The organism is Planococcus koreensis (genome assembly GCF_004761975.1).
In the GTDB taxonomy this organism is placed as follows: Bacteria; Bacillota; Bacilli; order Bacillales_A; family Planococcaceae; genus Planococcus; species Planococcus koreensis.
This window is the reverse complement of record NZ_RQII01000049.1, coordinates 1-45,589: the sequence shown is the minus strand read 5'-3', so window position 1 is coordinate 45,589 and position 45,589 is coordinate 1. Positions and strand designations below refer to the sequence as shown.

The 45,589-nt window shown below is 48.8% G+C and carries 38 protein-coding genes and 1 riboswitch; of the genes, 26 read left to right on the top strand and 12 right to left on the bottom strand.

Annotation, left to right across the window (positions count from 1 at the left end; all coding sequences use genetic code 11):
* Together EGV91_RS11685 and ytvA are read left to right on the top strand one after the other, a co-directional pair.
* A partial coding sequence (locus EGV91_RS11685; RefSeq protein WP_241666176.1) for a copper amine oxidase occupies positions 1-1,223 on the top strand: 1,223 nt, incomplete at its 5' end.
* 153 nt (positions 1,224-1,376) lie between these two features.
* Positions 1,377-2,192 carry a YtvA family blue-light photoreceptor gene (gene ytvA, locus EGV91_RS11680; RefSeq protein ID WP_135503938.1) on the top strand — a complete coding sequence of 272 codons (816 nt, stop codon included), beginning with the start codon at positions 1,377-1,379 and terminating at the stop codon, positions 2,190-2,192.
* A gap of 358 nt (positions 2,193-2,550) precedes the next feature.
* Here ytvA and EGV91_RS11675 read toward each other — a convergent pair whose 3' ends face one another.
* Positions 2,551-2,829 carry a DUF805 domain-containing protein gene (locus EGV91_RS11675; RefSeq protein WP_135503936.1) on the bottom strand — a complete coding sequence of 93 codons (279 nt, stop codon included), beginning with the start codon at positions 2,827-2,829 and terminating at the stop codon, positions 2,551-2,553.
* A 57-nt stretch (positions 2,830-2,886) separates the two neighbouring features.
* Here EGV91_RS11675 and EGV91_RS11670 point away from each other — a divergent pair, with 57 nt between their 5' ends.
* Positions 2,887-3,180, top strand: coding sequence for a hypothetical protein (locus EGV91_RS11670; protein ID WP_135503934.1), 294 nt, complete (start codon positions 2,887-2,889; stop codon positions 3,178-3,180).
* Between the two features lie 59 nt (positions 3,181-3,239).
* Here the strand turns inward: EGV91_RS11670 and EGV91_RS11665 are convergent, their stop codons facing one another.
* On the bottom strand, positions 3,240-3,572 hold the full coding sequence (locus EGV91_RS11665; protein WP_421958249.1) for an ArsR/SmtB family transcription factor: 333 nt from the start codon (positions 3,570-3,572) through the stop codon (positions 3,240-3,242).
* Positions 3,573-3,595: 23 nt separating this feature from the next.
* On the bottom strand, positions 3,596-5,368 hold the full coding sequence (locus EGV91_RS11660; RefSeq protein ID WP_135503930.1) for a SulP family inorganic anion transporter: 1,773 nt from the start codon (positions 5,366-5,368) through the stop codon (positions 3,596-3,598).
* Between the two features lie 400 nt (positions 5,369-5,768).
* Here EGV91_RS11660 and EGV91_RS11655 point away from each other — a divergent pair, with 400 nt between their 5' ends.
* The gene (locus EGV91_RS11655; protein WP_221300902.1) at positions 5,769-7,598 is read left to right on the top strand and encodes an APC family permease; all 1,830 of its coding nucleotides are present in this window, start codon (positions 5,769-5,771) and stop codon (positions 7,596-7,598) included.
* Between the two features lie 75 nt (positions 7,599-7,673).
* Here the strand turns inward: EGV91_RS11655 and EGV91_RS11650 are convergent, their stop codons facing one another.
* Entirely contained in the window at positions 7,674-8,627 is a 954-nt protein-coding gene (locus tag EGV91_RS11650) for a class F sortase (RefSeq protein ID WP_135503928.1), read from the bottom strand.
* Positions 8,628-8,681: 54 nt separating this feature from the next.
* Positions 8,682-10,013 carry a hypothetical protein gene (locus tag EGV91_RS11645; protein WP_135503926.1) on the bottom strand — a complete coding sequence of 444 codons (1,332 nt, stop codon included), beginning with the start codon at positions 10,011-10,013 and terminating at the stop codon, positions 8,682-8,684.
* A gap of 300 nt (positions 10,014-10,313) precedes the next feature.
* Between EGV91_RS11645 and EGV91_RS11640 the strand changes: the two genes are divergently transcribed.
* The 4 genes from EGV91_RS11640 (at position 10,314) to EGV91_RS11625 (ending at position 15,270) form a co-directional block, all read left to right on the top strand.
* Entirely contained in the window at positions 10,314-10,880 is a 567-nt protein-coding gene (locus EGV91_RS11640) for an RNA polymerase sigma factor (protein ID WP_135503925.1), read from the top strand.
* Entirely contained in the window at positions 10,873-11,649 is a 777-nt protein-coding gene (locus EGV91_RS11635; RefSeq protein WP_135503923.1) for an anti-sigma factor, read from the top strand. The genes EGV91_RS11640 and EGV91_RS11635 overlap by 8 nt, the downstream gene beginning before the upstream one ends.
* Positions 11,650-12,084: 435 nt before the next feature.
* A complete protein-coding gene (locus tag EGV91_RS11630) occupies positions 12,085-13,989 on the top strand; it encodes a SpoIIE family protein phosphatase (protein WP_158290607.1) in 1,905 nt (634 codons plus the stop codon).
* Between the two features lie 12 nt (positions 13,990-14,001).
* Positions 14,002-15,270: a sensor histidine kinase gene (locus EGV91_RS11625; RefSeq protein WP_135503919.1), complete on the top strand. Its 1,269-nt coding sequence runs from the start codon at positions 14,002-14,004 to the stop codon at positions 15,268-15,270.
* A 285-nt stretch (positions 15,271-15,555) separates the two neighbouring features.
* Here the strand turns inward: EGV91_RS11625 and EGV91_RS11620 are convergent, their stop codons facing one another.
* A complete protein-coding gene (locus EGV91_RS11620; protein WP_135503917.1) occupies positions 15,556-16,839 on the bottom strand; it encodes an ATP-grasp domain-containing protein in 1,284 nt (427 codons plus the stop codon).
* A gap of 358 nt (positions 16,840-17,197) precedes the next feature.
* On the opposite strand from EGV91_RS11620, the gene EGV91_RS11615 reads away from it, so the two are divergent.
* The gene (locus EGV91_RS11615; RefSeq protein ID WP_175580308.1) at positions 17,198-18,388 is read left to right on the top strand and encodes an iron-containing alcohol dehydrogenase; all 1,191 of its coding nucleotides are present in this window, start codon (positions 17,198-17,200) and stop codon (positions 18,386-18,388) included.
* A gap of 12 nt (positions 18,389-18,400) precedes the next feature.
* Positions 18,401-19,861 (top strand): CoA-acylating methylmalonate-semialdehyde dehydrogenase, encoded by a 1,461-nt coding sequence (locus EGV91_RS11610; protein ID WP_135503913.1) that lies wholly within the window; start codon positions 18,401-18,403, stop codon positions 19,859-19,861.
* Between the two features lie 77 nt (positions 19,862-19,938).
* On the opposite strand, the gene EGV91_RS11605 is transcribed toward EGV91_RS11610, so the two are convergent.
* Positions 19,939-20,832, bottom strand: coding sequence for a DUF2382 domain-containing protein (locus EGV91_RS11605; protein WP_135503911.1), 894 nt, complete (start codon positions 20,830-20,832; stop codon positions 19,939-19,941).
* A gap of 270 nt (positions 20,833-21,102) precedes the next feature.
* On the opposite strand from EGV91_RS11605, the gene EGV91_RS11600 reads away from it, so the two are divergent.
* The 4 genes from EGV91_RS11600 (at position 21,103) to EGV91_RS11585 (ending at position 24,640) form a co-directional block, all read left to right on the top strand.
* The gene (locus EGV91_RS11600) at positions 21,103-21,744 is read left to right on the top strand and encodes a Yip1 family protein (RefSeq protein ID WP_135503909.1); all 642 of its coding nucleotides are present in this window, start codon (positions 21,103-21,105) and stop codon (positions 21,742-21,744) included.
* Positions 21,745-21,912: 168 nt separating this feature from the next.
* Positions 21,913-22,713: an alpha/beta fold hydrolase gene (locus EGV91_RS11595; RefSeq protein WP_135503907.1), complete on the top strand. Its 801-nt coding sequence runs from the start codon at positions 21,913-21,915 to the stop codon at positions 22,711-22,713.
* 15 nt (positions 22,714-22,728) lie between these two features.
* Complete coding sequence (locus tag EGV91_RS11590) at positions 22,729-23,664, top strand: GGDEF domain-containing protein (RefSeq protein ID WP_135503905.1); 936 nt, start codon at positions 22,729-22,731, stop codon at positions 23,662-23,664.
* Between the two features lie 133 nt (positions 23,665-23,797).
* Positions 23,798-24,640, top strand: coding sequence for an STAS domain-containing protein (locus EGV91_RS11585; protein WP_135503903.1), 843 nt, complete (start codon positions 23,798-23,800; stop codon positions 24,638-24,640).
* 46 nt (positions 24,641-24,686) lie between these two features.
* Here the strand turns inward: EGV91_RS11585 and dapA are convergent, their stop codons facing one another.
* Positions 24,687-25,577 (bottom strand): 4-hydroxy-tetrahydrodipicolinate synthase, encoded by an 891-nt coding sequence (gene dapA, locus EGV91_RS11580; protein WP_135503901.1) that lies wholly within the window; start codon positions 25,575-25,577, stop codon positions 24,687-24,689.
* 158 nt (positions 25,578-25,735) lie between these two features.
* Positions 25,736-25,914: riboswitch (Lysine riboswitch) on the bottom strand.
* 107 nt (positions 25,915-26,021) lie between these two features.
* Between dapA and EGV91_RS11575 the strand changes: the two genes are divergently transcribed.
* From EGV91_RS11575 to EGV91_RS11550, 6 genes are all read left to right on the top strand, one after another.
* Positions 26,022-26,624, top strand: a complete 603-nt coding sequence (locus EGV91_RS11575; RefSeq protein WP_135503899.1) for an SAM-dependent methyltransferase — start codon at positions 26,022-26,024, stop codon at positions 26,622-26,624.
* Positions 26,625-26,691: 67 nt separating this feature from the next.
* A complete protein-coding gene (gene ypfJ, locus EGV91_RS11570) occupies positions 26,692-27,540 on the top strand; it encodes a KPN_02809 family neutral zinc metallopeptidase (RefSeq protein ID WP_135503897.1) in 849 nt (282 codons plus the stop codon).
* 104 nt (positions 27,541-27,644) lie between these two features.
* The gene (locus tag EGV91_RS11565) at positions 27,645-28,811 is read left to right on the top strand and encodes a TraB/GumN family protein (RefSeq protein ID WP_135503895.1); all 1,167 of its coding nucleotides are present in this window, start codon (positions 27,645-27,647) and stop codon (positions 28,809-28,811) included.
* A 134-nt stretch (positions 28,812-28,945) separates the two neighbouring features.
* The gene (locus EGV91_RS11560) at positions 28,946-29,197 is read left to right on the top strand and encodes a hypothetical protein (protein WP_135503893.1); all 252 of its coding nucleotides are present in this window, start codon (positions 28,946-28,948) and stop codon (positions 29,195-29,197) included.
* 121 nt (positions 29,198-29,318) lie between these two features.
* Positions 29,319-32,381: an efflux RND transporter permease subunit gene (locus tag EGV91_RS11555; protein WP_135503891.1), complete on the top strand. Its 3,063-nt coding sequence runs from the start codon at positions 29,319-29,321 to the stop codon at positions 32,379-32,381.
* 247 nt (positions 32,382-32,628) lie between these two features.
* Positions 32,629-33,840 carry a NupC/NupG family nucleoside CNT transporter gene (locus EGV91_RS11550; RefSeq protein ID WP_135503889.1) on the top strand — a complete coding sequence of 404 codons (1,212 nt, stop codon included), beginning with the start codon at positions 32,629-32,631 and terminating at the stop codon, positions 33,838-33,840.
* Between the two features lie 421 nt (positions 33,841-34,261).
* Here the strand turns inward: EGV91_RS11550 and EGV91_RS11545 are convergent, their stop codons facing one another.
* Positions 34,262-35,206: a nuclease-related domain-containing protein gene (locus EGV91_RS11545; protein WP_241666175.1), complete on the bottom strand. Its 945-nt coding sequence runs from the start codon at positions 35,204-35,206 to the stop codon at positions 34,262-34,264.
* Positions 35,207-35,389: 183 nt separating this feature from the next.
* Here EGV91_RS11545 and EGV91_RS11540 point away from each other — a divergent pair, with 183 nt between their 5' ends.
* Entirely contained in the window at positions 35,390-36,685 is a 1,296-nt protein-coding gene (locus tag EGV91_RS11540) for an NCS2 family permease (protein WP_135503887.1), read from the top strand.
* 372 nt (positions 36,686-37,057) lie between these two features.
* Positions 37,058-37,243 carry a hypothetical protein gene (locus EGV91_RS11535; protein WP_135503885.1) on the top strand — a complete coding sequence of 62 codons (186 nt, stop codon included), beginning with the start codon at positions 37,058-37,060 and terminating at the stop codon, positions 37,241-37,243.
* 135 nt (positions 37,244-37,378) lie between these two features.
* Here the strand turns inward: EGV91_RS11535 and EGV91_RS11530 are convergent, their stop codons facing one another.
* Both EGV91_RS11530 and EGV91_RS11525 read right to left on the bottom strand, forming a co-directional pair.
* Positions 37,379-38,284: a MerR family transcriptional regulator gene (locus tag EGV91_RS11530; RefSeq protein WP_135503883.1), complete on the bottom strand. Its 906-nt coding sequence runs from the start codon at positions 38,282-38,284 to the stop codon at positions 37,379-37,381.
* A 145-nt stretch (positions 38,285-38,429) separates the two neighbouring features.
* Positions 38,430-39,629 carry an MFS transporter gene (locus EGV91_RS11525; RefSeq protein ID WP_135503881.1) on the bottom strand — a complete coding sequence of 400 codons (1,200 nt, stop codon included), beginning with the start codon at positions 39,627-39,629 and terminating at the stop codon, positions 38,430-38,432.
* 223 nt (positions 39,630-39,852) lie between these two features.
* Between EGV91_RS11525 and EGV91_RS11520 the strand changes: the two genes are divergently transcribed.
* From EGV91_RS11520 to EGV91_RS11510, 3 genes are all read left to right on the top strand, one after another.
* On the top strand, positions 39,853-41,352 hold the full coding sequence (locus EGV91_RS11520; protein WP_135503879.1) for a succinate CoA transferase: 1,500 nt from the start codon (positions 39,853-39,855) through the stop codon (positions 41,350-41,352).
* Positions 41,353-41,419: 67 nt separating this feature from the next.
* Positions 41,420-42,064, top strand: a complete 645-nt coding sequence (locus tag EGV91_RS11515; RefSeq protein WP_135503940.1) for a LytTR family DNA-binding domain-containing protein — start codon at positions 41,420-41,422, stop codon at positions 42,062-42,064.
* Positions 42,065-42,187: 123 nt separating this feature from the next.
* Positions 42,188-43,702 carry an acetyl-CoA hydrolase/transferase family protein gene (locus tag EGV91_RS11510; protein ID WP_135503876.1) on the top strand — a complete coding sequence of 505 codons (1,515 nt, stop codon included), beginning with the start codon at positions 42,188-42,190 and terminating at the stop codon, positions 43,700-43,702.
* A gap of 48 nt (positions 43,703-43,750) precedes the next feature.
* Here the strand turns inward: EGV91_RS11510 and EGV91_RS11505 are convergent, their stop codons facing one another.
* Positions 43,751-44,224 (bottom strand): VOC family protein, encoded by a 474-nt coding sequence (locus EGV91_RS11505; protein ID WP_135503875.1) that lies wholly within the window; start codon positions 44,222-44,224, stop codon positions 43,751-43,753.
* Between the two features lie 160 nt (positions 44,225-44,384).
* Between EGV91_RS11505 and rlmN the strand changes: the two genes are divergently transcribed.
* Positions 44,385-45,455, top strand: coding sequence for a dual-specificity RNA methyltransferase RlmN (gene rlmN, locus EGV91_RS11500; RefSeq protein WP_135503873.1), 1,071 nt, complete (start codon positions 44,385-44,387; stop codon positions 45,453-45,455).
* Positions 45,456-45,589 lie beyond the last annotated feature (134 nt).

Here is a 45,589-nt window from a genome sequence, read left to right as displayed (position 1 = left end):
GCGAACTACGCATCGCGCTTGATACCGTTTTAACGGAGCATGCATTCTTAGCAGTAGAAGCAATGAGAAAAGGCGTTGACGGAGCAGAAGACTTCGACCAAGCATCTGGAGCATTATTGGCAAACGCTGACGATTTGAAAGCGGCAGTCGCTTCTGTATACGGTGAAGAAGGCGCAGCTCAATTCGACGAGATCTGGAAATCGCATATCGGCTATTTCGTGGATTATGTAACAGCAACAGCGAATGACGACCAAGCTGGAAAAGACCAGGCTTTGGCTGAACTTGAAGAATACAAGAAAACACAATCTGAATTCTTCGATACAGCAACTGAAGGCCGTTTGCCAGCAGCAGCTGTAAATGAAGGCTTGGATATGCACGTTGACCAATTGATCAAATCGTTTGACGCTTACGTTGCGGGAGACTTTGAAACTTCATACGCTCTTGAGCGCGAGTCAATCCAGCACATGAGCATGTTCGCTGAAACATTGTCAATCGCGATCACTGACCAATTTGCTGATAAATTCGAAAACACAAACCCGGATACACCGGCAATCGATCTGCGCGCTACGTTGAACACAACGTTCACTGAGCATGCTGGATTAGCAGTAATGGCAATGCAAGACGGCGCTGACGGTGCTGAAAGCTTCGACCAGGCATCAGCTGCACTTTTGGCAAATGCTGATGACTTGACTGCTGCAGTAACATCCGTTTACGGCGAAGAAGCTGGCGCAGCATTCGATGAAACGTGGAAATCACACATCGGTTACTTCGTGGATTACGTAGTAGCAACAGGTGAAGGCAACGCTGAAGGACAAGAAAAAGCAAAAGCTGAACTTGACGAGTACATCGTTGAACAAGCAGCACTTCTTGATGGCGCAACTGAAGGCCGCGTACCGGCTGCAGCACTTGAAGAAGGTTTGACTGCACACGTCAGCCAATTGCTTGCATCATTCGATTCTTATGTAGCTGGCGACTATGACGCAGCATATAGCTCTATGCGTGAAGCTTACGCTCACATGACAATGCCTGCAGCTGGTCTATCAGCAGCAATCGTTGACCAATTCCCAGAGCAGTTCGGTGAAGCAGCAATGCCATCTGAAATGCCTAAAACAGGAATGGGCGGCACTGAGTCATCAACATTACCATTCATGTGGATCCTTGCAGGATTAATGCTTGCTGGATTGACAACTACAATCGCATTGCGCACACGCAACCAACAATAAGAATAACAATCAATAGAATTGTATTAATAAAGCTAGCCTTAATTGGCTAGCTTTATTATACGTTTCTCATGTTTTAGTTTATGACGCAACTTTTAGCTTCTTATATTTGGTATTCAATTCATTCCATCCTATTAGAGACTGGAGCCATGTTTTATGAAAGATTTAAGCAAAGACACCCAAAACGCTATATTGGAAGCAATGTTGAACGGCAGCAGGGTGGCCACGGTCGTTACCGATCCCCAACAAGCTGACAATCCGATTATCTACATGAATCAAACATTTGAAAGTTTGACCGGATATGCGGAGGAAGACATTATTGGGAACAACTGCCGTTTTCTGCAAGGGCCAGGAACGAGCCCCGAAGCGATCCAACAAATTAGGGACAGTATTGCCAATAAAGTACAGACGACTGTAACGCTGAAAAACTACCGCAAAGATGGAACAGCATTTTGGAATCGCTTGAATATTGAACCAGTCGTTGTGGAAGGGAAATTGTATTTTATCGGCACTCAGACCGATATCACAAAGGAAGTGGATCAGCGCCTTTTACTGGATGAAAAAGAAGAAGAAATCAACCAATTGCTTCTTCCGATTATTCCAATCCATCTCGATTTGGGAGCAGTAGCATTGGTCGGCAAAATGGATGAGAAGCGCTTCAATATCCTGACATCCAAGTTGAGCGAATTTGTGCAAGAGACGGGGACGCATCACGTCATCATCGATACAACAGGCATCATTTGGGAAGTTAATTTTCTATATGAAAAATTAGTCGTCATCCAAGATGTATTGCGCCTCATGGGCAGCAAGCTTTACATTACCGGCATCAATTCGAAAACGGCTGTCCAAATCGCAAGCGAAAGAAGCGCGGATCAAACCCTGCTCACTTTTTCGACAATCCAGCAAGTGATAAGACAATTGAATGACAGCGTGGGCATACCGCTGCAAACCCGTCTGATGCCATTCCGATAAATAGGGATAAACCCGCAAGTGAGAATGTGCAGGGGGAAGATATAGCAATTAATGTGTGACTTGTAGATGAAAAGAAAATTGCCGGAAACAATTTCAAATCATATTTTGCCCCAGAAGCCGATGGAAATGGAAGCATCATTTCATGAGCTCTGCAATTGCGTGAATCTATTCGGGGTTCAGCATTCGTGAACAAAGAAGAGATTGCCAATAAATAATTAAATAATCCAGTGAAACAAATGAACCCCTGCAGAAAGAAAATTTCTGAAGGGGTTTTCTCATTTTATGGAAAGGTTTGGCTCTTATTCCAAAGCAAAAGGTAGGCACCCGTTTGCAAACAGGCACATGCCTTCATCAAATATTATGATACCGCTGTTTTCGGATTCATTCCGTATTCGTTCGAAGAAGGTTCGCTGTCTTTGACAGTGAAAACCAATAAGATAATTGCTCCAACAAGCGGAATCAAAGTAATGAGAACCCACCAGCCGCTTTTGCCGATGTCATGAAGGCGGCGGACAGTTAAGGATAAACCCGGGATGATAATTAAAAGAGAGAAGAGAGTGCTAAGAATTCCCGCGCCTTCTGCAAGTTCAAGTCCGGCCACGGCACCAATTACTGTCAATGCGATTTCCCATATCAAGTGTTAGCACCGTCTGCTAAGGGAACAGGATGAATAGAAGGTATAAGGAGGAATTTTTTGTTTAACATCGCAAAAGTGGCTGCGCCTTCTGCCGCCTTGCTCGGGGTCATATTGCTCATCGCGAACGTAGAGGAAACGTACGACTTGGGCATCATACCTTATGCGCTGATCGTTGGCGGCATCTGCGTGCTGATGTTACTGGCGCTTTCCGGCAACAAGCAGCAAAGCCCATTATGCCGCATCGGTTTCCATAACTTCATAGAAGTGGGGCAGGACAGCGGAGATATGCCTTTGTACATTTACAGGTGCGAGCGGTGCAGGCTGGAGAAGAAAGTCATCAAGGCAATATAAACGAAAAACTGCAGGACCGCCGGTTTCCCGGGATCCTGCAGTTTTTAATTTCTTCATGTCTATTCTGCTTTATCCGCATCCTTGAGCCGGTCTAGCATCGTGATCGTTTCGGCTAAATGGTTATTGAAAATTTTCTTGGCCACATCCAATAATTCAATGATCAGTGGGTCCCGCAAAGAGTAAATCACACGGTTTCCTTCTTTGATGCCGGTGACGATGTTTTTCGCCCTTAAAACGGTCAGTTGCTGAGATACTGTAGAACCTTCTGTTTCAACCAATTGCTGAATTTCATTTACACTTTTATCCCCCTCAGCCAAAATCTCCAGAATTCGAATCCGAAGCGGATGGGCAAGAGCCTTGAAAAATTCTGCTTTGAAACGCTGCATTTCCATATCCAAAATAGTTTTCTTCCTTTCTAAAACTGCTCCAGGATTTTTTCGTTTTTACCTGATTTCGCTGTATCGATTTCGATTCCAGCCGAAAGCGCCCTACATTCCTTGAAGGCAAAATGCTGGCACCCCAGGCATTTATTTTTATCGAGCTGTTCTAAAGCGAAGTTGATCGCTTCTCCCGTATGCTCAAAGAAATGGTCTTCTCCAGTATAGTCATACAGCCCTGTTTTTTTCATAACATTTATCGGATGCGGTTTCATGCCGGAAATTAAGACCATCCCGTGTTTTGAAAAATCTTTGATGATGCTGGACAAATACGCTTCACCCGTTGTATCCATAAAAGGGACTTTCCCCATTCTCAATAAAAGCACTTTCGGTTTGTAATGGATTGTCTTCATGATCGTTTGCTCAAAGGCTTGGGCAGAACCAAAGAATAATGGCCCTTCCACATTATAGATGCTTATTTGCGGGCAGTCGTGGATGTCGGTAACCATATGGGTTCCTACTTTTTCGTCTTTATGGTTTGGATCCGGCAAGGCTTTCGCTGTGACGAGCAGCTCGCTCATTTGTTTGGTGAACAAAATGACTGCGAACAATAATCCGACTTCTACCGCAACCGTCAGGCTCACAAAGACGGTCAATAAAAACGTCGCAACGAGAACCAGGGAATCCGCTGTTTTCGTTTTTAAGAGATTGATGAATACATGCCTTTCACTCATATTCCAGGCGACGACCATCAATACCGGTGCCATGCTGGCCAAAGGGATCGCCGAAGCGTAAGGGGCGAAAAGGAGCAGCACCAAGAAAACGACAACTCCATGGATCATGCCGGAAAAGGGGGACACTGCTCCGTTTTTAATATTCGTGGCTGTCCGGGCAATTGCACCGGTAGCCGGAATTCCGCCGAATAACGGTGTAACCATATTGGCAATGCCTTGGCCGATCAGTTCTCTATTGCTGTTATGCTTGCTGTTGGTCATGCCGTCAGCCACAACCGCAGATAAGAGCGATTCAATTCCGCCGAGCATGGCAATGACAAAAGCAGGGCCGATCAGCAGCCCGATGCGTTCTAAAGTGATTTCGGGAAAACGGAATTCCGGGAGGGTGTTTGGAATTTCCCCAAAGGCCGAACCGATTGTCGCCACTTCAGCCGGGAAAAAAACAGTTGCTGCGATAGTTGAAACCAATAAGCCGATTAACGGGCCAGGCACTTTCGGAACAAGCTTTGGTGTCAGTAAGATCGCAATCAGGCAGATGACAGCGGTTAACACGCTGTAAAAATTAACGGTTTCTATGTGAAGCGCGATTTCTTTTACATTCAATAGAAAAGATTCATGCTTTTCTATGCCGCTCAACCCTAGGAAATTCGCAATTTGGCCGACAAAAATAATCACTGCGATTCCAGAGGTGAAGCCGATTGTGACGGGGCGTGGTATATATTTGATCAATGAACCCAGTTTGAAAATACCCATAAGAAACAAAAGAATGCCGGCTAAAAATCCAGCGAGCAATAAACTTTCATAGCCGTATGTGAGGACAATGGAAAATAAGATGGGGATAAAGGCTCCGGTCGGGCCGCCAATTTGAAATTTGGATCCGCCGAATACCGAAATGAGAATACCGGCAATGAGTGTCGTGTAGATGCCGTATTCCGGATTGACTCCCGAAGCAATGGCGAAGGCCATCCCTAATGGAATCGCGATGACTCCCACCACTAATCCGGATAAAAGGTCTTTTTTAAAGCTTTGAAATGAATAGTCTGCGTATCTTCCAGTGAAAAACGACTTCTTCTCCATACAAAGACCTTCTCTTTTGTTTTATAGTATATCTGATTATTTGAATATTATGTAACAAGAATATATACCTTCTGAAAATAAAAGTCAAAGTTGCAGGCTGAAGAAGAAAGTAAAAAAGGTGATTTAAAACAAAAACTGCAGGAGTTCCAGGTTTTGAGATTTTCTCGCAACCCTTTTGTTCCTTGACTTAATTTCCTCTTAGCAAGAAATCTTTAATTTAAATACCATGAAAACTTCAGATAAATTATTAATAATTACTGAAAATTGCAAATAATTAAAATTAGGACTACTATGTATTCAAAGTTATGGAAACGAAACAAAGTCATCGGTCTTTATGAACAGTCAAAAATCTATAGTGAATAGTTGATGGTAAAATATCCCGAATGAAGGGTGAGTAGAAATGATATTATCTACTTTCAAGAAGCTTTTGATAGGACGGCCCTTAAAATCCAACGTGCTAGGTGAGCAAAAATTAAACAAAAAGAAGGCATTGGCTATCTTGTCGTCTGATGCTTTATCTTCGGTAGCATATGGGCCGGAACAGATTTTGATTGTTTTGATCACCGTCAGTGCTACTGCATTCTGGTATTCAATCCCGATTGCCCTAGGTGTTTTGTTTTTACTGACGGCACTTATCTTATCGTATCGGCAGATTATTTTTGCCTATCCCCATGGCGGCGGTGCATACATTGTCTCAAAGCAAAATTTAGGCGTTAATCCTGGGCTGCTTGCTGGGGGCTCTCTTCTCGTGGATTATATCTTAACGGTCGCTGTAAGCGTAACGGCGGGGACGGATGCGATAACTTCTGCGTTCCCCAGCTTGCATGACTATAACGTGCTTATTGCGATTGTTTTCGTTGTCTTTTTGACGCTGCTGAATCTAAGGGGAGTTACGGAATCTGCATCGATTCTTGCCTATCCGGTTTACTTATTTGTATTGGCGTTGTTTATCTTGATGGGGGTCGGTTTTTACAATATCATCACTGGGACCGTCCCACCTGAATTGCATCCACAAATCGGTACACCGGTGGCTGGAATCAGTTTGTTCATCCTTTTGCGGGCGTTTGCTTCAGGTAGTTCTGCATTGACCGGGGTGGAAGCTATTTCCAATGCAATTCCAAATTTTAAAGAACCTTCTTCTTTGAATGCAGCAAAAACCCTTACTGCCATGGGGATTTTATTGGCTATTCTATTTTCCGGCATCGTTTTCTTAGCATATTATTACGGGATTGCGCCTTTAGCGGAAGAGACCGTCGTTTCGCAGATCGCCGAGCAAACTTTCGGACGCAATTTTATGTACTTTTTTATACAAGGAACCACAGCGTTGATCCTGATTCTCGCTGCGAATACCGGTTACTCGGCGTTTCCTTTGCTGGCAGTCAATCTAGCGACGGATAGCTTTATTCCACGCATGTTTACAGTCAGAGGGGATCGGTTGGGTTATTCAAATGGCATCGTAATTCTCGGTATATCCTCAATCCTTTTAATCATTGCGTTTGGCGGACATACAGAACAATTGATACCGCTTTATGCGGTCGGTGTTTTTATTCCATTTACTTTATCGCAATCCGGAATGATCGTGAAATGGCTGCGTGAAAAGCCGAAGGGCTGGCAAGTGAAATTAGTGATCAACACCACCGGGGCACTGATCAGCTTATTGGTTACTCTGGTGTTCTTTTTGACCAAGTTTGCACAAGTATGGCCTGTGTTGATATTTCTTCCGATCATTATGTATATATTCCACCGGATCAAACGCCATTACACAGATGTCGCAGAACAATTAAAGATCGGTGTACCTGGCGCGGCCATTCAGATAAAAGGCAATGTCATTATTATACCAGTGGCTGGAATTACGCAAGTGGTGGAACAAACGATTGTATATGCGAAATCGCTCGGTGCAGACCAGATTTTTGCAGTTTATGTTCCGTTTGAAAGAGAGGACGAAAAGGATTTTGAAGAAAAATGGGAAAAATGGCATCCAGATATTCGCCTTGTCACCCTGTTTTCACAGTATCGAAGTATTCTCCAGCCCCTGCTGAAATTTATCGATACAGTGACTTGGAAAGCAAAAGAGTCGGATTATCAAGTGACAGTCGTCATTCCGCAATTCATTCCCAAAAAAGGGTGGCATAATTTTCTGCACAATCAATCGGGGCTATTGATACGCACCAACTTGCTTTACCGGAAAAACGTCATCGTCACAACGGTTCCTTACCGGTTGAAGAAATAAGAAAGGCACAAAAAAGCAAAAATATAAGGGCAGCCAAGAATTTCTCAGCTGCCCTTCGTTTATGCAGTTTCTTGTTTATTGCTGTGCTTCTGTTTTCTCGGACTCGTTCAAGTCCACATCAACCGCTGTAACAAAATAGCGCTTGTTGGGATCCTGTTCAATCTCGATATTCTTGCGGTCGAACAATGATACCGTGGCGATCTTTTTGCTTTCGCCTGTTTCGATGTCTTCCTCGTAGACGCGGTAGCCGATAATGGCGTCATCGCGCACTGCGTGCCAAGACAGGTTGAATGAAGTCGCTTCGACGTTTGTCGGCGCTTCAGGCGCTTTCTGAATGACAGCCGAATCGGAAACAAGTTCAGCGGAAACGACAAGGCGCTCTTCGTGCGAGCCGATCGACCGGTTAAAGTCGCCGGTACACGTGATCAAGTTGATCATGCGCTTGTCTGAAGGGCCGAATATTTCTTCAATCGGCGCTTCATCGGTTTCGTAGCTGACTTTTTCTTTGATTTCGAAAACCATTTTACGGCCATCTTTGTCTGTCACTGTCACTTGTTCACCGATTTTCACATTCTGCAATTCGTAGAAGACGGCAGGGCCGGTCAAGCTGTCGACATGTCCGGCAAGAACGGAATGGCCTTTGGCACCGGTCTTGTAGCCGGGCTCGAACCATCCGACCTGATCGACGTCTTCAGGAACGCCCATCTCGCCGTTTTCCAGGATGCCGGTTGGTTCGATCGCTGTGTCGACGCCGATGGACGGAATTTCAATTCGTGCAGGTTCCATGCCGCGGATGCTTTCTTGGCGCTCACGCTGCAAGGCTTCCAGCTTCTCGCGTTGGGCAGGAAGGATGGGAAACTCTGCGATTTTATCCGTCTTTTCTGCCGATACGGTTTTGGTCTCCGCCGCAAGCTCGGACGGAGGTTCAGCTTCAGTGACGGGCTTTGAGTTATCTTCGTACGGTTTCATGATAAAGAACAGGATCGCAGAGAGAAGCAATGCGATGCCCATTGGAGCATAGGTCTTCATAGTCCATCCTCCCTTTCCATAGGAATAGAGGGAACGCGTGGCTCCCTCAAGAGTTTATTGCTGTTTCGTTCTTTGACGATACGTGATAGTTCCAGCTGCAACGAGCAGCAGCATACTTGAAGCGACCCACAGCATCATTGAGTTGGATTCGGTTGCTGTGCCGCCAAAGCCTGTTTTCGGCATTTTTTCGGGTGCTGTGTTTTGGAATTCTTCAGGGAATTGATCGACAACTGCGCCGCTCAATCCTTTGCCGATATCAAACATGATCGCATAACCTTCACGGTATGTGTTGTATGAAGCTTCATAATCACCAGCTACGTATTGCTCAAATGTGCCAATGACGGATTCTTCATGAGCTGCTACACCGGCGATTGTTTCATCAAGCGGCATGCGGTCTTCGGTTGCTGTACTAAGGAACGTACCCAAGTCAGTGGCAAATGTGCCAGTCAACGCTTCTTTTGCTTCGTCAATGCCTGCTTGGTCTTGTGATGCTGCCGCACCTGACAATGCACCTTGTGCGGAAATGTGTTCGTTGTTCCAGATTTGTGCAAATTGGGTGGCAGCTTCTTCACCGTAAAGGGAAGCGATGGCTGCACGGAATTCTTCGGTGTTCTGGTCTTGGGCCCAATCCGCGAAATCGAAATCTGCGGAACCGTTAAAGCCTTTTGTCAGGCTCAATTGTGCCAAAGCGAAATGTTCAGCTGCAATGCGGTTGACGGTTGAACGGAAGTCGCCTGCCGCTGTGTTCGGGTCGGAGAATTGATCAGGGAACTGCGTGGAGATCGCCCCGCTGATGGCACTGCCTGCGCCAAAAATCTGTTTGAAGCCTTCAAGGTACGTTGTGTAAGACTCCACGTAATCCCCGGCTACATAAAGGTCGAATGTGTTTTGGACGAAATCTTCATGCTGGCGAAGTGCGTCTACTGCGCCTTCTTCAGGCAAATTGCCTTCAGTTGCTGTGGCCAGGAACGCACCCATGTCGTCAACGAACGATTGGATCTGCTCTAATGCTTCCTCTTCCATCGCTTCGTCGCCATCTTTGATCGCTTGGGCGTATTCAGTGGTGCCCATGTTGTGCTCCGCGAAAATTTCTTCGAAAGCCGCGCCGCCTTCTTCACCGTAGACAGAAGCAATCACCGGCTCCATGTCAGCGGCATTTTCAGCTAATGCAGCGGCTGCTGCTTCTGCGCCTTTGTCGCCGTCATAGGTTTTCATCATCGAATCAACTGCCAGCGCATAATGCTCAGACAATAACGAATCCAATGTTGCCCGCAGTTCAACGCCTGTCGTATCCGTTTTCGGCATTTCATCTGCGAATGCCGTTCCCATTCCTGGGATCAATAATGCTGCACCAAGGACCGGGGCCAATACTTTTCTCCATTTCATAAAAACACTCCTTTTGTTTGATTGTCATATCGACCTAACGCAATTGCTAAAGAAATAGATCACTTTTTCGGCTGGAAAATAAAAAAAGATTAGAAAACGTGAAAGATGTGAATCTATATATAAGGAAGCAATATTTTCAAGGGGAAAAAGTGATCTAAACCGTGTGTTTTCACGTTTGGTTTATAGAATTCGAACAAAAACTTCTTCTCCCCAAATTGCAGTTTTTTGAGTTAGGCAATGCATCTGCAGCAAGCATTGTAGTATGCTTAAAGGACGAAATATGAAAAAAGGGGTACATGGATGGAGAATAGCTCAGACTTTATGCTTTACCGGCTGATTCAGGACAAGGACAAAGACGCACTCGAACAATTGTATGATCGCTACGAAAAAATCCTTTTCTCATTTTTGCTGAAGATGACGGAAGATCGTGCACTGGCGGAAGAAGCCATGCAGGAAGTCTTCATCAAAATTTGGCGGGGTACTGGGGAATACGATGAAAGCAAAGGCAAGTTCACTTCTTGGCTGTTTACAATGTCGCGGAATTCCGCGATTGATTTGATACGAAAACGCAAAAAACCGACAGTGCCGCTCGATGAAATCAACGATATGGCGGACGGAGACTCTTCGGTGGAACAAAAGGCCGAATGGCAGGAACAAAAAGACCAGATTCAAACCGCAGTAGAGCGCTTGTCTGCGGAACAGCAGAAAATGATCCAGCTCTTTTACTTTAAGGGGCATACCCATGAGGCAATTGCGGAAATCTGCGATTTGCCGCTGGGTACAGTGAAAAGCAGGATCCGGCTGGCGCTCGGCAAATTGAAAAAATCATTGCACGGTGTGCAGGAAGGGGGAGCCATTGATGACTAAGATGAATTGTGACCACGTCATCGATTATTTGAACGGTACATTTACAGAAGAAGAAATGCGTGAATTCCAACTGCATTTGAACAGCTGCGAAGACTGCCGCGAACTTGTCGAAGCAGTAGGCGAACTCCCTTACCTGGCTGAAGCGGCAGAACCGCCGGCAGGCATGAAAGCCCGCATCCTGGCAAATGTCTTTGACGAAAGCCATCAACAGGAACCGGTCAAAGAGGAAACCATCAAAGCTCAAGAACCATCCATAGAAGCCGCACAGCCGGCAGCAAAGCCGGCACCGAAAGTAGTGCCAATGGTGAAGCCGCCGAAAGAACGGATTTGGTGGCGTCCAATGATCGCCGCGGTGCTGCTAGTGTCATTGCTCGGCAACGCCTATGCGTTAATGCAATTGTCGGACGATGACGGCGACGGCGGCGCGCAAACAGAAGCGGCGTTCCAGTCGATTGACTTGCAAGCAAGCGAAAGCTTCGGCGGCACTGCAAAAGCAGCGCTTGTCCGCGAAGGCGATTCGCTCGAAGTAGTTGTTCAGGGCGAAGGGCTGCAGGCGTTGTCTGGCAGTGAAGTCTACCAGATTTGGCTATTGAAAGACGGGCAGCCGATACCGGCAGGTGCATTCGAAGCGGATGCAGGAGGCCAAGGCGCAGCGTTTTACCAACTTGAACAGAATACAGAAGAATGGGATACAATCGCGATCACGCTTGAACCAGAAGCGGGCAACGAATTGCCGGAAGGTGAAATCGTGCTCAGCGCTGGTCTATAGGCAGATGAAGAGCAAGGAAGTTCTCGGTCTTACAACGAGCCTTCCTTGTTTTTTTGTGGGCAAAAAGAGTTTTATTGCTAATGCCGGTTAAATTCCGAACAATTCATGTTAACTGCCGGCTAACACCTGTTAATTTTCAAGCAGTACCTGTTAAATCGGATGTAACGCCTGTTAAAAAAGTTTTAACGCCGGTTAACGGAAAAGCTGATGCTGCTGCGTGATTTTGCTTGATATGATATCGAGAGATCTCTTAGCTGAGACGCGTCAAAGGACTAGACGCAGCCATGATACGAGTGTTTTTCTCAGCTCATGGCGGGAGTCTTGTCCAAAGCGACCGAAGCGGCATATAAATGGCCGCTTCATGAGCTCAATTTATATAGAAACTGCACAAAATTGATGTGCCATTATCCCTTTACAGATTCGAGAGTGATTTTTATGACTGCCGCTAACCGTTTAATACAAATATCGATCGCCGTGAGCATCCTGTTCTACTTGACGATTTTTATCGATGAGCGAGTGGGTTTTTCGGATTTCAGCGATCCAGCGTTCTTGATGACGCATGTCGTTCTGGAAATGACGAGCATCTTTATCGCTATATCCATTGCCGTCCAAGGCTGGCTGTTCACCCGCATCGGAGACAATTACAAGCAGCTGATTTTCTCAAGCTTGTTTTTTGCGGTCGGTATTTTTGATATCCTGCACATTCTGACAGTCGCAGGTATGCCGGGCTCGTTGATGGTGGAGCCGTCGGTAACTGGCTGGTTCTGGTCGGTGGCCCGGATCACGGAGACCATTTTGTTCATCATCCTCATGGTGGAGCTGGATTCGCCGCTTAAACTCCGGGGATTGAAGTCGATGGCTGCGGTGCTGTCGATCTTTTACGTAACGTCAATCTCCATTTTCATCCTGCTGCTGCAAAGTGAACTGCCGATGCTGGTTGTGGACCGCAGGCCGACTTTGCTGTTCAACGCAGGGATGGCGCTGTCGACAATTGTCCATCTTGGCATTCTGCTGTATTTGCTGTCGCTCGAGAAGAAAGGGAAGACAAATTCCATCGAAGTCGGCTTTATTGCGCCGGCTTCCATTTTCCTGCTGTTTTCGACTTTGGTTTATTCGTTCACCGCTATCACCGATTGGAGTGCGACGGTTTCGCATGTCTTCAAAGTGGCGGGCTACGGATTTTTATTCGTGCTGATTTTTGTGCGCTACGGGCAGCGGCCGTTCAAGGAAGTTGAGGAAATTTCCAATACGTACGAGCGGTTCCTGAATTCCGTCGGCGAAGGCATTTACGGCATTGATTTTCAAGGCAAGGTCACTTTCGTCAACGATTCGGCGGTGGAAATGCTCGGCTTCCGCCGCGATGAACTCGTAGGCAGGTCCAGCCACCCAATCATCCACCATACGAAGACGGACGGAAGCCCTTATTTTATGGAGGAATGCCCGATTTGCCTGGCCGTCGAAACGAACGATTATTCGTTCGTGACCGATGAGGTGTTCTGGCGCAAAGACGGCACGAATTTTCCGGTGGAATACTTTACACAGCCGCTTGTCAGCGAAGGGGCAGCCGGGACAATGGTGACGTTCAAGGACGTGACGGAAAGCGAGAAGCTGAAGCGCCTTGAAATCCAGCATCAAAACATTCAATACGAAGTGGCGCTCGCAGTCACCGTGCAGGAAGCGCTGCTGAAGTCGACGAACACTGTGCCGATGGCTTTCGATACCGGCGTTGTCAGCATCCCGTTCAAAGAGTTGAACGGCGATTTCTACACGCTTGTACCTGATGAAGAAGGGGTCTTCGTATCGATCGCCGACGTCAGCGGCAAAGGCATTCCGGCGGCCATCCAGATGACGATGATGAAATTCGCGATGGACCAGAAAGAATCGCCGCAGACCGTTTTGGCGCGGATCAATAAATTCTCGGCGCATTATATGGAACAGGCCAGTTTCATCACGATGTTTTGCAGCTATATCGACTTGGCGTCCAAAACGCTGCATTACGCTTCCGGCGGCCACGAACCGGTACTTGTCTACCAGCCGGCGGAAAAGCGTTTCCGCGAATTAAATCCGACGGGGCCGGTGCTCGGCATTTCCGAAGGCTTGAAATTCAAATCGGATTCGATTCAGCTGGCGGCAGGGGATTTAGTCGTCCTCTTTACGGACGGTTTGGTGGAACGGAAAAAGCACACGGAAGATACGAATAGGCTATTGCGTGAAGCCGTCCTCCGAGCGGATCTGTCACTCGATGCCGCGACTTTGGCGCAGGAGATTTTCGCACAAGTCAACGCTTTGGAACCGTATGCAATTGAGGATGACCAAACCTTGATCATCTTGAAAATATAAGGAGGAACATGAATGGCTTTTGCAATCGAAGATATTCTGCTGAATTTTTTCCTGATCTTGACGCCGCTGTACTTTTTCCAGTTCATCTTGTCGAATTACTCAGAACTGCATGCCAAGTTCTATTTGGGCAGCATCCTGGGGCTTTCGGCAATTTTGTGCATGGCTTTTCCAATCGTCTCGGGGGATGGCTTTGTCTGGGACCTGCGGTGGATTGCCCTCTTGGTGTCGCTGCTTTACGGCGGGCTGCTGAGCGGCGGCATCACCGCGACGATGATCGTCGTTTACCGTTTCGCAATCGGCGGCATGCTGGGTTCGCTCAACGTTTTGCTGGTGGCCGTCTTCATCTTGCTGCTGTTCTTCTTTTTGCGGCGCCATTTCATCCAGCAGCCTTTTCCGAATAAACTCAAAAGAGGAATCGGTTTCAGCGTTTTGACGTGGCTCATCGTGGTCAGTGCCATCACTGTACATTTTTATATGACTGGCGCAGCGGAGTGGTTGTGGCATAATAGCTTGCCGATTTTCGGGACGATGCTGCTTTTGTATGTATTGTCGACAGGCCTGTATGTCTACTTCTCAGAATCGATCAGGTTTTATTCGACATTGAAAGACCAGGCGCTGAAAACAGAAAAGTTGAATTACGTTACCGAAATCAATGATTTGCTGTCGCTGGAACTTGCGCAGGGGCTCGAGAAATCCGTTAAGCAGCTGGAACCGCTTGTCAGTTCGGACGACCCGGGCGTCAGGGGCCATTCCCGGGCGGCGGTGCTGGAAATCAGCAAACTGAAAGCCGCTGTCGCGGAGCATTTCACGAGCGCGGAAACAGAGGGGCAGCCAACCATCATTTCCTTGGAGGAAATGATGGAAGATGTGCTGCTCACCTTAAATCCTTATATTGAACAAAAAGGCATTGAAACGGCTTTTGACATCGATCCGCAGCTCATTCTGAAAAAAGACATGCTGCGCGTCAAACAGATTTTGCTGAACGTCACGAAAAATGCAATTGACGCCACATCCCGCGGCGGCAAAGTCCAGATCGCCACGTTGATGAAAAGGCATCATCTCTTCATCTACATTGAAGATACCGGCATCGGCATCGCGCCTGAACAGCTGGCTTCCTTACTGGATTTCAACAGCGATGCCAAAAACACCATCATCGGCCGGGGATTGAAAGTCACCCAGCAGCTGATCCGGGAAATGGACGGCGCCATCTCGTTTTCCAGCCAGATTGGCAAAGGCACGACGGTGAGTTTGAAGCTGCCTTCTCAGATCATCGGGCAATAAAAAGCAGGAAGAACATGCAGCCATCCATAGGGCTTGAGAAGAAGGTTCTCCCGTTAACATGATCTAAATCAGCGTTAACATGATCTAGCGGGACGTTAACATGAAGTGTGAGAGTATCAACATGACCTAGAAAGCAGTTAACATGAACTGTTCGGACTTTAACCGGCACTAGCAAAAAAGCGCCGCTCCACGACCCAAGCCCGAAAATGCCATATCCGCCGCGGCAGAATGTCTGCACCCATAAGAAAACCGGAGTCCCTTGGTAGGGGCTCCGGTTTTTTGCGTTTATTCGTAGACAGGTAAAGCCTTTGGCTGGTAGCGCACCAATATCATGTCGCGTTTTTCGGTGGAAGTGATTGTTAATGTGTCGTAGATGGCGTCGATTGTTTCGTGCAGTTCGTCGAGCGAATCCGCAGTGATATTGAAGCGGCCGAACATCGGCGAATAAGAGCCGGTGTGCTCGACAACATCGCCTGCATGCCTGCAGCCTACGAACGACAATACTTGCGGCATCGCCAGCACTTTCTCCAAGCCGCTCACTTTAGCGATGATGCCGTTGTCCAGCAGGATTGGCAAATTGCAGGACGGCCGTGGAATATAGCTGTCATCAAATGACGAGATGTCGTATTTGTCGATCGGTTCGCCAAGCGCATGATCAAGCATCATTTCAAGCAAATTGATGCCGGTCTGCTGTTCCACAATTGTGTAATGCTGCGAGCCGCTGATGCGGAAGCCCATTTCATAGATGAAGAATTCCCCTTCTTCGTAGAGTGCCTGAATCATCAGAACGCCGTTTTGAATGCCCATGCCTTTCAGCATGTCACGGATTTGCGGATCCACTTTTTCGAGATACAGTTCTTTGTGCATCGACGGGAAAGCCACAGCAATAGGCAGCGGCGGTAATTCCTTGAATTGCTGATGAACGTGGCGGTCCGTTACCGCGGATAGAAAAACATCGCCGTTTTGTACAGTGTAATACATCATGGTTCCGTAAGGAGTGTCGATAAAGCGTTCGATGATGACGTTGCCGGATTTGGAATAGTCCAGCGCTTTTTCATAGCCGGATTTGAGCTCTTCTGGGGTATAGCAAATGGTGATGCCTTGGCTGGCGTAGCTGTCGACCGGCTTGATGATGACGGGGAAGGTGAGCTTGGCAATGTCTTCGTCCTGGAGCTTTGCATCAATTACATATTCTTCGGAAACCGGCACGCCAAACTTTCGGCAATGTTCTTTGAACTGATCCTTATTCGAACAGATTTCCAGCTGTTCTTCGGTCGCGTAATAAGGGAGTCCCAGTTTCTCGCATAAAGCCAGGGCATTCCATGTATTCAAGTCATCAAAGCCATTGAAGACACCATCGATTTGTTCATGCCTCGCCATTTCAGCGAGCCGGTCAATTTCAGAGGTGCTGATATCATAAGATTTATCGGCCACTTTTTTGGCAGGCGATCCCGGCGCTTTGTCAGTGACGATTGTGTAATAGCCCATCCTTTTCGCTGTTTCCACCACATTGACCATGTGCGCGATGCCGCTGAGAATCAGAATTTTTTTTTGCTTTGTGCTTTTCACTTAAATACCTCCTTATGATGTGGTGAATTCAATAGTGTTCGAGCGATGGATAAATGCACATAGTTAACTTCGGAAAGGGGTTCAACTTGCCTATCCGTAAAATCAAAAATATGTCATTAAGCATGTATGTTATTGATTCGTAGTTACTATAAAGGTATCAACACCACAACTTAATGTCAATAAATAATCTGAATTATTAATTATTTGAAATAAAATTTATGTTCTGGATATTTTATTCCGCTTATGGATGCTTGCTCCATTTTTCAGAAAACTCTGCGCATTCGTGATAAAATAGAAAGCGGTATGGTTTTAATGACTAACAAAAGGGATGGGAGTGAAGGAATTGGTGGGTTGTGAAATGTTCAGAACACCGCAATTGATCGTCTATGCACGCGGCGCATTCGAGCGCACAGGCACGGAGGCGGCGTTAAGGGGGAAAAAGGCGCTCATCGTCAGCGACGGAATTATGGAAGCGCTTGGCAATGTCGGCCGCTGTGTTGAATTGCTTAAGCAGGAAAATGTGGAAAGCGAAGTTTATACTGGAGTGGAGTCGGAACCGACAGATACATATGTCGCAGAAGCTTTGGCGCTGTTCAATGAAAGTGGATGCGATTTGATCATCTCGCTCGGCGGCGGCAGCTGCATCGATACAGCGAAAGCGGTATCGGTCCTGGCGGCGAACGGCGGGTTCATCGGCGACTATATGGGCATGGCGAAAGTTGCGGAGGCAGCGCCTGTTCCGCATCTGGCCATACCGACGACTGCCGGCACGGGGTCGGAAGTGACGGACGTCACAATCATCACCAATACGGAAAACGACGTGAAGATGATGATCAAGCAGCCTGCGTTCATGCCGGCTGTGGCCATCGTCGACCCGCTGCTGTCGATGTCGTCGCCGAAAAAAGTCACTGCGGCCACCGGCGTTGACGCGCTGAGCCATGCAGTGGAAGCGTATTTATCGAAAAAGGCTCACCCGATGACCGATGTCCTCGCGATGGCTGCCATCAAACTGATTGTGCCGAATTTGCGCAAAGCTTATGCGGATTCGGAAGATACTGCGGCGCGTGAAGCGATGTCGACAGGATCAATGTATGCAGGGATGGCGTTCTCGAACGCTTCTGTCTGTCTGGTGCACGGCATGTCCCGGCCGATCGGCGCATTATTCCATGTACCGCATGGTGTTTCGAATGCCATGCTGCTGCCGGCTGTGCTGGAATTCAGCAAAGATGCGTGCGCCGGGCGTCTAGCTGATTTAGGGCGGGTCTTCGCTGGAGACACTGCGGTGCTGACAGACGAAGAGGCGGCGCAATTCGCAGTCGATGAAGTCAAACGGCTATGCCTGGATCTGGAAATTCCGAATTTGCGCGATTGGGGCATCGATGCAGACCAATTCAATCGCTCAATCGTTAAAATGGCAGGGGATGCGCTGGCCAGTGGCAGTCCCGGCAATAATCCGCGAATCCCGGACCAGCAGGAAATCGAAGAGCTGTACCGCGTTTGTTTCGATTATGAATTTACGGCAAGCGGAGCGGCAAAAGCAAAACTTTAGGAGGAAACAATTATGGACACAATGACAAAGAATAGATTGAAGAATTATATCAATGGCGAATGGGTGGAAGCAAAAACAACGAAATTTGACGAAGTACCGAATCCGGCGACGGGAGAAATCCTTGCGCAAGTGCCGCTTTCCACCTTGGACGATGTCGATGACGCAGCAAAAGCAGCGGCAGCGGCCTATAAATTATGGAGCAAAACAGCGGTTCCGCGGCGCGCACGCATTCTGTTCAAATACCAGCAGCTGCTGGTCGATCATTGGGACGAACTGGCGGAATTGATCACAGTGGAAAACGGCAAAAGCTTTGCCGAAGCCAAAGGGGAAGTGCAGCGCGGCATCGAGTGCGTCGAATTTGCAGCTGGTGCGCCTACCTTGATGATGGGCAAGCAATTGCCTGATATCGCAACGGACATCGAATCCGGCATGTACCGCTATCCTGTCGGCGTCGTCGGCGGCATCACGCCTTTTAACTTCCCGATGATGGTGCCATGCTGGATGTTCCCGCTGGCGATTGCGCTCGGCAATACATTTGTACTGAAGCCTTCAGAGAAAACGCCATTGCTTGCGAACCGCCTGGCGGAATTGTTCGAAGAAGCGGGATTGCCAAAAGGCGTCTTCAATATCGTCCACGGCGGACGCGAAGTCGTCAACAGCATTCTTGAGCACCCGGGCATCCCGGCCATTTCTTTTGTCGGTTCACAGCCGGTTGCGGAATATGTCTATAAAACAGGGACCAGCCACGGCAAACGCGTCCAGGCATTGGCCGGTGCAAAAAATCACTCGATCGTCATGCCGGATGCGCAGCTTGACCCGGCGGTTAAAGAAATCGTTTCAGCCGCTTACGGTTCTGCTGGCGAACGCTGCATGGCTTGCGCAGTCGTCATTGCGGTGGGAGACGTGGCAGACACATTGGTTGAAAAATTAATGGAAGCGGCAGATAGCATGAAAGTCGGCAACGGCATGGACGAAGGCGTCTTCCTTGGCCCGGTCATCCGCGACGAGCACAAAACGAAAACGGCTAATTATATTGAAATCGGCCAGCAGGAAGGTGCTTCACTGCTGCGTGATGGGCGCGAAGATGCCTGCATGCAAGACGGAGGCTATTTCATCGGCCCGACGATTTTCGACAACGTGACGACCGATATGCGCATTTGGAAAGAAGAGATTTTTGCGCCGGTCCTGTCAATTGTCCGTGTGGCAACTTTGGAAGAAGCGATTGAACTGACCAATAAATCCGATTTCGGCAACGGCGCTTGCCTCTTTACTGAAAGCGGGCGCAGTGTGCGCTATTTCCGCGAGAACATCGAAGTTGGCATGCTCGGCGTCAATTTGGGCGTTCCTGCTCCAATGGCGTTCTTCCCGTTCTCAGGCTGGAAAAACTCATTCTACGGAGATCTTCACGCCAACGGTTCGGACGGCGTCGAATTCTACACAAGACGAAAAATGCTGACAGCCCGCTGGAGCTGATCGGTGACATAGCGAAGCCCCCGGAAATGAATTTCCGGGGGCTTTTGCATCGTTATTTATCTATTCAGCTAGTGACATTAGAAGCGGTTGCGGTCTTTATCTTCCACATCTTCGTCAATGTCTGCTACTTCTTTGCGGACTGTTTCTTTCACATGCTCTGTATCTTGGACTTTGCGTTTACCGATGACGATTTCTTCAGCTACTACGTCTGTTTTCGTCACTTCTACACGCTCTTCCGTCAATGGCACACGGATTGTGTCGCCTTCTGTGTAAGCATCTTTGGAATCAAATGAATGATTTGTATCTGTCGAAGCCGTTGAATCGTTCACTGGGCGTCGCTCAACGTAAACTTCTTCGCGCTCAACAGGGACTTCGATTGTCTGCTCATTTTCAACAACGTGTTTGCCGACATTCACTTCACCAGTTTGCACGCGCTCTTTGTCGACATGCAAGCGTTCTTCATGAAGGCGCAATTTCTCTTCTTCACTAGCCGATGATACGCCATTTGTGTTTCCGGCCGTTAAGCCATCGTTTGTATTGCCGGCAGCAAAACCTTCACGGGAAGATGAAGTTCCGCGTTTTTCATGGAATGAATTATACGATTCGTTGTAGTCGCTGTCGACGTAAACCAGTAGTTTACCTTCTTCAAGTTGGCGGCGCGATTGTTCCGCATCTTTTTCATTTAACTTCAAGCTGTTGAAGGCATCGCCTGAAGCTTCTTCTCCTGCCAGCAAGTTGATGAATTTGCCCATGAAGCCTTCTTCTTGCTGCGGTGTGCCGTTTGCTTCTGTTGAATCCGCGTCTACATGCACATGCGTCTGGCGCTCAACCATCGCTACTTGGTCGTGGTTTTGCGCAACGACGTAAATGTCATCTTCGCTATAGCCCTGTGATTTCAATTCTGTGATTTTATTCAATACTTCTGCCTGTACGTCATATGCGCCGATCAATTTGTTTTCGTGGTTTGTCATTATGAATTCCTCCTAAGTGTGTGGTTCGATGTAGAACCTAAAAGTTAAGGTAGAGGTAGTGTACCCACCCTTTTCAGTTTTATAAACATATCAATTGGCCGCGGAAGCCGAAAAACAATAAGCAATTGGAAAATAAAATCCAGAGAATTGAAGTTTCTTCTTATAATATATATTTAATAAAATACGGAAACGGGTAATAGATAACTATTATAAAATTTCTTGGAACTGCTGGCCGCCATATCTTTATTTTTACGAAAGGAGGAGGGAATTATGGTAAGAGAAGATCGTTTAAGCAAAGAGCGCGGGGTGAATCCGTTCACCGATATTTGGCTGAGAACCCGTGAAACAGTCCGTTTCGTCATCGACCGAAAATCGGTCAAATACATCATTCTGCTTATCGTTCTGACAGGATTCGCATCCGGCCTGCTGGGGATGATGAACACCCGCAGTTCGGACATGGCACCGTGGGCGGCTATTCTTCAGGCATTGATCACCGGTCCAATCGGGAGTGCAGTGGGCTATTTTCTAGGTGCAGCTATATTGACGCTTGTAGGGCGGCTGTTCAAAGGAACGGCGACTTATCAGGAAATGTTCAAAGCGCTTCCTGCAGCGCAAATACCGCAGATTTGGCTGTTGCCGCTGCTGATCATTTGGGCGCTAGCATCACCGGAAACTTTCTTTGCAGACCGTGCTGATGTGGCGGGGAACCCGATTGTGGCAATCATGTCTATCGTGCTGGCGGTTGTCTCGGTCTGGACATTCATCATCGTCTGCAAAGCAGTAGGCGAAGCACATCGTGTCTCGTCTTGGAAAGGGTTTTTCATTGTCGTTCTGCCAGGCATCATCATTACGATATTTGTTCTTCTTATTGTCTTTGTCATTTTCGCATCGTTTTTCAATCAATTTTATTGAGAAAAGATGGAACAAACTAAATAGGATGAAATATGCTTTTTGGACTGTCTAAATTATATATAACAGGGTAATTAGTCTAAGATGAATTTATTGCATATATTGATGGTATTCTAGAGCAAGGAAGATTTTTATAGAGATAGCATTGCTTAAAGCAAGGGGGAGTTGCAAATGGCCCAGCAAGTGATTCACCGAAATAATATAAAGATATATGGAAATGGAGAAAAAACCCTGTTATTTGGACACGGTTTCGGCTGCGATCAAGAGGTGTGGAGTGGTGTAGCTCCTGCTTTTACAGAACAATACCGCGTAGTTCTTTTTGATTACGTTGGTTCTGGCCAAAGCGATAAATCGCAGTATTCGATAGAGCGCTACAACTCGCTGCACGGCTATAAGCAGGATTTGCTGGATGTCTGCGATGAGCTGCAATTGAAAAACATCCTGTTTGTCGGCCATTCAGTCAGCAGCATGATCGGTATGCTGGCGTCTATTGAGCGGCCGGAGCTTTTTGAAAAACTGGTCATGATCGGCCCATCGCCATATTATCTGAATGACGAAGACTATCAAGGTGGATTTGACCAGTCTGACATTGCTGAACTATTGGATATGATGGAAATCAATTACAAAGAATGGGCGAAGTATTTAGCGCCAGTCGTCATGCAGAACGAAGAGCGCCCCGGTTTGGCGCAGGAATTTGAACAGATACTGTGCGCAAATGATCCGGTGATCGCCCGCAAATTCGCGGAAGTGACATTTTTATCGGATGTTCGCAGTGAGCTAAGCAAAGTCCACGTTCCAACATTGATATTGCAGCCGCAATTCGATGCCATTGCTCCGCCAAATGTAAGCCAGTATGTCCACGAGCACATTGACGGCAGCCAGCTTGTCGTGATGGAGGCGATGGGCCATAATCCACATTTGAGCGACCCGGAAGAAACGGTTTATTGCATCAAAGATTTTCTAGAACAATGAGGAGTGTGGCCGGTTATGGAAAAGCAATTGCAATTCGCGCCTTTGGCATACCTAGTCTTCGATCGTGGGCTTAAGGTGCTGGAAATGAATGAAGCGATGCGAAACATGCTTAGCAACAAAAGCCCGAAGCATTTTCACGAAATGTTGACGATCGCATCGATGGTTTATTTTCAGACATATTTCTTGCCGGCCATCACCCTTCACGGCAAAGTGAACGAAATGTTTCTGACAATCAAAGGTGCAGCCGGTTCTGTTCCTGTATTGATGAATGCAGTGGAGAGGGAAGGGCGCTTTGAATGTGCTATGATCGAAATGACCATCCGCGGTGAATACGAAAGAGAATTGCTTCAAGCGAAGCAAAACGCAGAACAGATCAATCGTGAGACAGCGGCAGCTTACGAAGAACTGCAGCATCTTCTTGGTGAAGTGAAATGCAAAAAAGCAGAGCTCGAAAGACTCAATGCCGATTTGCATCAGCTTGCAAATGTCGACTCGCTCACTGGCTTGAAAAACCGCCGCTATTTGGAACAGGAACTAGCAGGATTGCTCGTCAAATCAGAATTCGGTTTTCCGTTATCGCTGCTGGCAGTGGATATCGATTTTTTCAAGCGCGTCAATGATACCTATGGCCATCAAATGGGCGATGCGGTGCTGCAGGAATTGGCGGGTAAACTTTTGAACGAAACTGAAGATGAAGGTACTGTTGCCCGAATGGGAGGAGAAGAATTCATTATTCTGATGCCGGGTTATAGCATTGAGTGGGCCGAACAACTTGGTGAGAAGCTATGCAGAAACCTGGAAATGGCCGATTGGCAGCATGTTCCGGTCACTGTCAGCATAGGTGTTACAAACTACCAGCCTGGAGACACAGCCACCAAGCTTTTTGCGCGCGTAGACAAAGCGCTTTATGCATCCAAAAATGCAGGGCGCAATTGTGTGACGGTCGGTTGACTGGGCTCGCTTTTATTTCCCGGGCAATAATTTCATGAAAGTTTTTGGCGGAAAAATTTGGAGTATCCTAAACCCTTTATTGGCAGGTATAATAATGTCAAAGAATGATTAATGCTACTCCAGGGGGTACCACATGAAAAGGGAAATTACACTGCTTGGCCAACGGGTGGAAGAAGATAAATATTTAATCGCCCAATTGATTCAGGAAGAGGCATTTAAAGATGCTGCTCCGTCGGATATCGCAGGCTATGAAGAACTATTGAAAGCGGTTGTGGAATTCCGTTCAGGGCTGATCGGCTTGATCGGAAAATCCATCAAGAATTTCTTGGATCCGCAAAAAGCGTATGATGAAATTACAGAATGGGGCCATGCCACCGGGAATTATTTCCTGAAAGAAGGCATCATGCTCGACAGCGCTTTGGCAGAAACGAATATTTACCGCAAGCATATCAGCAAAGTCATCAAGTCGGAAGCTGTCCATGAAGGCATCGAACTTGAAGTGCTTTTCGACGTTATGGAATTTTTCCACAGCCTGCTGGATCATGCGGCGTATTCCTATAGCTTCGCTTACATTAATTCGTATCAAAAAAATCTTGAAGAAGCGCGGAAAGAGTATTTGGAACTGTCTTCGCCAGTCGTGCCCGTCAATGACGAAATTGCGATTTTGCCTCTTGTCGGCGCAATCGAGGTGGACCGCGCAGAGCACATTCTGGAGAAAACGCTTCTATCGGTTGGAAACTTGGACGTTTCTACGTTAATCATTGATTTGTCGGGCGTCGTGAAAGTCGATACGATGGTGGCGCAACAAATCATCCGGCTGGTCGAATCGCTGAAACTGATCGGCGTGCACGCAGTCCTGACCGGCATCCGGCCAGAAATAGCCCAGACGATTACGCATTTAGGCGTTGATGTCCGGCAGCTGGCGCTTGGCGGCACCTTGAAGCAAGCCTTTAAAAAACTGACTGCTGAAATTTGATGCAAAAAACCCGCTGAAGCCTTCGCTTCAGCGGGTTTTTTTTTAATTATTGTGTAGCTGCCGTTTTTACGACCGGCGCTAAAGTTTCTTGTAACGTCAGTGTTTCTTGTTCCGTCAATGGAATCATCGGCAAGCGTACACCGCCGACCGCTATGCCTGCCCAGTTTAGAGCTGATTTAACAGGAACCGGATTCGGTGCAGCAAATAGCGCATTCATGGCTGGCAGGAGTGTGCGGTGAAGCTGCGCGGCTTTTGCAGTATCGCCGGCTTTAAAGCTCGAAATCATCTCTTGCATTTCACGGCCGATGATGTGGGCGGCTACAGAAACGATGCCAGCTCCGCCGATGGCAAGAAGCGGAAGCGTCAAGCCGTCATCGCCGCTGTATAAACTGAACGTATCCGGTGTGCGCTCAATAATCTCGGCTGCTGCGTCCAGGCTGCCGCTTGCTTCTTTAATGGAGACGATATTATCGATCTCCGATAAGCGCACAATGGTGTCGACCGACAGATTGACGACGCTGCGCCCCGGAATATTGTATAGCATGACTGGCAGATGAGTGGCTGTTGCAATCGCTTGGAAATGCTGGAACATGCCTTCTTGTGAAGGTTTATTGTAATATGGTGTCACCAGCATGATGGCATCAGCACCCGCTTCTTCTGCGCCGCGCGTCAACGTGATTGAAGCACGTGTGTTGTTTGAGCCGGTTCCCGCAATGACGGGGATGCGGCCCTGGACCGTGTCGACGACAAACTTGAAAAGATCGATTTTTTCGTCCGCTGATAAAGTCGGCGATTCGCCTGTAGTGCCGGCTACCACCAATGCATCGCTCCCGGTTTCAATCAAATGTTCCACTAAGGCTGCAGTTGCTGGGAAATCGATGTCGCCGCTTGCGTCAAAAGGCGTCACCATTGCTGTCACTACTTGTCCGAAATTCATAAATACCACCCTTTTCTCATTTTTTTGGTCTGTTGTATTGTCTGCTGCTGCGTTGATCGTGCGTAATCAGAGGCTGCAAGCGTATCGGAAAAACAAAAAAGCAGCAACGAGGGGTCTCGTTGCTGCGATAGGATTGGCGTGTAAAGCGCCCAATCCATGCGTCAGATAGCCCCCCATATAGTCTCCTATATGACAGTCCTGCATTTGTTTAATGCAGACCCAGCAGCTTCGGCAATGAGCGCCTGGCCACTTCGGCAAATCCCCCTTTCAACAGCTGTCGCCGGATCTCATCATCCTCGAACTGTTTACTGATGGTTTTTGCGCCTCTATCCTCACTCCGTAAAAGCGGAGCAAGAAATTATTGAATTAGCTAGACTTTACCAAATTCCTGCTTGAATTGCAAGTATACAAGGTTTGATTACATAAAGAATCGAGGAGATTTTGATGGACGAACGCCAATACGACCACGACCTGAACATCCACACTGCGGGCATCCAGCAGGGATTCCATGATTCTTTCCATTACAATCGCTACGAGCCGACACCATACGGACTGCTTGAGGCATTGTTCAACAACCACCGCTTGTCGGAAACCGACCAGCTTGTCGATTTCGGCTCCGGCAAAGGACGCCTCAATTTTTTGGTGCACCATTTGTTCGGTGCGGCAACAACTGGTGTGGAAATGGATCAAGGCCTTCACCAACAGGCTTGTGAAAACCTGGAATCATACGTGCAAAAGCGGCCCACGGCAAAAGGGAGGATCCGTTTCACATGCACGCTTGCTGAACAATACCGGATTCATCCCCGCGACAATAAATTCTATTTTTTCAACCCGTTTTCCGTTCAGATTTTCATCTCGGTCATCAATAATATCCTGAAGTCCACAGAACGCTCGCCGCGGTCTGTCGAGCTGATCTTATTCTTCCCGTCAGATGATTACATTGGCTATTTGGAGCATAGCACGGCATTTGAACAATTCCGGGAAATCGAATTGCCGGGAGTAGAAGGCGATTTAAGAGAGCGATTTTTAATTTATCGGCTCCTTTAAAATGGATTAAAAGCAGTACCGAACGGGGTATAGCTTATTAAAAGTGATTGGCGAGGAGAGGGAAAAGATGAAATGGAAAGGCAGAGCGGGCAGCGGCAACGTTGAAGACAGGAGAGGCAGAGGGGGCGGAGGCGGAGGCCTGATTGCCGGAGGCGGCATCGGCGGCTTGCTTATTGTCTTGCTGATATCATTTCTCGGAGGCGACCCGGACGCTATATTGGATACAATGGGCGGCGCCCAGCAATCAAATGAACCTTATGTGGCTACCCAAGAAGAAGAGGAACTGGCGGAATTTGTATCGGTCGTTCTCGCGGATACCGAACAGGTATGGACGGAAGTGTTCGCAGAAGAAGGCTTGGAATATGAGGAGCCGACCTTGGTGCTTTATACAGGCAGCGTCGATTCGGCATGCGGCACAGCTGGCGCATCAGTAGGGCCATTTTATTGCCCCGGCGACCAGAAACTCTACATCGATTTGAGCTTCTATGAAGAATTGCAGACCCAGTTCCAGGCACCCGGGGATTTCGCGATGGCTTATGTTGTTGCGCATGAAGTGGGGCATCACGTGCAAAACCTGCTCGGCACGATGGGCAAGGTACAGCCGATGCGCAATAAGCTGAGCGAGGAAGACTATAACGAATTGCAAGTGAAGCTTGAATTGCAGGCGGATTATTATTCCGGCGTCTGGGCGCATCATGCGCAAGGCATGGACCTTCTTGAAGAAGGAGACCTGGAAGAAGCGATGACGGCAGCGAGTGCGGTGGGCGATGATACGATCCAGAAGCGCTCACGCGGTTATGTCGTGCCGGAAAGCTTTACGCACGGCACGTCGGAGCAGCGCAAGCGCTGGTTCTATAAAGGCTTTGAACATGGCGATCTGCGCAACGGCAATACGTTCAACGCAAAAGGGCTTTGACGCGCCAATAGTTGATATTTTCGGCGATGTGATTCATTATTGAAATAGACAGTCTTTTCGCCTTGCGGCGGAGGGAAATTAAGTTCTGTGAAGGAAGTAAATCCATGCATGAAGAAAATATAACGCGTCTGCACATCGACGGCCGGGAAATCATTCTCATCGGTACAGCACACGTTTCGCGCCAAAGCGCGGTGCAGGTCAAAGAAGTCATTGAAGCGGAGCGGCCGGATTCGGTTTGCATCGAGCTGGACGCCCAGCGCTACCAGTCGGTGACTGACAAGAGCAAGTGGAAAGAAACTGATATTTTCAAAGTCATCAAGGAAAAGAAATCGAGCTTGCTGCTGATGAATTTGGCCATTTCCTCGTTCCAGAACCGTTTGGCCGATCAGTTCGGCATCAAGCCGGGGCAGGAAATGCTTCAAGGCATTGAGTCCGCCAAAGAAACCGGCGCCGAGCTGGTGCTTGCCGACCGCAACATCCAGGTCACGTTTTCCCGCATCTGGAGCAATATCGGCTTTATGGGCAAAGCGCAGCTGCTGACATCCGTGTTCTACAGCATTTTCAGCAGCGAAACGATTTCAGAGGAAGACCTTGAAAAGATGAAATCACAGGATACGCTGAATGCGGTCTTGAACGATTTCACCAAATCGTTTCCAAAACTGAAAAAGCCGCTCATCGATGAAAGGGATCAATACCTGGCCCAAAAAATCAAAGATGCGCCAGGCCAAAAAGTGGTCGCGGTGCTTGGCGCTGCTCACGTACCGGGAATTACACAGGAAATCCACCGCGAACACGATTTGGAGAAATTATCAGAAGTGCCGCCGAAATCGAAGTGGCCGAAGATTCTGGGCTGGGCGCTGCCGATTTTGCTGGTGGTCCTGCTCGCGGTCACCTTCTATAATAATCCCGCCGCGGGCATTGATGGCACAATCAGCTGGGTGCTGTGGACGGCATCGCTTGGTGCAATCGGCGCAGCATTGGCGTTCGGCCATCCGCTCGCCATCCTGACGGCGTTTGTCGGCGGCCCTGTCGGCGCGCTCCATCCGCTGCTCGCTGCAGGCTGGTTCTCCGGTCTGATGCAGGCGTATGTCCGCCGCCCGAATGTCGGCGATTTTGAAACTTTGTCGAAAGACGTTTTTACCCTCAAAGGCTTTTGGGACAATAAAGTCACACGCGTCTTGCTTGTTGTCGTACTGACGAACATCGGCACTTCTGCTGGAAACATCATCGGCGGGGCAGACGTCATTCGTTTATTCCTGAAAAACCTATAAGCAGAATCGAGAATCCGGGACGCTTTATGCGCCCGGATTTTTTTTATTTGGGCACGCATTGAAAGGGTTTGAGAACGGGTATAGAGAAGTAAACAGATAGAGAGAAAGACATTACGGTTGGGGAGGAACAAATCATGGGCTTATTCCTTATGGGAATCCTGCTCTGGTCGCTGGTCATCGCATCGGTCGTGTTGTTCATCTATGGATTGTGGAAACGGTCATGGAAAGCGCTCGCTTGGAGCGGCGCAGCTTTGCTTCTGCCGATGGGCCTGATCGCCTTTGACGGAAGCGGCAGCATGTGGTTCAAATTGAGCATGGTGCCGCCGCTATTGATTTTTGCTGCAGCGTATTTCATGAAGCACAAACGCGCTCAGCATATGCATTGAGCACAAGGAAAAGGACCGGAGAACTCCGGTCCTCTTTTTTCTGCAATTTTCGGTTGCCGATTTAGCTTTTATTATATAAATGTCATACAATAGTTATACATATAAATAAAGGAGGCGCGTCATGAAATACCTATTGGATCGCAGCAAATTATTCCTATTCTTAATCTTTATTTTCACCGTTATCGGCGCCTATGTATTTGTCACTTTGCCTCAGCGGGAAATTCCGGAGACGCCGCCGAATCTTGTGCTGGTGTCAACAATTTTGCCAGGCGCCGGCCCTGAGGAAATCGAAACAGCCATCACCAATCCGATCGAACAGGAATTGCAGAAAGTGGATGGCGTATCGTCGCTGCAATCGGTGTCAGCGAATTCCGCTTCCATCATCACGCTTGAATTGGAAGATGGATTCGATCCCGATGAACTGGTGACGGAAATGCAGCAGCAGGTGCAGCGTGCATCGAGCAGCTTCCCGGAACAGGCGCAGCAGCCATCCGTAGAAAAGCTGGATCTGACATTCCCTCTCGTATCGTATATGTTCTACGGGGATGAAGCAGAGCTCCGCGGTATGGAGCAGGCATTAGCCGATCTGTCTGAAGAAGTGGAAGCGGTGAATGGCGTGGCCGGCACTGCTGTCAAAGGCTTGAACAGCCAGCAGATCCTTATTGAACTGGAAGCGGAGCAATTGGCAGCAAACAACCTGCAGCCGTTTGAAGTGCTGGAGTCGCTCCAACAGTCAAACCAGCCGTTGTCGCTTGGCACTCATGACAATGGCAACGAGCAAGTAGTTTTGACGGTGCAGCAGGAACAGGGCATCGAGAAATTGAAGAAGCTGCAGGTAGGATCCGCTGCAGTACCGCTTGAAGACATCGCAGTGATTGAAACTGTGGATGGCGAAACGGAAGATATCGTGACGTTCGAAGGTGAACGCGCCATTTCGTATACGGTATTTTTGCAAGGGGGACAAGATGTCCCAGGAGTTGACGAAAAAGTTTCCGTAGTGATCAATGCGTTCAATGAAGGCTTGCCAGCTGGCGTTGAAGCGGAACGCTATGAATCACAGGCTGAAAATGTCACATCGATTTTTGAAGGCTTATACGTCTCGCTATTGATTGCCGTACTTGCGGTGCTCGTCGTGACGACCGCCGGATTGACGCTGTTCGGTGCATTCGTCGTAGCGGTGACAGTTCTTTCATCCGTCTTGATCGGCATGATCCCGATTCCATCGATGGGCGTCGACTTGAACCAGATTTCGGTTATCGGCCTGATCATCGCGATCGGTATTTTGGTCGATGACAGCATCGTTGTCAATGATAACATCCAGCGACGCTACAAATTGGGCGACTCGCCATTGGATGGCGCTGTCAATGGCGTCAAAGAAGTGTTTTCTTCCATCATCGCATCCAGTTTGGCGATTGTTGTAACGTTTTCTCCGCTCTTGCTGCTGTCTGGCGGCAATGGTGCGTTCATCAAAGCATTGCCGAGCATTCTCATCACGACAATCATCGCGTCTACGGTGCTGTCGATTACCTTGGTGCCGATGATGCAATACCTGAAGACGAAACGCCGCTCGAAAAAGATATCCGATACACCAGGTTTCCTGGGCAAACCGCTTGAGAAGCTGGCGCTGTTTTATTCGAATAAAGTGCTGCGCGGCGTATTGAAGCGCCCGCTCTGGATCGGCATCGGCGGATTGGTGCTGGCAACAGGGCTATTGGCGTTGGCGTTCTTCACGCCATTCGAATTCTTCCCGGCAGCTGACCGCAAAGAGGTGACGATGAACGTCCGCCTCGCTGAAGGGACTTCGATTGAAGAAACCGATGCATTCCTCGCTAACGTTACGGAAGAGTTAAGGGGAGAAGACGAAAATATCGAAGAAATTGCGATTTTCACTGGTGAAGGCTTGCCGAATTTGTTCGCCTCTTCGATGGATAATACCGGCTCCAATACAGGACAGGTAGCGATCCGGATTGACCGCGAACAAACGACGGCAGCCGACTTTATTGAGAAATGGCAGCCGGAGTTGCGCGACCAATACCCGGAAGCGGAAATTTTCCTGGATACAATCGTTCAAGGGCCGCCAGCAGGTGCTCCGGTAACTGTGACGATTAAAGGCGAGAACCTCGAGGAACTGACTGCATTGCGCGACGAATTAAAAGCGGCGATGCTGGAGAATGGCGCAGACGTCGTCACAGATAATCTGGGAGATCCGGTTCCTGCTGTGGAATACGTGCCGAATCAGGCAGCGCTTGAAGCGAACGGCATTCCGCTCAGCACGGTGACAGGGCAGCTGCAGTTCTTGACCCAAGGAGTTCCGCTCTACAGCATTTACGAAGGGCAGAAGCCGTATGAAGTGACAGTGAAGCAGTCAGGCATAGAGAGCGGCCAGGACATCGATTTGGCTGACTTCCAAGTGCCCGCTGGTTCACCGCAAGCACAGCCAGGTCCGCCGACGTTGGTGAGCTTGGATGAATTGCTGACCCCTGAACAGACAACTGCTTTGGCACAGGTGCCGCATCAGGAAGCCGAACGTGCGATTACATTGAAAGCGTTTGGCGATGCAGCCGATTTTGAAGCCAGCATGCTTGAAGTGGTCGATGCGCAGAAAGAAGACTTGGCGTCGGGCTACGAATTGTCGACAGGCGGAGAAAATTCCGATCAGGAAGCATTCTTCACTGAAATCGGAGTCTTGTTCCTGGTTGTCATCTTGCTTGTTTACTTGGTCATTGCGTTCCAATTCAAATCGTTCGGATTGCCATTCCTTGTGCTGATTGCTGTGTACTTGGGTGTGTCGGGCGCAATTCTCGGCCTATTCTTGACACAGACCCCATTAAGTTTCCTTGGTGTCATGGGGATTGTCTCCTTGACGGGGATTGTTGTAAGGAATGCCGTCGTGCTGATCGACTTTGTGGAAACGCGCCGGCTATCCGGCAATTTCAATATTGATGAAGCGATTATTGAATCCGGCTATGCCCGTATCAAGCCGATCGTTTTGACCTCTGTAACTTCGATTGTCGCGCTGATTCCGGTCGCGCTGACGGGAGATCCGCTTTTTGAAGCATTGGCAATTACGATTATCGCAGGGCTGACGTTCTCCAGTCTCTTTACCTTGGTGATGATTCCGGCATTATACCTTGTGTTTTACCGGATCAGCCATCGAAAAAATAAAGTAAGCGCGCAGCGATAAGCTGCGTGTTTTTTTAATGAATCGGTGGGTAATAATATGGGAAAGGAAAGGATAGCGACTGGAAAAGATGCCTTAGTTCGAATTTTCATTGCATTTAAACATTTTTCCTATTAAAGATTTGTCACGGATTATACATTTACTTATCTTTGTGGATTTGGTAAGATGTCTGACGACAGAGGACTAGCTTTAAGGAAAACCAATCTGGAATGTAAGCGTTTCAGGTTGAATAAAACAATGAGGTGAAAATGTGAATTTCTTATGGGGTATATTCGGTGTATTCGTCGTCCTGGGACTTGCCTTTTTAATGTCAAGTGCACGTAAATCAATCAAGCCGCGTACTATTTTGGGCGGTTTAGCAATACAAATTACATTCGCGTTCATGGTACTGCAATGGGAATTGGGTAGAAACGCTTTATTATGGCTTTCCAATAAAGTGCAAAACGTCATTGATTACGCAAAAGAAGGGATCAACTTCGTATTTGGGCCAGCGGCAGACGCAGCAAACTTCGGTTTCGTTTTCGCATTCCAAGTCCTGACGATCATCATCTTCTTTTCTTCATTGATTTCCGTCTTGTATTATTTAGGGATCATGCAATGGTTCATCAAAATTCTTGGCGGCGCGCTGTCGAAATTGCTTGGAACAAGCAAAGCGGAATCCGTTTCCGCAGCGGCAAACATCTTCGTCGGCCAGACGGAAGCGCCGCTCGTTATCCGTCCGTTCATCGCCAACATGACGAAGTCGGAATTGTTCGCAGTTATGACAGGCGGACTGGCTTCAGTAGCCGGTTCTACACTGGCGGGTTACGCGCTCTTGGGCGTGCCTCTTGAATACCTGTTGGCGGCAAGTTTCATGGCCGCTCCTGCCGGTTTGATCATGGCGAAAATCATGATGCCGGAAACAGAAGAAATCGTTGAAAAAGAATTCGTCATGGAAAAAGACCAGTCATCGGTCAACGTCGTCGACGCTGCTGCACGCGGTGCATCAGATGGCTTGCAGCTTGCGTTGAATGTCGGTGCGATGCTTCTTGCGTTCATCGCGTTAATCGCTTTGCTGAATGGTATGCTTGGCGGAATCGGCTCTTGGTTCGGAGCGGATAACCTGACAATCCAAGGCATCCTTGGCTTCGTCTTCGCCCCGCTTGCTTTCGCAATCGGCGTGCCATGGGAAGAAGCTGTACAAGCCGGAAGCTATATCGGCCAGAAATTGGTGTTGAATGAATTTGTTGCTTACACTGCATTTGCCCCGGAAATTGCTAACCTGTCACCTAAAACAGTATTGGTTGTCAGCTTTGCGTTATGTGGATTTGCTAACTTAAGCTCACTCGCCATCCTGCTTGGCGGTCTTGGCGCACTTGCACCAAACCGCCGCCCGGACATCGCACGCCTCGGCATGCGCGCTGTTGCGGCTGGTATGCTTGCATCGCTTTTAAGCGCAGCAATCGCCGGTATGTTCGTTTAATAGAATATAGATCAGCCTCACCCGCGGGAAACTGCGAGTGAGGCTTTTTTGTTTTGAGAGCCTGCTTTCTTTTCTGTAGGATGTAGTCTTTTATCTCTTATAAAAAGCTTTTCGCTGGCGAAAAGTATCCTTTTCAGCCTTTGAATTTGTTTTTATGGCTTGCGAGTGGTGAATGGTGAAGAAAAAGCGGTGTGAAAAGAACGGAATGGATGCATTTCGCAGGCGAAATGTGAAAAAGACGGGTGGAGCGGTGAAGAAAGTGAGTTTATGCGCGTTCGTGAGGATTTACGTGCGTTCAGGAAGATTTATGCGCGTTCGTAGGGATTTACGTGCGTTTAGCGAGATTTATGCGCGTTCAAGAAAATTTACGTGCGTTCAGCCAAAAATCCCTCCTCCGAAAATTCCGAAGGAGGGGGAGAAACTATTTTTTCTTCTGCAGGCGGTAGACGCATGATTTCCATTCACCAGTCGTGTCGAGTTCGAGTTTGCTGAGCAACCGAGATGCAACTGACCGCGATTCGAGCTTGCAGAATTTCCGGAAGTCGCGATTGGTCAGAGAGTCGTCCACGATTGAAAAGTATTCGCGTGCGGCATGAACGTGTGCAGCGGCATCGCGTTCGCCGCAGCGGGTGCAGGTCCAGCCGCGCTTTTCGCGCTGCATCGAAAGTGTGCTGCAGGCGCGGCACAGAACACCGGTTTTTATGTCACTTGGGTTGATGGTGTATTGCCGGCACAAAGGCTGGCGCTTGAAAGGGGTTTGATTGGCGAGAAGCAGTTTGGAGACTTTGGCAATGTGAAGCCTGGCAGTTTTTGGGGGATGGGACTGCCACATTTTCAGTAGGTGGTCCGGCATCTGGTACGTTTTGCAGATGGGGGCGCCAGGCGGTTTGGTGATGAATTCGCAGTGCTTGGAAGTGAATACTGCCAGTCCGCTGACAGGCAACGGGATCTTGTGCTGCGCAAACCAGCGGGTGAGAAAGCGGATGTGTTTGCTTAGCTGGACGCGCGGGTCTTCCAAGACGGTTTTCTCGCCGTTCAGGTTCAGGCGGAAAAATTCGCCTGTAGCTTCGTTGAAATAGATTTCGCCGCTGATGTTTTTGGATTCGATCACCAAAGCGCAGCGTTCCATCAACAATATGCCGTCCAGCTGCACCTTCCAGTCGCCGAGCGCAAGGCTCACGTCCCATAAGACCTTGAAGTCGCCGTCTATCCAGAATTCCTTGAACCGGGATTGCAGGCGTGCTTCGCCGCGCTCGCCGCCAGCGGTCCGGTACAGCCGGTTCTCCAAGAAAATTCGCTGCGGATGGCCGTCCGCCAGCCGCAGCAGCAAGGTTTCCAATGCTTCATTTTCAGTCAATCGTTTCAATCGATCACCTCCGGGTAAAGTACCTGAATTATAGCACCGCAGCCGCCAATAAACCATACAAGATGACAAGCTTCAACCCTTGACACTAAAGCGTTTTGGGATTACACTTTTGTCTTGGCTTACCTATGAAATTTATAGGCAGAGCGGGTAGGGAGAGGGCTAATTTAATAGAAGGTTGAACATATGTTTAATTGGATGGACCGGTTCTTCGGTCTTCAAAAAAACGGTACGACGGTAAAACGCGAAATGACAGCGGGATTGATCGGCTTTTTTACAGTCGTTTACATCATTGCAGTCAACTCGCTGATTTTATCGGAAGGCGGCATGCCGATCGAGGCGGCAATCATCGCAACAATCGGGGCCTCGGTGTTCGGAGCGTTCGTGATGGGATTCTGGGGCAATGCGCCGATCCTGCTGGTTCCTGGCATGGGCATCAATGCGCTGTTTTCGTACACGATGGTCCAGTCGATGGGCTTGACGTGGCAGGAAGCATTGGCGGTTGTCTTTGTCACCGGTGTGATTTTCGTGGCGATCGCGTTTACGCGCTTTGCAAAAGTGATCAGCGCCGCGGTGCCGCATTCGCTGAAAGAAGCGATTACGGTCGGGCTCGGGTTGTTCCTGATGCTGCTGGGCCTTGAAAAAGGCGGGCTCGTCATCCGCGGAGAAGCGTCGATTCTGGCGCTTGGTTCGCTGAGTGATCCGGTTGTTATGGCAACGGCATTGACGCTTATTCTCGCGGTTATCTTGTTCATCCGCAACGTGCCGGGGAATTTCCTCATCACGATTATTGCGGGTACCATCATTGCATCGTTTTTCGGCTTGATTGATACGAGCAATATGGGAGATTCTTCGCTGAATCTGCAAGAAGCTTTCGCTGGCTTTGGCGCGCTGTCATTCGATAGTGCATTGTCGATGGTCTTTTGGGTCGCGGTTTTCTCGCTGACGATGGTGATGGTGTTCGAGAACATCGGACTCGTCCATGGCCAAGTCAACTTGATTGATCAGCCTGAAAAATTCGGGCGTGCTTTCCAGGCGACTTCGCTGTCGGCAATGGCTTCCGGCGTATTCGGCACAAGCCCGACCGTGGCTTCCGTCGAAAGCGCTGCGGCGATGACAGCCGGTGGACGCACAGGCTTGACGGCCATCACTGCCGGTGTCCTGTTTCTGGCTTCCGTGTTTTTCATTCCGCTTATTAAACTGATTCCGGACAGTGCGATTGCACCGATCCTGATCATTATCGGCGGGCTGATGCTGCAGACGATCCGCAACATCGAAATGAAAGACATGAGCGAAACGTTCCCGGCGCTGATGATCATCGCGCTCATTCCGTTTACGTACAGCATCGCGGATGGCATTGCCATCGGCTTTATCCTGTACCCGATCCTCAAAATCGGCATCGGCAAATGGCGCGAAGTTTCTGTGCCGCTATACGTGATCTCAGGCTTGTTCCTGATGAACTTCGTACTGCATTATATTTGAAACGAAACCCCGCATTTGCTCCTGGCAAATGCGGGGTTTTTTGAGAATAAATTCGGCGGCAAGATACTCAGTATTTCGCTGAACGCGCATAAAACTTCCTGCACGCACGTAAATTTCGCTGAACGCGCATAAATTTTCCTGAACGCACGTAAATCCTCACGAACGCACGTAAACTCACTTTCTTCACCGCTCCACCCGCTTTTTTCGCATTTCGCCTGCGAAATGCATCCGTTCCGCTCTTGCCACTCCGCTATTTCTTTACCATTCGCAACTCAAGAGAGGAAAGCGGTTGTTTGAAATTTCTGGACAGCGTTTTCCTATTGAGCGGTGGTATAATGGAACAAAGAACACCGGAAAGGAGTTGCAATTCCCATGAAATACACAAAATCGAAAATGGAACAGCTCGTCAGCGGTCATCCTGAATTGAAAAAGCGCTTGAAAATTTTGATGAAAGAGATGGAGCTTGAAAAAGGCTTCGCGCTGAAGGCGCTATACCATTCTGAAGTCACCGACAATGGACCATACCAGAAAGATTATCAAGACCTTGACCTGCTGTAAGCAGGGGGGTCTTTTTTTTTGCCTGGAAGCTGGCAAATTTTTGTGTAGTATTAATAATAATCGGAGATAATTGGTTCTATAGTCACTCAAGTCATTTTACATTAACGCTATAAAAGCTATACATAAAAACTCCCGTTAAGCTTTGCTTAACGGGAGTTTTTTGATGCGATCCAATTCCTGCTGCCAAGACTCGTATGTCGGGCCGAGAAAAGACACATTGCCGGTTGTCAGCGGTTCGATGACGCCTTGTCCACCTACCATGAAGTGGACGCTTTTATCAGCGGCACCGATTTCCGCAACGTATTTCTCGGCTAACGGGCGGGATGAAGGATCGGAAATCGCCATGCAGACAATGCGGACGTCTTGCTGTTCGACAATTTTTGCCAATCCATCAAGCGGTGTATTAGCGCCGAGGAACATGACCGAAAAGCCGTTTTCGCGCAAGAACAGCGTGAACAGCATCAAGCCAAGCTGATGGTATTCCCCAGTCGGGCAGAACGCCATAACTTTCGGCAAATCGGGCGATGTCGGGAATACACGGAAAAATTGCGTGAAGCGCTGCTGGATGATGTGGCTGATCAAATGCTCGTGTGCTACGGGCATCGAGCCGTTTTCCCATTCTTTGCCGATTTGCACCATCAACGGTACGACAATAGAGAAGAATACCGTGCGGTAATGGAAAAGCGAGAAATTCAAGTCCAGCAAGTAGTTGAAGCGCTCTGTATCCAATTCGGACGCGGCCATATACAATTCATAAATTTGTTTGTCGTAGGTATCCGCGTCAAAATCACCGGGGTTCTGCACTTTTTCGATCGGTTTTCTCTTGGAAGAATGCAGTTGTTTTACGGCCTCGCTAATTTTAATGCCTTTTTCCTGGACTTGGATCTTCAGCCATTTCAAGTCTTCGAGATTCTGGTCTGAATACAGGCGGTGCCCGGTTTCCGTGCGGGCGGGTGTAATGGCGCTGTAGCGCGTTTCCCACGAACGGATCGTCACTTTTGGCATATCTAAAATTTTGGCAGCTGCTTTGATGTTGTACATAGCATTACCCACATTCCTTAAGATTTTTGTATAATAATTATACAACTTATTTCCGGATGCCGTAAAGCCCAGAGCCTTTGCAATATCGGTTATCGGCAATAAAAATCCCCTGCATCTTTCGCAAAAGATGCAGGGGATGGGAATTTCAGTGCGCGGTGCGTGTTTTAGCAATGCGGCTGCGATGCCATGCGACTGTGATGGTCCACGTGATCATGAGCATTACGAGTCCAAGGATAAACGGATACGATATGTCGATATCATATAATGCGCCTGCAAGAAGCGGCCCAAGTACGTTTCCGACGCTCATATAGGCGTTGTTCATGCCCATTGCAAAACCGACTTCGCCTTCAGCCATTTTGGAAATCAGCGTATTAAGGACCGGGCGCAGAATTGACGTCGCCAGGAATATGATCAGCGTCACCACGAAAAACATCACATAGCTTCCGGCGAACAGCGCCATCACAAAACCGGCGGCAGCAACGCCGAGGAAAGCGATCAGAATCGCAGCTTCGCCGAAACGGCGGACGATGCGGTCGACAATGAACAGCTGGACGATGACACTGACGACGCCTGTCGCCGTAATCATAAAGGCGATGTCCTTGGCGGTCGAATTGAACTGATTGTCAAGATACAGGCCGATGACCGATTCAAAAGCCAGCAGCCCGAAGCTCATGACCAGCGTGATGACAAGCGGAATGAAATACGGCATGCTAACGGAACGGAAAATCTTCGTGAGCATCGCCTCGTTCTGCGTCATGTCCATCGTGGTGGCAGGGTCCGCTTCGATTGCGTCCTGTTCTTTCAACAGCGCGACTGAGAACAATACAGCGGCAAGCGAGACCAATGCCGATACGAGGAAAGGCAATTTCAAGCTAAAATCGGCGAGAAATCCGCCGATGCCAGGACCCACGACGATTCCAAGTGACATCGCTGCGGATACCAAGCTAGTGCCTTTCGCGCGCTGGTCAAGCGTCGTGATGTCCGCTATGTAAGCGAAGATGGCCGGGATGAGCATCGCTGCGCCGATGCCGCCGATGACGCGCGACAGGTACAAGACCCAGATGCCGTTCGACAGGTAAAAGACGAACATGGAAATGGTCAGGCCCAAAAGCCCGTAGATGATCATTTGCCGGCGGCCGTATTGATCCGCCCATTTGCCGGCAATCGGAGAAAATAGGAACTGTGCTCCGGCGAAAATGGCGATCATCAAACCTGCTGCCATGCCACCTTGATTGATGGATTCGAGGTATGAGGGAAGAATCGGTATAACGATTCCGAAGCTTGCGATGGCGATGAACATATTGATCATCAAAATATATATTTTCTTGCGTTGGTCTGTAGTCATGGAATGCCTCTTTTCTTCTATAGCCGGCTGGTGCACAATCTAATAGAATTTATTTAATCAACTTTTCTATATTATGGGAGCTTTAAGAGCTTGTCAATCTGGAGAACTCGTCCCTTAAAAGGGTATACTTATGGAGAAAAAGCGGTTTGGCAAAGGGCTTTGTGTTCCTGCAAAGCAATGTGTGGCGGCTTGCGCCGCAATAAATGCAAGGAAGGTGATGTGAATGGACAATAAACTTCAACGCATTAGAGCGGAGGAGCTGCGGGAGCGTGTGGTGGCTGCAGAAGAAGCGGCTTCCTGGATTTCGGACGGCATGAAATTGGGGCTCAGCGGCTTCACCCATTCCGGCGATGCAAAAGTGGTGCCGCATGCACTGGCAGAGCGCGGGAAAAGTGAGCGCTTTAAAGTGAGCGTCTACAGCGGCGCATCGCTCGGCGCAGATATCGACCGGCTTTTCGCCGAAGCGGGGATTATGGAAAAGCGTCTGCCGTATCAGTCGGACCCTGTAATGCGCGGAAAAATAAACGACGGCGAAGTGTGGTATGTTGACGAGCATTTGTCGCAAACCGCCGAATGGGTGCGGAGCGGCGTGCTCGGACCGATCGATTTTGCCATCATTGAAGCGCTTGCGATCACCGAGGATGGCATGATCATTCCGACAACATCTGCGGGCAACTCGGCTATTTTTGTTAAGCATGCGGAAAATGTCATTGTCGAAATCAATATGGCGCAGCCGACAGGTTTCGAAGGCATCCACGACATTTATGATGCCGGGGTACAAGGCAAGCGGGGGCCGATTCCGCTTGAAAATGCCCATGGACGCATCGGCACGATCGGCATTCCAGTCGACTTGGAAAAAATTCGGGGCATCGTGTTCAGCGACCGGCCGGATTCGCCTTCGGAGATTGTGCCGCCCGATGAGGAAACGGAACGCATGGCTGGGCATCTCCTCGAATTTCTGCGCAGTGAAGTCTGGAGCGGGCGGCTGACGAACAGCCTGGCGCCGATCCAGTCAGGCATCGGCACGGTGTCGAATGCCGTGCTCGAAGGCATGATTGACTCAGAGTTCGAGAATCTGGAAGTGTATTCGGAAGTGATGCAAGACGTCATTTTCGACTTGATGGATGCCGGGAAAGTGAAATTCGCTTCCGCGTCGGCGATTACGCTGTCGCCTGAAAAAATGAAGCAGGTGTATGGGGATTTTGAACAATACCGCGACAAGCTCATGCTGCGGCCGCAGGAAATTTCCAATCATCCCGAAATCATCCGCCGGCTCGGCTTGCTGTCGATCAATACAGCACTTGAGTTCGATATATACGGCAACGTCAATTCAACACATGTGCGCGGCACGAAAATCATGAACGGCATTGGCGGTTCCGGCGATTTTGCCCGCAACGCACGGCTATCGATCTTCGTCACGCGCTCGACGGCGAAAGACGGCAAGATTTCAAGCATCGTGCCGTTCGCTTCCCATATCGACCATACGGAACACGATGTGCAGATCGTCGTCACCGAACAAGGCTACGCCGACCTGCGGGGGCTCGCGCCGCGTGAACGGGTGCCGCTCATCATCGAGAATTGCATGCATCCCATGTACCGCGGGCAAATGCGCGCTTATTACGCAGAAGCCCTGAAGCGCGGCGGGCAGACGCCACATGTGCTGGAACAGGCCTTTTCGTGGCATACCCGTTTCTTGGAAACCGGGTCGATGCTTGAGGAATAAATTCCGCAGCCGGTTCTTGCCGGCTGTTTTAATATGAAATGAAAGAAAGCGGGGCGGGAAATGCATGATGGATAAATTTACGCTGGGGTCGCTGCTCGATGTCATGGGGACGCTGTTTTCCGATGAAGTGTCAATTGCCGTCACCAATACAACTGAATACATCTATTACCGGCCGAGCAAGCGGATCGATCTCAAAATCGAAGCAGGGGATCCGGTGAAAGAAGGCACCATCGCCCATAAAGCGTTGGCAACGGGGCATAAAGCATCGGAATTTATTGATAAAGAAGTGTTTGGTGTGCCGTACCATGGGATGGCAGTGCCTTTTGAGGAAGACGGCGAAATTGCGGGCTGCGCGCTGGCGATTTATCCGGCCTATACAGAAGGCAAGTCGGTGGTGACGGTGAAGAGTGCGGACGGCTGGAAGCCGATTCCGTTCGAAGAGGTCAAATACCTGGAAGTGAAAGACCGCAAGACCCATGTCCACACCGACGGCTTTTCGGGAACCCATAAGAACTCGCTGCAGGAATTCGAATGGGTGCTGCCCAGGGAGCTGTTCATCCGCTGCCACCGTTCGTTTATCGTCAACGTCCATCATATAGAAGAGATTTATCCGGACACCCATTCGACTTTTGTGCTGGCGATGGACAATGGCATGCGGATTCCGGTCAGCCAGACGTATTCAAGTTATTTCCGGAAGCTCCTTGATTTCTGATTCTGCTGGTTCAGCTGCCGTTTCCGCTGGTTCAGTCCTAGACTTGCTATTCCACACCCGATTACGCTTTTTCAAAGAGGCTTGCGTTAAAATTAGCTAAAAACGATGAAAGAGTGATGGGAAATGGAAAAGCGATTTGAACGAATCAAAGCCACCCAACTGCAGGACCGTGTTGTATCGCCGGAAACAGCGGCATCATGGATTGCTGATGGCATGACTCTAGGGCTCAGCGGATTTACACGGGCGGGCGACGTGAAAGCGGTTCCGACCGCATTGGTTCAGCGGGCGGCAACGGAAAAATTCAAAGTCAATGTTTTTACTGGGGCCTCACTCGGTTCTGATATTGATAAATTATTCGCAGAAGCGGGCATTGTGGGCAAACGCCTTCCGTTCCAAGCAGAACCGGCGATGCGCAAAAAGATCAACGAAGGCGAGATGCTGTTCGTTGATCATCATTTATCGCATACTGCGGAATGGATTCGGGCAGGCGTCATCGAGCCGATTGATTTTGCTATTGTGGAAGCGCTTTCGATAACGGCAGATGGCATGATCATCCCGACAACGTCAGTCGGCAATTCCTCGGTGTTTGCAAAACACGCAAAGAACATCATTGTGGAGATCAATTTAGCGCAGCCGGAACTGTTCGAAGGGCTGCACGACATCTACGATACTGGAAAGCAAGGGGAACGCGGACCGATTCCGTTGACGAAAGTGGATGACCGCATCGGCACGATCGGCATTCCAGTTGATCTGGAAAAAATACGCGGCATCGTCTTTACCGAGCAACAGGACTCGCCGTCGACAATTGTCCAGCCGGATGAAGAAACGGAAATCATGGCGGGTCATCTGCTGGATTTCCTGCGTGCTGAAGTTTCAGCCGGGCGTTTGACGGACAAGCTGGCGCCGCTTCAGTCAGGCATCGGTTCGGTGGCAAACGCCGTGCTCCACGGCATGGTCGATTCGGAATTCAAGAACTTGGAAGTCTACTCGGAAGTGCTGCAGGACGCTGTCTTCGATTTGATGGATGCAGGCAAGGTCGATTTTGCTTCCTGCTGTTCGATTACGTTGTCGGAACCGAAAATGAAACAGGTTTTTGGCGATTTTGAAAAATACCGCAATAAAATCATCATGCGGCCGCAGGAAATTTCCAATCACCCGGAAATCATCCGCCGCTTAGGGCTGATTTCCATCAACACTGCGTTGGAATTTGATATCTACGGCAATGTGAACTCGACCCATGTGTCGGGCACAAAAATGATGAACGGCATCGGCGGCTCAGGTGATTTCGCCCGCAACGCACGCCTCGCCATTTTTGTCACGAAATCGATTGCCAAAGGCGGTAATATATCAAGTGTCGTGCCATTTGTGCCGCACGTCGACCACACCGAACACGATGTCGATGTCGTCGTCACCGAACAAGGCTACGCAGATCTGCGCGGCTTGGCGCCGCGGGAACGGGTGCCGCTCATCATCGAGAATTGTGTCCACCCGATGTACCGGGAGCAAATGCGCGCCTATTACACGGAAGCGCTGGAACGGGGCGGACAGACGCCGCATGTGCTGGAAAAAGCATTCTCTTGGCACGCGGACTTGGCCAAGCATGGCTCCATGCTGGCGAAAAAAGAACAATTGGTTTAAGCCCGAAAAGCCGGCCGCCCCTTTATGGGAGCGGCCGGCTTTGATGATTTATCGATTGCTGTACATTTCGGATGTGCTGCGGCTGGAAAGCTCCAGGATGTTGCCGAAAAGGTCTTCCGTGTAAACAAGGTAATGATTTTTGTCTTTGTTCATTTGGTGGATTTGGCTGCGCTGCTTGCCGCCGTGCTGGACGATGCGCTCGATCGCTTCAACCACATTTTCGACAATCAGACAGATATGGAAAAATCCGCGGTGCGCAGTTGGCGGCCCTTCATCGAGGTCCGCTTCCCGGAACTCGAATAATTCGATGCCCACGCCCCCCATCGACATCAAATGGACATTACGCATTTTTTTGATTTCCGGTCCTTGCAAATTTTGTGTGATGTTTTCAACTTCTGCCTCGGCCGCGTCAAATTCGGTCGGCCCTGACAATATGTAAAAGCCCAATACGCTGCAATACCACTGCATCGCCTGGTCCAAATTCGGTACTGCCAGTCCGACATGTGTAATTTCACTGCTCATTCTATCGCCTCCTGTTCTATCTAGCTATTACCCTAATTTGAAGGGTTTAATTCCTCTGGAGAAAACAGATTTTTCAGTATAAACGAAAATAGTTGTTGTCAAGCTGGAAATTTAGTATTATAATAAGCAATTGTGAAATTCCGAAATGAGGGTACTACTAATGAAAAATTCCATCTATGGTTTGACGATAGATCAATTAAAAGAATGGTTTTTAGAGAATGGCCAGAAGAAATACCGTGCTGAGCAGGTATGGGACTGGTTGTATATTAAACGCGTCACTGAATTTTCCCAAATGAACAATTTGAGCAAAGATGTCATTCTTTTGCTTGAAGATAATTTTGCAATCCGCACGCTTGAAGAAGCAGTGAAACAGGAATCCGCTGACGGCACGATTAAATTCCTTTTCCGCCTGCAGGACGGCAACTTGATCGAAACCGTTTTGATGCGCTTTAAATACGGCAATTCTGTCTGTGTGACAACCCAAGTCGGCTGCAACATCGGCTGCAGTTTCTGTGCCAGCGGCCTATTGAAAAAGAGCCGTGATTTAAACGCGGGCGAAATCGTCGAGCAAATCATGCAAGTGCAGGCTCACTTTGACGCTCAGCAAAAAGAAGAGCGCGTCAGCCACATCGTTGTAATGGGCATCGGCGAACCGTTCGACAACTACACGAATTTGATGGACTTCCTGACAGTCGTCAACTCGCAAAAAGGCTTGGCTATCGGTGCTCGCCACATTACGGTATCGACAAGCGGCATCGTGCCGAAAATCTACGATTACGCGGACGAAGGCCTGCAAGTCAACTTGGCGATTTCCATCCACGCGCCGACGAATGAATTGCGTTCGCGCATCATGAAAATCAACAAAGCCTACCCGATCGAGAAATTGATGGATGCGATCGATTATTATTTGGAGAAATCCAACCGCCGCATCACATTCGAGTATATTTTATTGCGCGACGTCAACGACCACGTCGAAGAAGCGCATAAGCTGGCGAAGCTGCTTGAAGACAAGCGCCACCTGTCATACGTCAACTTGATTCCGTACAACTCGGTCAGCGAGCACGACCAGTATCAGCAAAGCACGCCGGAAGCGATCAGCGCTTTCTATGACGCTTTGAAGAAAAAAGGCATCAACTGCGGCGTCCGCCACGAACAAGGCGCCGACATCGACGCAGCCTGCGGCCAATTGCGCAGCAAGCAAATCAAAAAAGAAAAAACAGCCGCAGTTTAATAAGTATGCGGATTGAAGGCATCCTCTTGAGAGGGTGCCTTTTTTGCGTAGATTGAGCTGAACGCGCATAAAAAATTCTGAACGCGCATAAACTGCATTTGACGAGTCTGAAAGAGGCAACCGGCCTTCTTTTT

What these genes read in the sequence shown, in the direction of transcription:
- EGV91_RS11585 (WP_135503903.1), top strand. Translation starts at nt 23,798, where the DNA reads ATGAAAAGGGAAATTACACTGCTTGGCCAACGGGTGGAAGAAGATAAA.
- EGV91_RS11615 (WP_175580308.1), top strand. Translation starts at nt 17,198, where the DNA reads ATGTTCAGAACACCGCAATTGATCGTCTATGCACGCGGCGCATTCGAG.
- EGV91_RS11630 (WP_158290607.1), top strand. Translation starts at nt 12,085, where the DNA reads ATGACTGCCGCTAACCGTTTAATACAAATATCGATCGCCGTGAGCATC.
- EGV91_RS11565 (WP_135503895.1), top strand. Translation starts at nt 27,645, where the DNA reads ATGCATGAAGAAAATATAACGCGTCTGCACATCGACGGCCGGGAAATC.
- EGV91_RS11625 (WP_135503919.1), top strand. Translation starts at nt 14,002, where the DNA reads ATGGCTTTTGCAATCGAAGATATTCTGCTGAATTTTTTCCTGATCTTG.
- EGV91_RS11515 (WP_135503940.1), top strand. Translation starts at nt 41,420, where the DNA reads ATGGATAAATTTACGCTGGGGTCGCTGCTCGATGTCATGGGGACGCTG.
- EGV91_RS11595 (WP_135503907.1), top strand. Translation starts at nt 21,913, where the DNA reads ATGGCCCAGCAAGTGATTCACCGAAATAATATAAAGATATATGGAAAT.
- EGV91_RS11520 (WP_135503879.1), top strand. Translation starts at nt 39,853, where the DNA reads ATGGACAATAAACTTCAACGCATTAGAGCGGAGGAGCTGCGGGAGCGT.
- EGV91_RS11665 (WP_421958249.1), bottom strand. Translation starts at nt 3,572, where the DNA reads ATGGAAATGCAGCGTTTCAAAGCAGAATTTTTCAAGGCTCTTGCCCAT.
- ytvA (WP_135503938.1), top strand. Translation starts at nt 1,377, where the DNA reads ATGAAAGATTTAAGCAAAGACACCCAAAACGCTATATTGGAAGCAATG.
- EGV91_RS11540 (WP_135503887.1), top strand. Translation starts at nt 35,390, where the DNA reads ATGTTTAATTGGATGGACCGGTTCTTCGGTCTTCAAAAAAACGGTACG.
- EGV91_RS11560 (WP_135503893.1), top strand. Translation starts at nt 28,946, where the DNA reads ATGGGCTTATTCCTTATGGGAATCCTGCTCTGGTCGCTGGTCATCGCA.
- EGV91_RS11655 (WP_221300902.1), top strand. Translation starts at nt 5,769, where the DNA reads ATGATATTATCTACTTTCAAGAAGCTTTTGATAGGACGGCCCTTAAAA.
- rlmN (WP_135503873.1), top strand. Translation starts at nt 44,385, where the DNA reads ATGAAAAATTCCATCTATGGTTTGACGATAGATCAATTAAAAGAATGG.
- EGV91_RS11605 (WP_135503911.1), bottom strand. Translation starts at nt 20,832, where the DNA reads ATGACAAACCACGAAAACAAATTGATCGGCGCATATGACGTACAGGCA.
- ypfJ (WP_135503897.1), top strand. Translation starts at nt 26,692, where the DNA reads ATGAAATGGAAAGGCAGAGCGGGCAGCGGCAACGTTGAAGACAGGAGA.
- EGV91_RS11535 (WP_135503885.1), top strand. Translation starts at nt 37,058, where the DNA reads ATGAAATACACAAAATCGAAAATGGAACAGCTCGTCAGCGGTCATCCT.
- EGV91_RS11635 (WP_135503923.1), top strand. Translation starts at nt 10,873, where the DNA reads ATGACTAAGATGAATTGTGACCACGTCATCGATTATTTGAACGGTACA.
- EGV91_RS11645 (WP_135503926.1), bottom strand. Translation starts at nt 10,013, where the DNA reads ATGAAATGGAGAAAAGTATTGGCCCCGGTCCTTGGTGCAGCATTATTG.
- EGV91_RS11640 (WP_135503925.1), top strand. Translation starts at nt 10,314, where the DNA reads ATGGAGAATAGCTCAGACTTTATGCTTTACCGGCTGATTCAGGACAAG.
- EGV91_RS11575 (WP_135503899.1), top strand. Translation starts at nt 26,022, where the DNA reads ATGGACGAACGCCAATACGACCACGACCTGAACATCCACACTGCGGGC.
- EGV91_RS11600 (WP_135503909.1), top strand. Translation starts at nt 21,103, where the DNA reads ATGGTAAGAGAAGATCGTTTAAGCAAAGAGCGCGGGGTGAATCCGTTC.
- EGV91_RS11510 (WP_135503876.1), top strand. Translation starts at nt 42,188, where the DNA reads ATGGAAAAGCGATTTGAACGAATCAAAGCCACCCAACTGCAGGACCGT.
- EGV91_RS11660 (WP_135503930.1), bottom strand. Translation starts at nt 5,368, where the DNA reads ATGGAGAAGAAGTCGTTTTTCACTGGAAGATACGCAGACTATTCATTT.
- EGV91_RS11590 (WP_135503905.1), top strand. Translation starts at nt 22,729, where the DNA reads ATGGAAAAGCAATTGCAATTCGCGCCTTTGGCATACCTAGTCTTCGAT.
- EGV91_RS11650 (WP_135503928.1), bottom strand. Translation starts at nt 8,627, where the DNA reads ATGAAGACCTATGCTCCAATGGGCATCGCATTGCTTCTCTCTGCGATC.
- EGV91_RS11555 (WP_135503891.1), top strand. Translation starts at nt 29,319, where the DNA reads ATGAAATACCTATTGGATCGCAGCAAATTATTCCTATTCTTAATCTTT.
- EGV91_RS11610 (WP_135503913.1), top strand. Translation starts at nt 18,401, where the DNA reads ATGGACACAATGACAAAGAATAGATTGAAGAATTATATCAATGGCGAA.
- EGV91_RS11530 (WP_135503883.1), bottom strand. Translation starts at nt 38,284, where the DNA reads ATGTACAACATCAAAGCAGCTGCCAAAATTTTAGATATGCCAAAAGTG.
- dapA (WP_135503901.1), bottom strand. Translation starts at nt 25,577, where the DNA reads ATGAATTTCGGACAAGTAGTGACAGCAATGGTGACGCCTTTTGACGCA.
- EGV91_RS11525 (WP_135503881.1), bottom strand. Translation starts at nt 39,629, where the DNA reads ATGACTACAGACCAACGCAAGAAAATATATATTTTGATGATCAATATG.
- EGV91_RS11505 (WP_135503875.1), bottom strand. Translation starts at nt 44,224, where the DNA reads ATGAGCAGTGAAATTACACATGTCGGACTGGCAGTACCGAATTTGGAC.